62 protein-coding genes and 1 tRNA gene (2 of these 63 running past the window's edge) are annotated in these 57,530 nt (G+C 38.5%); 20 read left to right on the top strand and 43 right to left on the bottom strand.

Annotation, left to right across the window (positions count from 1 at the left end; translation table 11 throughout):
* From PX700_RS08835 to rlmE, 8 genes are all read right to left on the bottom strand, one after another.
* Positions 1–207 carry the start of a methyl-accepting chemotaxis protein gene (locus PX700_RS08835; RefSeq protein ID WP_415638188.1) on the bottom strand. 1,419 nt of this gene lie to the left of the window's left edge, so the window shows 207 of its 1,626 coding nt (coding positions 1–207); the start codon lies at positions 205–207; the stop codon falls past the left edge of the window.
* 199 nt (positions 208–406) lie between these two features.
* Positions 407–491 (bottom strand) — tRNA-Leu (locus PX700_RS08830).
* Positions 492–572: 81 nt separating this feature from the next.
* Positions 573–926 (bottom strand): preprotein translocase subunit SecG, encoded by a 354-nt coding sequence (gene secG, locus PX700_RS08825; RefSeq protein ID WP_002962769.1) that lies wholly within the window; start codon positions 924–926, stop codon positions 573–575.
* A gap of 1 nt (position 927) precedes the next feature.
* Positions 928–1,677, bottom strand: a complete 750-nt coding sequence (gene tpiA / locus PX700_RS08820; protein ID WP_479520509.1) for a triose-phosphate isomerase — start codon at positions 1,675–1,677, stop codon at positions 928–930.
* Positions 1,678–1,748: 71 nt separating this feature from the next.
* Complete coding sequence (gene glmM, locus PX700_RS08815; protein ID WP_479520508.1) at positions 1,749–3,098, bottom strand: phosphoglucosamine mutase; 1,350 nt, start codon at positions 3,096–3,098, stop codon at positions 1,749–1,751.
* Positions 3,098–3,943 (bottom strand): dihydropteroate synthase, encoded by an 846-nt coding sequence (folP, locus tag PX700_RS08810; RefSeq protein ID WP_479520507.1) that lies wholly within the window; start codon positions 3,941–3,943, stop codon positions 3,098–3,100. The genes glmM and folP overlap by 1 nt, the downstream gene beginning before the upstream one ends.
* Positions 3,944–4,023: 80 nt before the next feature.
* Positions 4,024–5,967, bottom strand: coding sequence for an ATP-dependent zinc metalloprotease FtsH (gene ftsH / locus PX700_RS08805; protein ID WP_033012255.1), 1,944 nt, complete (start codon positions 5,965–5,967; stop codon positions 4,024–4,026).
* Between the two features lie 66 nt (positions 5,968–6,033).
* Positions 6,034–6,663, bottom strand: a complete 630-nt coding sequence (rlmE, locus tag PX700_RS08800) for a 23S rRNA (uridine(2552)-2'-O)-methyltransferase RlmE (protein ID WP_024594046.1) — start codon at positions 6,661–6,663, stop codon at positions 6,034–6,036.
* Between the two features lie 88 nt (positions 6,664–6,751).
* Here rlmE and yhbY point away from each other — a divergent pair, with 88 nt between their 5' ends.
* Positions 6,752–7,048, top strand: coding sequence for a ribosome assembly RNA-binding protein YhbY (gene yhbY, locus PX700_RS08795; protein ID WP_002963153.1), 297 nt, complete (start codon positions 6,752–6,754; stop codon positions 7,046–7,048).
* Positions 7,049–7,129: 81 nt separating this feature from the next.
* Here the strand turns inward: yhbY and PX700_RS08790 are convergent, their stop codons facing one another.
* On the bottom strand, positions 7,130–7,633 hold the full coding sequence (locus PX700_RS08790) for a SixA phosphatase family protein (protein ID WP_479520506.1): 504 nt from the start codon (positions 7,631–7,633) through the stop codon (positions 7,130–7,132).
* Positions 7,630–8,784 carry a serine hydrolase domain-containing protein gene (locus PX700_RS08785; protein WP_415638183.1) on the bottom strand — a complete coding sequence of 385 codons (1,155 nt, stop codon included), beginning with the start codon at positions 8,782–8,784 and terminating at the stop codon, positions 7,630–7,632. The genes PX700_RS08790 and PX700_RS08785 overlap by 4 nt, the downstream gene beginning before the upstream one ends.
* 113 nt (positions 8,785–8,897) lie before the next feature.
* Here PX700_RS08785 and PX700_RS08780 point away from each other — a divergent pair, with 113 nt between their 5' ends.
* The 6 genes from PX700_RS08780 to PX700_RS08755 all read left to right on the top strand — a co-directional run bounded on the left by PX700_RS08780 (position 8,898) and on the right by PX700_RS08755 (position 14,638).
* Positions 8,898–9,701: a hypothetical protein gene (locus tag PX700_RS08780; RefSeq protein ID WP_415638182.1), complete on the top strand. Its 804-nt coding sequence runs from the start codon at positions 8,898–8,900 to the stop codon at positions 9,699–9,701.
* Positions 9,702–9,806: 105 nt separating this feature from the next.
* On the top strand, positions 9,807–10,664 hold the full coding sequence (locus PX700_RS08775) for a MipA/OmpV family protein (protein ID WP_024590955.1): 858 nt from the start codon (positions 9,807–9,809) through the stop codon (positions 10,662–10,664).
* Positions 10,654–11,037 carry a DUF3019 domain-containing protein gene (locus PX700_RS08770; RefSeq protein ID WP_415638181.1) on the top strand — a complete coding sequence of 128 codons (384 nt, stop codon included), beginning with the start codon at positions 10,654–10,656 and terminating at the stop codon, positions 11,035–11,037. Before PX700_RS08775 ends, PX700_RS08770 begins: the two co-directional genes overlap by 11 nt.
* A 24-nt stretch (positions 11,038–11,061) precedes the next feature.
* Positions 11,062–11,766 carry a response regulator gene (locus PX700_RS08765; RefSeq protein WP_479520505.1) on the top strand — a complete coding sequence of 235 codons (705 nt, stop codon included), beginning with the start codon at positions 11,062–11,064 and terminating at the stop codon, positions 11,764–11,766.
* Positions 11,767–11,785: 19 nt separating this feature from the next.
* Entirely contained in the window at positions 11,786–13,078 is a 1,293-nt protein-coding gene (locus PX700_RS08760; protein ID WP_415638179.1) for a sensor histidine kinase, read from the top strand.
* 204 nt (positions 13,079–13,282) lie between these two features.
* Positions 13,283–14,638, top strand: a complete 1,356-nt coding sequence (locus PX700_RS08755; RefSeq protein ID WP_479520504.1) for a sodium-dependent transporter — start codon at positions 13,283–13,285, stop codon at positions 14,636–14,638.
* A gap of 50 nt (positions 14,639–14,688) precedes the next feature.
* Here PX700_RS08755 and PX700_RS08750 read toward each other — a convergent pair whose 3' ends face one another.
* Together PX700_RS08750 and PX700_RS08745 are read right to left on the bottom strand one after the other, a co-directional pair.
* Positions 14,689–15,135 carry a GNAT family N-acetyltransferase gene (locus tag PX700_RS08750; RefSeq protein ID WP_479520503.1) on the bottom strand — a complete coding sequence of 149 codons (447 nt, stop codon included), beginning with the start codon at positions 15,133–15,135 and terminating at the stop codon, positions 14,689–14,691.
* A gap of 72 nt (positions 15,136–15,207) precedes the next feature.
* Entirely contained in the window at positions 15,208–15,951 is a 744-nt protein-coding gene (locus PX700_RS08745) for a sporulation protein (RefSeq protein ID WP_479520502.1), read from the bottom strand.
* A gap of 266 nt (positions 15,952–16,217) precedes the next feature.
* On the opposite strand from PX700_RS08745, the gene PX700_RS08740 reads away from it, so the two are divergent.
* Together PX700_RS08740 and PX700_RS08735 are read left to right on the top strand one after the other, a co-directional pair.
* Positions 16,218–17,792 carry a cation:proton antiporter domain-containing protein gene (locus PX700_RS08740; RefSeq protein WP_479520501.1) on the top strand — a complete coding sequence of 525 codons (1,575 nt, stop codon included), beginning with the start codon at positions 16,218–16,220 and terminating at the stop codon, positions 17,790–17,792.
* A gap of 350 nt (positions 17,793–18,142) precedes the next feature.
* Complete coding sequence (locus tag PX700_RS08735; RefSeq protein WP_479520500.1) at positions 18,143–18,367, top strand: DUF3820 family protein; 225 nt, start codon at positions 18,143–18,145, stop codon at positions 18,365–18,367.
* Positions 18,368–18,455: 88 nt separating this feature from the next.
* On the opposite strand, the gene PX700_RS08730 is transcribed toward PX700_RS08735, so the two are convergent.
* From PX700_RS08730 to ilvY, 6 genes are all read right to left on the bottom strand, one after another.
* Positions 18,456–19,703 (bottom strand): ATP-binding protein, encoded by a 1,248-nt coding sequence (locus tag PX700_RS08730; protein ID WP_479520499.1) that lies wholly within the window; start codon positions 19,701–19,703, stop codon positions 18,456–18,458.
* Between the two features lie 25 nt (positions 19,704–19,728).
* Positions 19,729–20,421, bottom strand: coding sequence for a response regulator (locus PX700_RS08725; RefSeq protein ID WP_415638172.1), 693 nt, complete (start codon positions 20,419–20,421; stop codon positions 19,729–19,731).
* Between the two features lie 14 nt (positions 20,422–20,435).
* Positions 20,436–20,816 carry a DUF3019 domain-containing protein gene (locus PX700_RS08720; RefSeq protein WP_479520498.1) on the bottom strand — a complete coding sequence of 127 codons (381 nt, stop codon included), beginning with the start codon at positions 20,814–20,816 and terminating at the stop codon, positions 20,436–20,438.
* Between the two features lies 1 nt (position 20,817).
* The gene (locus PX700_RS08715; RefSeq protein ID WP_479520497.1) at positions 20,818–21,693 is read right to left on the bottom strand and encodes a MipA/OmpV family protein; all 876 of its coding nucleotides are present in this window, start codon (positions 21,691–21,693) and stop codon (positions 20,818–20,820) included.
* 328 nt (positions 21,694–22,021) lie between these two features.
* On the bottom strand, positions 22,022–23,068 hold the full coding sequence (locus PX700_RS08710; protein ID WP_479520496.1) for a GGDEF domain-containing protein: 1,047 nt from the start codon (positions 23,066–23,068) through the stop codon (positions 22,022–22,024).
* A gap of 116 nt (positions 23,069–23,184) precedes the next feature.
* Positions 23,185–24,090, bottom strand: a complete 906-nt coding sequence (gene ilvY, locus PX700_RS08705; protein ID WP_415638169.1) for an HTH-type transcriptional activator IlvY — start codon at positions 24,088–24,090, stop codon at positions 23,185–23,187.
* Between the two features lie 138 nt (positions 24,091–24,228).
* On the opposite strand from ilvY, the gene ilvC reads away from it, so the two are divergent.
* Together ilvC and PX700_RS08695 are read left to right on the top strand one after the other, a co-directional pair.
* A complete protein-coding gene (gene ilvC / locus PX700_RS08700; RefSeq protein WP_166421249.1) occupies positions 24,229–25,701 on the top strand; it encodes a ketol-acid reductoisomerase in 1,473 nt (490 codons plus the stop codon).
* A gap of 192 nt (positions 25,702–25,893) precedes the next feature.
* Positions 25,894–27,813 carry a methyl-accepting chemotaxis protein gene (locus PX700_RS08695; RefSeq protein ID WP_479520495.1) on the top strand — a complete coding sequence of 640 codons (1,920 nt, stop codon included), beginning with the start codon at positions 25,894–25,896 and terminating at the stop codon, positions 27,811–27,813.
* An 88-nt stretch (positions 27,814–27,901) separates the two neighbouring features.
* On the opposite strand, the gene PX700_RS08690 is transcribed toward PX700_RS08695, so the two are convergent.
* Positions 27,902–28,231: a GIY-YIG nuclease family protein gene (locus tag PX700_RS08690; RefSeq protein WP_479520494.1), complete on the bottom strand. Its 330-nt coding sequence runs from the start codon at positions 28,229–28,231 to the stop codon at positions 27,902–27,904.
* A gap of 107 nt (positions 28,232–28,338) precedes the next feature.
* Here PX700_RS08690 and PX700_RS08685 point away from each other — a divergent pair, with 107 nt between their 5' ends.
* The gene (locus tag PX700_RS08685) at positions 28,339–28,698 is read left to right on the top strand and encodes an outer membrane protein assembly factor BamE (protein WP_479520493.1); all 360 of its coding nucleotides are present in this window, start codon (positions 28,339–28,341) and stop codon (positions 28,696–28,698) included.
* Between the two features lie 227 nt (positions 28,699–28,925).
* Here PX700_RS08685 and PX700_RS08680 read toward each other — a convergent pair whose 3' ends face one another.
* Together PX700_RS08680 and PX700_RS08675 are read right to left on the bottom strand one after the other, a co-directional pair.
* Positions 28,926–29,249, bottom strand: a complete 324-nt coding sequence (locus PX700_RS08680) for an RnfH family protein (protein WP_010553881.1) — start codon at positions 29,247–29,249, stop codon at positions 28,926–28,928.
* On the bottom strand, positions 29,246–29,686 hold the full coding sequence (locus PX700_RS08675) for a type II toxin-antitoxin system RatA family toxin (RefSeq protein ID WP_479520492.1): 441 nt from the start codon (positions 29,684–29,686) through the stop codon (positions 29,246–29,248). The genes PX700_RS08680 and PX700_RS08675 overlap by 4 nt, the downstream gene beginning before the upstream one ends.
* Before the next feature lie 147 nt (positions 29,687–29,833).
* Here PX700_RS08675 and smpB point away from each other — a divergent pair, with 147 nt between their 5' ends.
* Both smpB and PX700_RS08665 read left to right on the top strand, forming a co-directional pair.
* Positions 29,834–30,313 (top strand): SsrA-binding protein SmpB, encoded by a 480-nt coding sequence (gene smpB, locus PX700_RS08670; RefSeq protein ID WP_007584119.1) that lies wholly within the window; start codon positions 29,834–29,836, stop codon positions 30,311–30,313.
* 794 nt (positions 30,314–31,107) lie between these two features.
* Complete coding sequence (locus tag PX700_RS08665) at positions 31,108–33,699, top strand: TonB-dependent receptor (protein ID WP_479520491.1); 2,592 nt, start codon at positions 31,108–31,110, stop codon at positions 33,697–33,699.
* An 88-nt stretch (positions 33,700–33,787) separates the two neighbouring features.
* Here the strand turns inward: PX700_RS08665 and PX700_RS08660 are convergent, their stop codons facing one another.
* A complete protein-coding gene (locus tag PX700_RS08660; RefSeq protein ID WP_007378637.1) occupies positions 33,788–34,393 on the bottom strand; it encodes a peroxiredoxin in 606 nt (201 codons plus the stop codon).
* Positions 34,394–34,755: 362 nt separating this feature from the next.
* Positions 34,756–35,469: a fatty acid metabolism transcriptional regulator FadR gene (gene fadR / locus PX700_RS08655; RefSeq protein ID WP_058548462.1), complete on the bottom strand. Its 714-nt coding sequence runs from the start codon at positions 35,467–35,469 to the stop codon at positions 34,756–34,758.
* A 541-nt stretch (positions 35,470–36,010) separates the two neighbouring features.
* Between fadR and dsbB the strand changes: the two genes are divergently transcribed.
* Entirely contained in the window at positions 36,011–36,529 is a 519-nt protein-coding gene (gene dsbB, locus PX700_RS08650) for a disulfide bond formation protein DsbB (protein ID WP_479520490.1), read from the top strand.
* A 1-nt stretch (position 36,530) separates the two neighbouring features.
* Positions 36,531–36,833: a DUF6170 family protein gene (locus PX700_RS08645; RefSeq protein WP_479520489.1), complete on the top strand. Its 303-nt coding sequence runs from the start codon at positions 36,531–36,533 to the stop codon at positions 36,831–36,833.
* A 24-nt stretch (positions 36,834–36,857) separates the two neighbouring features.
* Here the strand turns inward: PX700_RS08645 and PX700_RS08640 are convergent, their stop codons facing one another.
* Entirely contained in the window at positions 36,858–37,154 is a 297-nt protein-coding gene (locus tag PX700_RS08640; RefSeq protein WP_415638161.1) for a ComEA family DNA-binding protein, read from the bottom strand.
* A gap of 315 nt (positions 37,155–37,469) precedes the next feature.
* Between PX700_RS08640 and PX700_RS08635 the strand changes: the two genes are divergently transcribed.
* Positions 37,470–37,787: a YebG family protein gene (locus PX700_RS08635; protein ID WP_415638160.1), complete on the top strand. Its 318-nt coding sequence runs from the start codon at positions 37,470–37,472 to the stop codon at positions 37,785–37,787.
* 274 nt (positions 37,788–38,061) lie between these two features.
* Here PX700_RS08635 and putP read toward each other — a convergent pair whose 3' ends face one another.
* Complete coding sequence (gene putP / locus PX700_RS08630; RefSeq protein ID WP_415638159.1) at positions 38,062–39,540, bottom strand: sodium/proline symporter PutP; 1,479 nt, start codon at positions 39,538–39,540, stop codon at positions 38,062–38,064.
* A 329-nt stretch (positions 39,541–39,869) separates the two neighbouring features.
* On the opposite strand from putP, the gene PX700_RS08625 reads away from it, so the two are divergent.
* A complete protein-coding gene (locus tag PX700_RS08625; protein ID WP_479520488.1) occupies positions 39,870–41,096 on the top strand; it encodes an EAL and HDOD domain-containing protein in 1,227 nt (408 codons plus the stop codon).
* Positions 41,097–41,157: 61 nt separating this feature from the next.
* Here the strand turns inward: PX700_RS08625 and PX700_RS08620 are convergent, their stop codons facing one another.
* Genes PX700_RS08620 through ccmA form a run of 10 tightly spaced genes read right to left on the bottom strand, consistent with a single transcriptional unit; the run spans position 41,158 to position 48,881 of the window.
* On the bottom strand, positions 41,158–41,889 hold the full coding sequence (locus PX700_RS08620) for an MlaA family lipoprotein (RefSeq protein ID WP_002959276.1): 732 nt from the start codon (positions 41,887–41,889) through the stop codon (positions 41,158–41,160).
* A 9-nt stretch (positions 41,890–41,898) separates the two neighbouring features.
* Positions 41,899–43,155: a c-type cytochrome biogenesis protein CcmI gene (gene ccmI / locus PX700_RS08615; RefSeq protein WP_479520487.1), complete on the bottom strand. Its 1,257-nt coding sequence runs from the start codon at positions 43,153–43,155 to the stop codon at positions 41,899–41,901.
* Positions 43,156–43,617 (bottom strand): cytochrome c-type biogenesis protein, encoded by a 462-nt coding sequence (locus tag PX700_RS08610; RefSeq protein ID WP_479520486.1) that lies wholly within the window; start codon positions 43,615–43,617, stop codon positions 43,156–43,158. It abuts the gene before it with no gap.
* On the bottom strand, positions 43,617–44,186 hold the full coding sequence (locus PX700_RS08605; protein ID WP_479520485.1) for a redoxin family protein: 570 nt from the start codon (positions 44,184–44,186) through the stop codon (positions 43,617–43,619). The genes PX700_RS08610 and PX700_RS08605 overlap by 1 nt, the downstream gene beginning before the upstream one ends.
* Complete coding sequence (locus PX700_RS08600; RefSeq protein ID WP_479520484.1) at positions 44,183–46,153, bottom strand: heme lyase CcmF/NrfE family subunit; 1,971 nt, start codon at positions 46,151–46,153, stop codon at positions 44,183–44,185. The genes PX700_RS08605 and PX700_RS08600 overlap by 4 nt, the downstream gene beginning before the upstream one ends.
* Before the next feature lie 2 nt (positions 46,154–46,155).
* On the bottom strand, positions 46,156–46,635 hold the full coding sequence (gene ccmE / locus PX700_RS08595) for a cytochrome c maturation protein CcmE (RefSeq protein ID WP_166421009.1): 480 nt from the start codon (positions 46,633–46,635) through the stop codon (positions 46,156–46,158).
* On the bottom strand, positions 46,632–46,835 hold the full coding sequence (ccmD, locus tag PX700_RS08590; protein WP_149614289.1) for a heme exporter protein CcmD: 204 nt from the start codon (positions 46,833–46,835) through the stop codon (positions 46,632–46,634). The genes ccmE and ccmD overlap by 4 nt, the downstream gene beginning before the upstream one ends.
* A gap of 2 nt (positions 46,836–46,837) precedes the next feature.
* Positions 46,838–47,575, bottom strand: a complete 738-nt coding sequence (locus tag PX700_RS08585; RefSeq protein WP_024610533.1) for a heme ABC transporter permease — start codon at positions 47,573–47,575, stop codon at positions 46,838–46,840.
* Entirely contained in the window at positions 47,575–48,261 is a 687-nt protein-coding gene (ccmB, locus tag PX700_RS08580) for a heme exporter protein CcmB (RefSeq protein WP_479520483.1), read from the bottom strand. The genes PX700_RS08585 and ccmB overlap by 1 nt, the downstream gene beginning before the upstream one ends.
* Positions 48,261–48,881 carry a cytochrome c biogenesis heme-transporting ATPase CcmA gene (gene ccmA, locus PX700_RS08575; protein WP_415638151.1) on the bottom strand — a complete coding sequence of 207 codons (621 nt, stop codon included), beginning with the start codon at positions 48,879–48,881 and terminating at the stop codon, positions 48,261–48,263. Before ccmA ends, ccmB begins: the two co-directional genes overlap by 1 nt.
* Before the next feature lie 113 nt (positions 48,882–48,994).
* Between ccmA and fliK the strand changes: the two genes are divergently transcribed.
* Both fliK and PX700_RS08565 read left to right on the top strand, forming a co-directional pair.
* Positions 48,995–51,283, top strand: a complete 2,289-nt coding sequence (fliK, locus tag PX700_RS08570) for a flagellar hook-length control protein FliK (RefSeq protein ID WP_479520482.1) — start codon at positions 48,995–48,997, stop codon at positions 51,281–51,283.
* Positions 51,284–51,285: 2 nt separating this feature from the next.
* On the top strand, positions 51,286–51,594 hold the full coding sequence (locus tag PX700_RS08565; protein ID WP_415638149.1) for an EscU/YscU/HrcU family type III secretion system export apparatus switch protein: 309 nt from the start codon (positions 51,286–51,288) through the stop codon (positions 51,592–51,594).
* Between the two features lie 31 nt (positions 51,595–51,625).
* Here PX700_RS08565 and PX700_RS08560 read toward each other — a convergent pair whose 3' ends face one another.
* The 8 genes in view from PX700_RS08560 to PX700_RS08525 are tightly spaced (at most 58 nt apart) and all read right to left on the bottom strand, a layout consistent with a single transcriptional unit that may run on beyond the window.
* Positions 51,626–52,027: a DUF2802 domain-containing protein gene (locus PX700_RS08560; RefSeq protein ID WP_415638148.1), complete on the bottom strand. Its 402-nt coding sequence runs from the start codon at positions 52,025–52,027 to the stop codon at positions 51,626–51,628.
* A gap of 17 nt (positions 52,028–52,044) precedes the next feature.
* Complete coding sequence (locus tag PX700_RS08555) at positions 52,045–52,542, bottom strand: chemotaxis protein CheW (protein ID WP_415638147.1); 498 nt, start codon at positions 52,540–52,542, stop codon at positions 52,045–52,047.
* A gap of 21 nt (positions 52,543–52,563) precedes the next feature.
* On the bottom strand, positions 52,564–53,361 hold the full coding sequence (locus tag PX700_RS08550) for a chemotaxis protein CheW (protein ID WP_415638146.1): 798 nt from the start codon (positions 53,359–53,361) through the stop codon (positions 52,564–52,566).
* A 3-nt stretch (positions 53,362–53,364) separates the two neighbouring features.
* Positions 53,365–54,135, bottom strand: a complete 771-nt coding sequence (locus PX700_RS08545; protein WP_415638145.1) for a ParA family protein — start codon at positions 54,133–54,135, stop codon at positions 53,365–53,367.
* A gap of 12 nt (positions 54,136–54,147) precedes the next feature.
* The gene (locus PX700_RS08540; RefSeq protein WP_415638144.1) at positions 54,148–55,107 is read right to left on the bottom strand and encodes a flagellar motor protein MotB; all 960 of its coding nucleotides are present in this window, start codon (positions 55,105–55,107) and stop codon (positions 54,148–54,150) included.
* A 1-nt stretch (position 55,108) separates the two neighbouring features.
* A complete protein-coding gene (locus PX700_RS08535) occupies positions 55,109–55,873 on the bottom strand; it encodes a flagellar motor protein (protein ID WP_415638143.1) in 765 nt (254 codons plus the stop codon).
* Positions 55,866–57,032 (bottom strand): protein-glutamate methylesterase/protein-glutamine glutaminase, encoded by a 1,167-nt coding sequence (locus PX700_RS08530; RefSeq protein WP_415638142.1) that lies wholly within the window; start codon positions 57,030–57,032, stop codon positions 55,866–55,868. Before PX700_RS08530 ends, PX700_RS08535 begins: the two co-directional genes overlap by 8 nt.
* Before the next feature lie 58 nt (positions 57,033–57,090).
* Positions 57,091–57,530, bottom strand: partial view of a chemotaxis protein CheA gene (locus tag PX700_RS08525; RefSeq protein WP_479520481.1) — the 3' end only. The gene runs 1,741 nt beyond the window's last position; 440 of the gene's 2,181 nt are visible here — the last part of the coding sequence; its start codon lies beyond the right edge, outside the window — the gene reads right to left on this strand; it ends in the stop codon at positions 57,091–57,093.

Raw genomic sequence — 57,530 nt, 5'->3', positions numbered from 1 at the left:
TAACTTCTCTAGAAGCCCTACGTTCTCAGACGTTATTTTTACTATTTTATATGATGAACTGCCCATTTCATCAAGTGAAACCTTGTTATCATTCATTGATAAATAATTTATCAATACGATCACTACAAAAGCCACTACCGCAATACATGTAATAGCATGTATTTTCTTAGTGATGCTTAAGTTTTGAAAAGAGAAGCCTGAAGCCATGCTTTATTACCTTATTTTATTGTCTATATCTATTATCGGCCTGATACCTATAAGTGTGAGCTAAATTTTTAATATTTCTAGTTTTTTCTAATAAATAGAAGAATTATTTCACAACAAGCAAATGATGTTCAAAAAACACTCACAACATATTTCGAGCACAAAAAAACCAGTAACATCTCTGTCACTGGTTTTCACAATTTGGTGCGGATGGGGGGACTTGAACCCCCATGCCCTAAAGCACCACCCCCTCAAGGTGGCGTGTCTACCAATTCCACCACATCCGCATTTTTAAGCTTTCGCTTAGATGTTAAACATATTGATTTATTTGAGGAATATAAATCGTTTAACGATAGCTTTACGCTAAATTAGTTCGGCACGTCAGAGCTTTGCTCTTTAGTAGATGTTACTGGAACATCTTCTTCAACAGGAACTACAGTTTCTACTGCTGGAGCTGCTTCTAGGTTTTCCCATTCGTCAGTCTTTTTAATTTGACCAGCAGTTAGGTTTCCTAACACAATGCTTAATACAAAAAATACCGTAGCTAAGCTTGTGGTTGTTTTTGTCATAAAGTTACCAGCACCTGACGAACCAAAAACTGTGCCTGATGCACCAGCGCCAAATGAAGACCCCATATCTGCGCCTTTACCTTGTTGAATTAAAACCATTCCAACTAGAGCCAAAGCCACAACTAAATAAACTACTAATAAAATTTCGTACATCTTATACAGTCCCTTTTGCACTGTTACAGATTGCAGTAAAAGATTCTGCTTTTAGACTTGCGCCGCCAATTAAGCCGCCATCTATATCTGTTTGTGCAAATAATAATTCGCTATTTTTTTCATTAACGCTACCACCATATAAGATGGTAAGCCCTTGTGCTAAATTGCTATCAAGTGATGCAATTTTGTCACGGATAAATTTATGAACAGTTTGTGCCTGTTCTGGCGATGCAGTCTTACCTGTGCCTATGGCCCAAACGGGCTCGTATGCTACCACAGAATCTTTTAGTGCTGCTACACCTAATTTCTCTATTACTGCATCAATTTGTGCAGCAACTACTTGTTCGGTTTGACCGGTTTCTTGCTCACTTTCACTCTCGCCTACACATAAAATGGGTGTTAAACCAACTTGCTGTGCTCTAGCAAACTTTTTAGCGACTGTTGCATTACTTTCGTTATAAATGCTGCGGCGCTCAGAATGACCAACGAGTACGTAAGTTGCACCTAAATCTTTTATAAGCTGCGCATCGACTTCACCAGTAAATGCGCCAGGTGTATTTTCAGAAACAGTTTGAGCTCCTGTAGAAACACCGCTAGCTACCATTTCTGGTACAAGTGGGAATGGAGGAAATAAAACAATGTCCATCTCTTGTGATTTTACATCGTTAATAGCATCAGACATTTGTTTAACTAACTCTAAAGAGCCATTCATTTTCCAGTTGCCTGCGACCATCGCCTTGCGTATTGCCATTATCCACTCCACATTAGAAAGCGGGCGAGATATTAACTTTTCTCGCCCAAAGTTACAAGAGATTATTGTTATTAATCAGTTTGTTTGCTCATAGATTCTACAACAGCTGCAATTTTTTGAGCGCTGTCTATTACAATCTTTTCTTGCTCAGCTTCAACCATAACACGAACCACAGGTTCAGTGCCTGACTTACGTAGTAAAACACGGCCTTTATCGCCTAAAGTAAGTTCAACTTCTGCAACAGCTGAAAGCACTTCTGGTGCTTTTGTCGGGTCAGTTCCAGCTGTATAACGCACGTTTATCATTTTCATTGGATACTTGGTAAAACCAGCGCCTAAGTCTTGCAATGTACGATTTTGTGCAACCATAGCAGCAAGTACTTGTAAGCTTGAAATAATGCCATCACCCGTGCTAATTAAGTCTAGATTCAGTACATGGCCTGAGCTTTCACCGCCAATTTTCCAGCCTTTTTGCTGTAGTAATTCCATAACATAGCGATCACCCACTTTACTGCGAGCAAACTCGATACCTTTTGCTTTTAAAGCGTTTTCAAGGCCCATATTAGACATAACAGTACCAACTACACCACCACCCAAATTATCATCTTGGGCTGCTTGGCAAGCAATAATATAAACCAGATCATCACCATCAAAAACACGGCCATTATGATCAACCATCATCACGCGGTCACCATCACCATCGTATGCAATACCTACGTCGGCTTTAAGTTCAAGCACTTTACGTTTAAGGGTATCTACGTGAGTAGCGCCACATTCATGGTTGATATTAACGCCGTTAGGCTCACACGCATGTGTTATTACTTCTGCGCCAAGTTCACGCATAACAGAAGGTGCAATATGATAAGTTGCGCCATTTGCGCAATCGACAACAATTTTAAGACCTTCTAAAGATAGGCCTTGTGGGAACTGGCTTTTACAAAACTCTATATAGCGGCCATCCGCACTGACTAAACGCGATGCTTTGCCTAATTTATCTGAGGCAACACATGTCATTTGCTCATCAAGCATCGCTTCAATTTCAAGCTCTACTGCGTCATCAAGCTTTAAGCCTTGACCATTGAAAAACTTAATACCGTTATCGTAATACGGATTATGTGAGGCACTTATTACAATACCGGCCTCAGCACGAAATGTTTGCGCTAAATAAGCAACGGCCGGTGTTGGCATAGGACCCAATAATACAACATCAATACCAGCGGCAATTAAACCAGCCTCAAGTGCGGTTTCAAGCATGTAGCCCGAAATCCGTGTATCTTTACCAATAATTACTTTTTTAGTGCCACTTTGTGATAATACTCGCCCAGCAGCCCAGCCTAACTTCATTGCAAACTCAGGGTTAATAGGCGCTGCGCCTACAAGTCCACGCACGCCATCGGTGCCAAAATATTTTCTTTCTTTCATTATGCAATTCCTTGTTCGCAGGCTTGATATACACCAAGTACATCTGCGGTTTCTTTTACGTCATGTACACGAATAATTTTTGCGCCATTTTGCGCCGCGATTAACGCACCCGCTAAGCTGCCCGCTAACCGTTCATTTGTATCTCTGTTTAATAAATTACCTATCATCGATTTACGAGATAATCCGGCCAATAATGGCAAACCTAATTTATTAAAATCATCAAACTTAGCCAATATTTGATAATTATGGCTAAGCGTTTTTCCAAATCCAAAACCGGGGTCTAGAATAAGTCGATCAAACTTAATCCCCGCTGTTTCACACGCTTTAATGCGTTCACTAAAAAACATATTTATATCTGCAAACAAATTATCGTAATGAGGTGCCGATTGCATGCTCCGGGGCTGCCCTTGCATATGCATTAAACAAATTGCTACATCTTCATATTGCGCAACCGTTTTTAAGGCGTCTATTTCTTGTAAAGCTCTAACATCATTGACTATATCTGCTCCTGCGAGTATTGCTTGTTCCATTACCTGTGCTTTACTGGTATCAATTGATATAACGCAGTCACTGTGCTGACGTATCGCTTTAATTGCAGGGATCACGCGAGCAAGTTCATCCTCTAAACTAACATCTGGCGCGCCTGGACGGGTTGACTCCCCGCCTATATCTAAAATTGTCGCACCGTCATCTAATAATTGCACTGCGCGCTTTAGCGCTATTTTAGGATCTAAAAACTGCCCACCATCAGAAAATGAATCCGGCGTTACATTTAATATTCCCATAATAACGGGCTTTTCAAGATTAAGCGTACGCCCTCTCGGAAGCTTTAATGTGTTAGTCATTGCCAACCTTTATAATTATTTCTAAATAGTTGATACAAAAAAGCCCCGAAGTTCGGGGCTTTCATTAACTATTTTAACGATTATTCAGCTTTGTCATCAAGGTTTGTTTCATCTTTTTTCGATGAATCATCAGTATTTTGACTTTCATCAACTACTGGCTCTTGAGGTTCTTCCGCTTTTACCGGTTTTGCTTCATGACGGTCATGTGCATCACGTGGCTCACGCACTGGTTGGCGTGCCATTAAATCATCAATTTGCTTAGCATCAATAGTTTCGTATTTCATTAGCGCATCTTTCATTGAGTGAAGAATATCAATATTTTCTTTTAATATTTCTTCTGCTCGTTGATAGTTACGGTCTGAAAACAAACGTACTTCTGCATCGATTATTTTAGCTGTGTCGTCTGACATGCTAGATGAACGACTACCGCCGCCACCCATGTACATTTCATTCTGATCTTCAGCGTAAAGTAACGGACCTAATTTTTCACTTAAACCCCAATGCGTAACCATTTTACGCGCTATATCTGTAGCTCGTTCAATATCGTTACTTGCACCTGTTGTTACTTTATCAGCACCGTAAATAAGTGCTTCAGCAATACGACCACCATAAAGGCTAGAAATCATTGACTCTAATAGCTCTTTTGAATGGCTAACACGATCTTGTTCTGGTAGGTACATTGTTACACCTAGCGCACGGCCACGTGGAATAATAGATACTTTATAAACTGGATCATGTTCTGGCACCATACGACCAACAATTGCATGGCCTGCTTCATGGTACGCAGTCATTGCTTTTTCTTGCTCGCTCATCACCATGGTCTTGCGCTCTGCGCCCATCATGATTTTATCTTTAGCAGCGTCAAATTCAGCCATACTAACAACACGTTTATTACCACGTGCAGCATAAAGTGCAGCTTCGTTTACTAAGTTTGCTAAATCAGCACCCGAGAAACCTGGAGTACCACGTGCTATAAGAGCCGCTTCTACGTTATCGCCTAATGGCACTTTACGCATGTGTACTTTAAGTATTTGTTCACGACCACGAATATCAGGCAAACCTACTTCTACTTGACGGTCAAAACGACCCGGACGAAGTAACGCAGGGTCTAATACATCTGGTCGGTTAGTTGCTGCAATAACGATTATACCTTCGTTACCACCAAAGCCATCCATTTCTACTAGCATTTGGTTAAGTGTTTGCTCACGCTCATCGTTACCGCCGCCCATACCAGCACCACGTTTACGACCAACAGCGTCAATCTCATCTATAAAGATAATACAAGGCGCCGCTTTTTTAGCTTGCTCAAACATGTCACGTACACGTGACGCACCAACACCCACAAACATTTCAACAAAATCTGAACCTGAAATTGTAAAAAATGGTACTTTTGCTTCACCAGCAACCGCCTTTGCAAGTAACGTTTTACCGGTACCTGGAGGGCCAACCATTAATACGCCTTTAGGAATACTTCCGCCAAGCTTTTGAAATTTCGATGGGTCACGTAAAAAGTCGACCAATTCGGTAACGTCTTCTTTCGCTTCATCACAACCTGCCACATCGGCAAACGTTGTTTTAATTTGGTCTTCACTCATTAAGCGAGCTTTACTCTTACCAAATGACATAGCGCCTTTACCGCCGCCGCCTTGCATTTGACGCATGAAGAATATCCACACACCTATAAGCAGTATCATCGGGAACCAAGAAATAAATATACTTGCCAAGAATGATTGTTCTTCAGGTTGTACACCCTTCACATTTACATCATTTTTAAGTAAATCATTAATTAAGTCTTCATCGTACATTGGCATCGTTGTTTGAAAACGCTCACCACTGCTCTTAGTACCAGTAATATTTCCTGTACCACGGTCGATAATAACTTCTTGCAAAGAGCCACTGCGGACATCTTTCACAAATTGAGTGTAACTTGTTTGACGATCAACTTGCTCGCCGCCATTAAAGCTCTGAAAGACTGACATCAGCACAACTGCAATCACCAGCCATAGTATTAAATTTTTCGCCATATCGCTCAAGGGGTTAACCTCTTGTATCCAATTAATTTAAATTCAACTAAACGCCAAGCAACTGTACTACAGTTTGTATCCAGTCGCTACTATATATACTTCCCGAGAACGGGCACGTGAGGCATCAGGTTTGCGTATTTTCACTGCTTTAAAACTATTACGTACATCTTGCAAGTATTGATCAAAGCCTTCTCCTTGGAAAACTTTAACAATAAATGCGCCATTTTTCTTTAGTACTTGAGCACACATATCTAGCGCAAGTTCTACCAAATACATGCTACCTGCTTGATCTACTGAGTTATTGCCACTCATATTTGGTGCCATGTCAGAGAGTACCACATCAACATTTTTACCATCAATACGTTTTAACAACGCATTTAACACAGCTTCTTCACGAAAGTCGCCTTGTAAAAAGTCAACGCCCGCAAGTGAATCCATTGGTAATATATCACACGCAATTACTTGACCTTTATCGCCTACTTTTTCAGCCAAGTATTGAGACCAACTTCCTGGAGCCGCTCCTAAATCAACAACGGTCATGCCAGGGCGAAGTATTTTATCTCTGTTTTGTACTTCATCTAATTTAAAAACCGCTCGGGAACGCCAGCCTTTTTTTTGCGCTTCTTGAACATATTTATCATCAAAATGTTCTTTCAGCCATCGCTGTGAACTGGCTGACTGTTTTTTATTTGTCATAAATTAACACGCAACTAATTAGTAATATTCTCTAGATGGCGTTAGAATACCCTTAATTCAAGCCATATTCAGCAAAATTTGTATAAACATGACATTATCAAACAAACAAAAGCAGTTTTTAAAAGGTCAGGCACATAGCCTTAAGCCTGTAGTTTTACTAGGTTCTAACGGTTTAACCGAGGGCGTAGTAGTCGAAATTCAAAGTGCATTAGAAATTCACGAATTAATCAAAGTTAAAGTTCCAACTGACGATCGTGAAACAAAAGCACTTATTTTTGAAGCAATCGTACGTGAAACTGGTGCGACTAAGCTACAAACGATAGGTCACACTATTGTGCTTTATCGTCAAAGCGTTGAGAAAAAAATACATTTACCGCGTAACTAATTAATCCTTTTCAAAGGGTTTAGTACGTGTAAATTGAAAAACCAGCTTAATGCTGGTTTTTTATTATTTAACGCTTTTAAATTAAAAACTCATTTTATGATGGGTTACATCATAGTCACTGCCATTACTACTCGGCTTTTTATTCAATATAAAGAACTTGGTAAATTGTGTTTCACTCATAGCAGGCATTTTTTCATTCGAGAGTAGTTCGGCCAGTTCTGGTGTTGTATTACTGTGCCCAATAACAACAACTACGCCCTGTAGTTTTAGTAACTCATTTTTTAAATTATTTAGCTCACCTGCATCATAAATATTTATATTTGTATTAAAATGTTCCTGCAAAGGGGCAGCTGTTTGTAGAGTACGGTTATAGTTGCTGCTGAAAAGATGTATATTTTGATGCGATTTAAACAACGTAACTAAATTATTTGCACGTGCCTTCCCTTCCTCTGATAGCTCAGGGTTTTTACCCGTTAACTTTTCGCTATGACGAAATAAATATATCTCATCAGGTGCTGCAAATGCCAAACTACAATTAAATGACATGACTAAATAAGTGATTGCTAATATTATTTTATTTTTCATATTTTTTTACCTCGTTTGTATTCTAATAGCCTGTCGATAAATTCAGTCGTTAGCTCATTGATTACGCCGGTTTCAGCATTAACTATTAAGCTAAAACCAATATTCAAGTGAGGAAATACAACCACATCACTTCTATACCCCTGAACCCAACCACTATGATAATAAAGCGTTTCATCGGCATAGTTATAAACACGCCAACCTAAACCGTAATAGGCTTCATTAAGGTGTTTTTTCCACACCCTGCGATACATTTCTTTTTTTGTGTGAGTGTATGGGCGTGTTTGTTTTGCCAATGTATCTAATGACAAAACATCAGGATATTGCCCTAACTGCGCTTTTAACCAAATAGCCATATCACTTGCGCTCGCATTTACACCGGCTGCTGGGCTCACTTTATAGTAATTTTTTTTAAGCTTAGCGCTATACCAACGTTTTTTACCGCGCACGTGCGGTAGCGCGTAATTTTTGTCATTCGTCATTGATTCAAAGCCTAAACTGGCATCACTCATTTTTAAAGGCTCAAAAATAGCTTCTCGTAACCACTGTCCGTAACTTTTATCGGTGCTTTGCAATATTACATCACCTATAAGGCTAAACATTACGTTTTGATAGCCATAGCACTCACCTGGTTTGCAAATAGGTTTAACGCTAAGTAACTTTTCGACAATTCCGGGGTAATCCATACGAGACTCAATTAAATTATCGTATGCATTAGGCACTAACCCGCTTGAATGGCTTAAAAGATGAAACACCTTTAAATCATCTTGATAAACAGTCCCTTTAAAATCAGTTATATATTCGCTAACTGCTTTATCTAATTCAAGTAAGCCATCACTGGCTAATTTAGCTGATAGCGAACCTGCAAATGTTTTAGAAACAGATGCGAGTCTAAACCGCGTATGCTTATTAACTTTTTGCCCATTGCGTGTTTTAGTAACACCCATAGTGTGGATGTAATCAGAATTGCTTGTATTTACAATCGAAAGCGCTGCACCGGGTATACCTTTACTTTTTAATTTTTTTTGTGCGTAACGGCCGTACTTTTTTACAAATGCATCCCAATCAGGATCTGCTTTTGCTGCAAAACTCACAGAGCTAAGCAACAAACACAAAGCAGATAGGCAATACAATAAAGAGTTGAGATACTTCATTTTTTATAAATTTTATCTTTTTAACTACATCTGCGCAGATAATATCATGAAGTTTTGTTTGTACTAACGTACAATACGACGATTATTTGGTTTTAAGCGAGTGTTTAGTACTTATGCGTTTTTTAGTTGTGTCACTTTTTATTTTATTATCAACTGGTTGTGCTATTACAAAGCAACCGGCCGAACCACTGGCCATGCCATTAAAGCCAACATTAAAAAGTCAGACCTATCAACTTGAGTACACCACAGAGCACTCATCTCCAAAAGTTAAATCGGTTCAACTCCCTGCACACAAAGTAGTTAGAAACCAAACTGTAAAAATTATTACCGATAAGGCAAGCGTAACCGATAAACTTCTATCGCAAATTAGCCAAGCACTTAACGACAAACAGCTAAAAGTAACAACTAAAAATAACAGTGACTATACACTTACTATTCAACAACTTGACTTAAATTTCACAGACGATACCAAGTACGCAATAAAACAACCAGAGAACCCTTTTACCTTATATTCAAATATTGCACAGCAATATCCAACCCAGCAGTGCGCTGCAATATTTGCACAAGTTAGTATGCGTCTTACACACAAAGCGTCGGGTGATGTTGTTTGGTTTGCTAAATCATCTATCGACAGTGCAAGTTTTCATCGCGAACCACTAATCTACAGTTTTACTGAGGAGCAAAAAATAACAAATGAGCTTGAAGTGGTTGCTTTTGTTCATCAGCAAAACACTGATGAAGCTCGTATTGAAAGACTTGGCAAAGATATTCAAATTCCTCAGTACAAAACATTGTCAAAACTATCTAGCCTTACTAAGCTTAGCGGTCCATGTAACAGAACAGAAGTAAGCGCATTAACACCTATGATGCAGTTTTACCTAAGCAGTATATTAATCGATAAAATTAAAGTTCAGTAGGTTTTAGCCAGCTTGCGCTTACACTTACTACATTTTTTTACAGATTAAAGGAACGAATTAACAATATACTACGCTTAATAACAAATAATAATTAGGCCCTTAGGGATGAGAAACGCTTTGCTTAACCATACATTACTGAGCATAACACTGCTTTTTTGCTGTATTTTTAGCACATCGAGTATGGCAAGTAACCGCTATTATGCAGACAATACGTTAGAGCCAACCCAAGGCTTTGCATGGGATTGGAGTGCTGGGGCGGGCTTTTATATTGAAGATTCTTACCTAGTCGGTATCGAATCTTACGATAAAGGCGTTGAGCTCGACTTAAGTCTTGCTGTTTCCTACGATAAATTTTACCTTGATTTTGATCACAATCAACTCAGTGGCGGCCTTGTAATAGGTTACAGCCTTATAGATAAATTTGATTGGGGCTTAGATATATTAGGCACAAATACTCAAGCTGGATTTGACGAGAAAGGCCTAGGATTTTATAACCATGGTGTTATAAAAGAACTCCAAGGTATAAAAAAACGTAATTACGACTTTGACGTTGGCCTTAGGCTCTCTCGCCGATTTGAAAACTCACAGTTCTCTTTTGAATACCTTCATGATGTATCTGGCGCGCACAATGGCTGGGTTATAAACAGCTTTTTTAGTCATATTTTGCCATGGCGAAACTGGGAGTTTAGATCTGGTGTTGGTTTAAGCGCCTACTCTGCTGACTTTACCAATTATTACTTTGGCATTGATAGCGATGAAGCCACCAGCCTTCGCCCGGTTTATAGCAGCAATGCCAGTACTAGTATTATTTTTGAGTTCCATGCTGAGTACCCAATAAGCCAAGATTGGGTGTTTTTATCCGGTTGGCTTACCACATGGTTTTCAAAAGAAATTGACGACAGCCCAATTATTTCCCAGGGATATCAACATAAAGCCAAGGTAGGCCTACGTTATGTATTTTAGATGGATCTGTGTATTACTGATCTTCCCCAGTACCTTTACTGTTAAAGCGCAGGAGCCTCCTGAGGCACTCATCGCACTACCCGACACCTGCGTTGCATTGCGCGAAGGGCGAAATTGCTATGCTGACGTTACGCTAACGTGGGAGCAACCTACTATTGGTAATTACTGCCTACGTGACGCCACCTCAAAGTACATAATGCAATGTTGGCTTAAACAACAAAGTGGTACTTTTAATTATGCTTTTGACTCACAGCAAAGCATTTCGTTTGAACTATTTGACAGCAATACCTCTAAAATAATTAGTATTACCGAAGTAAAGCTTCAATGGGTATATCAAAACAGGCAAAAAAAGCGCCGCTGGCGACTATTTTAATACCAATCGCATTAAGGATATTTTATGGATAACTACGGCACTATTTTACTTGTTGAAGACGATGTATCACTTGCTCAATGGGTTGCTGAATATTTAACAGAGCAAGGCTATACAACGCATGTTTGCCATCGAGGTGACGAAGTTGTTAGCCAGGTAAAAACGTTAAATCCAAATATTGTGCTCCTTGATATTATGCTCCCGGGGCAAGATGGTATCAGCGTGTGTAGAGAGCTTCGTAGCTTTTATAATTCGCCTATTATAATGCTCACCGCACGCGATGAAGAAATGGATGAAGTCATTGGTTTAGAAGTAGGTGCAAGCGACTACATAATGAAACCTGTGCGTCCTCGTGCATTGCTAGCGCGTATAAAAGCAGCCCTTCGCCAAAACAATGAGCCAAATACCCCACACGTTAACGAAAGTGTTATTCAAGTAGGTACGCTTAGTATTGATACCGAGTCTCGTAATGTAAAACTTAACGAGCAAGACATAAATATATCAAGCGCTGAGTATTTACTGCTTCATTATCTTGCAAGCAATGCGGGCCAAGTGGTCTCTCGTGATGCTGTATTTAAAGCAACCAAAGGTAGAGAATACGACGGACTTGATAGAAGTGTTGATGTACTTATTTCTGCACTACGCAAAAAATTTAATGATGACCCACAAAATCCAGAAAAGATTAAAACTATTTGGGGTCGTGGATATTTACTTGTTTCTACTGCGTGGTAATAAAGTGATGAATCAATAAATGAAAAAGTTTTATATATCGCTTCTTGGCAGTGCGCTTTTATCTATTGTGGTATTAGGCTGGCTTATTGATGCCTTTAGTCAGCAGGCGCATACCCCACAGGATGAATTTAGTCAGCAAAGTAAAATGATCACGGGTTTTAGCAAGCAGTTAGCTAATATACCCACATCTGAGCGCAGCGATTACGTAAAACAACTGGCGCTAGAGTTTGATATTTTAATTGATTACAAGCCAAATGAGTCACTTGCTTTACCACCATCTTTATTATTACAAATGCATACACCGGGTGGACTGATTTTAGAAGATCAGCAGGGCTTTTATATGCTTTATAGCAGCGCCGTTTTAAACCCTTTTCATTTATCAATGCGTTTAGACAAAATAGTTGATATCGAGCAGCATAATGACATTGTACTTACCCTGCTATTTTACGCAGGCTTATGTGTCTTTATGGGGTTTATTATTGCGCCCTTAGCAAAACGATTAACTGTGTTAAACGAAGCCGCTAAAAAGTTTGCCTCAGGTAATGTTCAAGCCCGAATAAAAGTATCGCATTTTACTTACATTAAAGACGTAGAGCTCACCTTTAACCGCATGGCCAGCCAAATAGAGAAACTTGTCGCTGAAAACAAACTAATGGCTTCAAGTTTATCTCATGACATACGCACCCCTATTGCGTGTCTACGTTTTGGTTTAGATGCCGCATTAGATAGCCACGATGAGCAAAAAATAAAACAGTATTTAATGCGTATGGAAAATGATTTAGATCATATGGAATCGATGCTTAGTAGTTATTTAGCATTTGCCACACTTGAGCAAAACGCCAACAAGCTCACTTATTCTTCAACAAATATTAAACTCTATTTAGAAGATATTTTGATACAGCTTGCCCCTAAGCTTGAAATGCAAATGCTTAGCGTACAACTCAATAGCCCTGATGAAATAATAAATGCAGACCTTCACTGGCTTGCGCGTGCAATTACTAATTTATTAACTAATGCCTGTGACTTTGCTAATCAATATATATACTTAAGCGCAAAGTTACATGAGCAGCAGCTTATAATAACGGTAGAAGATGACGGCCCAGGTATCGCGCGGGAAAACTTTAGTAACGTATTTAGCCCATTTTTTAGAGAAGAAGATCACCGAAACAGAGCCGATAAAAGTTATGGGCTTGGTTTAGCTATTGTAGCTAAAGTAGCCGACTGGCATCACGGTAGTGTTAAAGTGACTAAAAGTAATCAATTAGGCGGGGCGTGCTTTACTCTTATTATTGCTCAGCACCACAACCCGTAAAGCAATTCTTACAGACTGTAATTAACAATTATTAAACAAAATCAACTCGTTATTTTAAACGTCTCGATAACAATAATCAAAACAGATAGATATTACATACACTCTACTTATTAAATTGTGCAGTATCAGCAAATAAGCACTTTTTATTTATTTACATTTCCAGTAGATTGTCAGCGCCGTCACACAATAGAGAAGTACAATAATATGAGCGCAGTTAGAGGCGAGTTCAGCTCTCGCTTTGGTTTTATTATGGCCGCCGCGGGTTCTGCCGTTGGTTTGGGCAACATTTGGGGATTCCCTACACAAACAGCCAGTAATGGCGGTGCTGCATTTTTAGTCGCATATTTAGTGCTTGCGTTCTTTTTAGCCTACCCCGCTTTAATGGCTGAGCTGATGATTGGCCGTCATGGCCAAGCAAATGCGGTTTCATCACTTCAAAAAATATCTAATAAGCCATGGCAAAAACATTTTGCCTTTATTGTTGGTTTTGGCGGTATTTTATGTGCTGGCTTTATACTCAGCTTTTACGCCATTGTTGCAGGTTGGATGCTTAGTGCTACAGCTGAGCCCATAGCCACTTTAGTCGGCGCCAACACAGCATCGACATGGCTAAGTGAGCAATCACTTACTCGAAATGTTATATTCACTCTCGTCTTTATCGTACTAACTGTCGCAATTATCAGTAGAGGCGTAGAAAACGGGATTGAAAAATGGTCTAAACGATTAATGCCCGCTCTTTTAGGAATTTTATTTGCACTTATTGCTTATGTAATGACGCAAGATGGTGCTATGGAAGGTTTAAAAGCCTATTTGGTTCCTGATTTTTCATCTATTTTTGACGCAAAACTATTAGTTAGCGCACTAGGACAAGCTTTCTTCTCTTTATCGCTAGGTACTAGCGTAATGATTATTTACGGCTCGTACATTAGCAAAAAAGAAAACCTTGTTTCTTTAGGTGCTTATGTAACCCTTATTGATGTATTTATAGCTTTTGTAGCGGGTTTACTGATTATTCCGGCCATGTATGTAGCACAAGCTCAAGGCGTTGAAATTTTCTCTGCCACAACGGGTAAACTACTCTCTGAAGACACATTAGTGTTTCAAGTACTCCCTGCTTTATTTGATGGTATGGGCGACGTAGGTTTATTTGTAGGCTTTTCATTTTTTGCGTTAATGAGTATTGCCGCTTTGACATCATCTATCTCAATGTTAGAGGCGCCAGTATCATACACCGTAGAGCGATTTGGGATGAAACGTGTTCAAGCAACGTGGTTAATTGGGGCGCTAATCGCTGTCGTTAGCATTACAATTGTGTGTAACCTTAGCAGCTTATTTGGCTTAGTAATCACTCTCACTACAAAAGTAGCTCAACCTTTACTTGGCCTGATGTGTTGTATATTTGTAGGCTGGATTTGGTACAGAGGCTCATTACTTAAAGCAATTAAAGAAGGTAATCCTGAGGTCCATAACACATTGTTTTGGAAAATATGGCCTTGGTACACTAAGTTTGTGTGTCCACTTGCTATTGGTATGGTGTTTTTACACTCTTTGCTAAGCTAAGCTTAAAATATAAAAGCTCACATTTGTGAGCTTTTTATATTTGTACTGATTTATAACACTTTTAAAATCATATCTTGATGGGCAATACCGTCTTCTAAGTATTCATTTCCATAATCTTCAAAACCAAAAGAGCGATAAAACTCAAGTAAGTAAGTTTGAGCGCCAATATAAATATCACGCTCAGGCCAGTGCCTCTTACAACAATTTATAGCTTCGGTTACAAGTAAGCCTGCATACCCCTTACCACGCGCATCTTCACTTACAAGCACGCGCCCTATCGCGCTGTATTGTGCACTTTTTTCATAGCATCGCGCGTAAGTTTGTAGTTGTCCATTATCCAATGTATATAAATGCCTTGTATTTAAAGCAATATCTACATCATCAAGCTCAGGGTAAGGACACGCCTGCTCTACAACAAACACATCAACACGTCCGCGCATAATAGTAAAAAGAGTCAGGGAGTCGAGAGAGTCAAATTGCTCACATTCAAATTGCATATTATTAAATCCTATAAACAATAAACCCAGCCTAGGCCGGGTTTAATAAAATTATTCACTTGTTAGTTTATATTAAGTAAATAAGCGCTCTAGCTGATCACACAACTGCGATAAATTTACATGGTCATGCTCTATGGTTAAATCTACATAACCATCGCCTCTAAAGGCTCTATCAAGTTCTATTAGTACATGGGTTTTATGTGCCTCTGGTACAAATGATAATTCAATCTCTTGAATACCAAATAAGCTACGACTATTTGGCTTATATTCAAGTTCTTGATAACAACCAGATAACGACTGAAAAGTAGATGCGCGTAAGTGACCTTTTTCTACATCCGCTTTCATCAAACTAAAACCCAATCTTTCCATTGCCTGCATACATGTTTTAACGGCTTCATTAGGGTAAATGTGTAAATGGTCTTTATCTGTTGGGTCGAGTGCTAAGTCTATGTCTAAGCCTGTTTCTAGCCATACATGTGATTGATTATAACCTGCATTGATTTCTGTAATAGGTGTTTCAGAATGAAGGCGTGCTTCAAAAGGAATATTTTTAACTTCACCAGGCTCAATTGTACCAATATCAGTAATTCGCCATTGGTCAATCACATGATTAGTAAAATAATCGCCATCATCACCCGCCACTTTTACACGGGTCATTAATAATAAGTCTAGCCCTGCAATCTCTTGGCTAACATCACCTGCGGTAATGACTATTTGTGCGTTAAAAAGCTGACCAGGCTGTAGGTGTTCAGTTTCTAAAATAGTGTCTACTTTTGCAGCACCAATACCTACCGACGCTAAAATCTTTTTAAACATATATTTCTCCTTAAGCTGAGCGACTCTATTATTTGCTCCGGCTTAAACTTCTTCGTTATTGCATCTTAACCATATTTAAAAGCGGTTGTCAGTGAAAAAATGTTATTTACATACTATTTACGATTAAATACGTGTTTAATGTGCATTTTTTATACGTGGTTGGGCAAGTAATTGATTAGGCGCGTTCATTTTTAGGTCTATTTTTATTTTCAATGGTATAAATTTTTCGTTACACTGCAATCCCAAATGAAGTGATATTAAGAATTATGGAACTAATCTATTTTGCCGCCGCGTTTGTTTGTGGTTTTGCTGTTTATCAATTAAAACTACCTCCTCTTATTGGCTTTTTACTAGCAGGTTTTGCTTTAAATTTATCGGGTTATAAAAGCACCGAATTGCTCGAAACAATTGCAGCTCTTGGTGTTACCCTTCTTCTTTTTAGTATTGGTTTAAAGCTAAAGGTAAACAGCTTAATTAAACCTCAAGTGTGGGCGCCTGCAACTCTACATATTATTTTTAGTAGTGCATTATTTAGTGGCTTTATGTTGCTGCTTGGTGTTTTCGCCATTCCACTGTTTGTTGATTTAAGTTGGCAAAGTGCTTTATTGGTTGGATTTGCACTTAGTTTTTCAAGCACTGTATTTGCAGTAAAAGTACTTGAAGAGCGCGGAGAAATGGCAAGCCTACACGGCAAAATAGCCATTGGTATATTAGTAATGCAAGATATCTTTGCCGTTATCTTTTTAGCTATTAGTACCGGCAAAGTCCCAAATGTATGGGCAATTGCATTAATAATTGCCCTACCTTTGTTGCGCCCAGTAATGTATGGCGTATTAAATCGCTCAAAACATGGCGAACTATTACCATTATTTGGTTTTTTCTTTGCTCTGGTCGCTGGGTATCATGCATTTGAATTTGCAGGCCTAAAAGGCGATTTAGGTGCACTAATAATAGGAATGATGTTTGCCCCTCACAAAAAAGCAGGCGAGCTATCAAAATCTCTGCTTAATTTAAAAGACATATTGTTAGTCGGTTTCTTCTTAAGTATTGGTTTAAGCGCAGAGCTAACTACTAACTCACTAATTGTTGCCATTATACTTGTTTTAGTTTTACCTATTAAAATAGCGCTTTATTATGTGTTCACTAACGTATTTAAACTACGCGCGCGTACATCGTTACTTACCGCTTTTAGTTTATCTAACTACAGTGAGTTTGGATTAATTGTATGTGCAGTGGCAGCAACTACTGGCATGATCACCTCTGAGTGGCTCGCTGTAATGGCAATTGCCGTTTCTATTACTTTTGTAATTGCTTCGCCACTTAATAAGCGTTCAAACGAGTTATACGTAAAAATAGAGCACTGGCTATTAAAATTCGAAAGTAAAACACGTTTAGCTGAGGAGCTACCCGTTAACCTTAACGATACTAAAATAGTCATTTTTGGTATGGGCCGTATTGGTACCGGTGCTTATGAGACTATCAACGCGACTCACCCAAATGTTGTTGCAGGTATAGATATAAAACCTGAGGTGGTGGACAAACACGTTAACAGAGGGCGCAACGTATTAATTGCTGATGCAACCGACCCTGACTTTTGGCAACGAGTAAATCACTCACAAGTAGAAATGGTTATGCTTGCAATGCCAAAGCATATGCAAAATATCTTTGCTCTAGAGCAGCTACAAGCCTCTGGTTATAAAGGCCAAGTAACAGCTATTGCAAACTACCCTGATCAGCAAAAAGAACTAGAAGAAATGGGTGTTCACTCTACTTATAACTTCTACCTAGAGGCCGGTAGTGGTTTTGCAGAGCATGTTAAACAAGAACTGTTCAACGAATAACCTCTTTTTATGACGTTCATAAATAACAAAGCCTTAAAAAATTAAGGCTTTGTTATTAGCTTTTAAATAAAAAGCAATTCTATTTACATTCCTTTACAAGCCAATTCTCCATAGCAATAAAAAACAGGTAGACTAGCGATGTTGGTTAAATAAGAACCCATGTTCTAATAATAACTTAATTAGATCCCAGCTAATTGATGTTCAACTAGGTTTATATTAATTAACATAAAATCATTAAATTAGAGGGCCTACTCCCTCGCAAAATAGGCTGTTTCTTGCCTGTCACAGCCTATTTTATATCTCTAAAATCCCTTACACTTACACATACTTTAAATACATAAGTAGTTTTTATGGATCCAAAACAACTAAAAATAGCTATTAATACCATAATGCCGTTTGGGAAATATGCAGGACGCCCGTTATTGCTTCTGCCAGAACCTTATTTGGTGTGGTTTAACAAGCAAGGGTTTCCAGATTCAAAGCTAGGTAGCCAACTTGCGATGATGTACGAAGTAAAACTAAATGGCCTTGAACAAATGCTAATGCCATTACTTGAAAAAAAACAAAATAGTTGAGAACTTTTTTGAAGGTACGCGGTCTATTATATTGCTACTTGTTGATTTTGGTTTTTAACCGCAAAAAAAGCGCCTTTAGGCGCTTTTTTTATATCTTTAATGTGAGAGGTAAACATACAACAAATTTTGCTCCGCCTAAACTTGAGCTTTCAACTATGCACTTACCCTGATGCCACAACACAATTTTAGCAACTATAGCGAGACCCAAACCAAAACCACCGCTACCTTTGCCCCTGCTTTTATCTAGGCGAGTAAAAGGTTTAAATACATTTTCTCGCTCAGCCGGGTCAACACCTTCACCATCATCTTCAACAATCAATACGATGTGATTTGTCTCTTGTTTCAGGGAAATTTTAACCTGTTGATGTGTATACTTGAGCGCATTCCCAATTAAATTTTGAAATACTCGCGCCATAAAATGGCTATCGCAATAATAGTTTAAATGATCAGGAAGATGTGTAGAGAGCGTTGTTCGCGCCTCAAAATTTAGCTTTTCAACGGTTGTTTTTACCAACCCAACTAGATCACAATTTATTGGCTGTAGGCTGGGTTGTTGAGAGTCTAATCGCGCGTATTCAAGCATTTCAGAAACTAGTGACTCAAGCTCACTAATGTCTGTTTGCATGTTTGTTAGGTATTTTTCGCCTTTTTCATCAAGTATTTGTTCTTGTAGCATGACAATTGCAAACTTTAAACGTGCTAGTGGCGTTCTAAATTCATGCGATACCGATGAAGTAAGCTCTTGCTGCGCACTAAGTAAAAACTCAATACGTTGCTGCATTACCTTTAATGTATCGGTGATAGGTAAAAAGAAAGACTTAGAAGAATCATTTAACTGAAAATCTTGTAAACCCTCTACCGCTTCACATGCTTTACGAAGCTTTGCAAAATCGCGCCACAGTAAAAAGCTCCATAGCCCAACTGGTATACCTACAACAATAAGGAGTAATAAATAGGGCCAAACAGAAGATGATTGCTGCGTTAACACACCAACCGGCCCTACTTGAAGTAACGAGTCATTACTAATATCTACATACCAAACAATGCGTTGTTGCTTATCATATAAGTATAAGTAGTGGTTTTTATCGAGCTGCGATTGTTGTTTTTGAGGGAGTATTAAATCGCGTCTATCAATCACTTTACTTTCAAAGTTATGTTTTAGCTTTTTAAGACCATTGGGGGTTTGTGAGAGCAACCAGAGTGATTGCCCAAACTCATCGTCTAAGAGAACTTGCTGTTGCGACTCTTCATAAGGCCACAACTGCTCTATAACACCACTTACTACAAACAAAGAAACGATGATGTATAAGTATAAGCTGGTAAACAGTTTTCCCATTAAAGCCGACTAACCTTAAATAGTTCTAAAGATCCCACGCATCAGAAACAAATAAATAGCCTTGTCCCCATACAGTTTTTATACGATACGGCTTATCGCTGTTATCGCCTAATTTTTTACGAATTCGTGATACGCGTACGTCAACAGTTCTATCAAGTCCATCGTATTGACGGCCAATCATATGTTGGTGCACATGCTCTCTACTTAGTACTTCGCCCGCATTTGATGCTAATAACCATAGTAGCTCAAACTCGTGTGATGTTAATACAATCTCTGAATCACTTAGCTTTACAATGCGACTTGTTTTATCAATAACTAAATCACCAAACTGAAGTTCTTCACTAGATTTTACGATTGGTTGCCCACGACGAAGTAATGCATTAATTCGCGCTAATAATACACGTGGCTCTGCTGGTTTTATTACGTAGTCATCAGCGCCAAGCTCTAAACCAAGTACTTGGTCAAAGTCTTCACCTTTAGCTGTTAACATTAAAATTGGCAGAGTAAATTTATCTCTCACTTGGCGGCAAACGCTAAAGCCATCTTTACCAGGCAGCATAACGTCTAAAATCATTAAATCGGGTGTATTGTTTTCTAGGTAATTAAACACTTCATCACCGCGGTCTAACACTGCGACTTCAAGGCCATTATGTTCAAGGTAATCTTTTGTTAGTTGTTGTAAACCGAGATCATCTTCAACAAGTAAAATTTTTGGCATTAGTTGCTCCTAAATTAAAAAAAGCTCCACGGAGAGCGAAGCCTACGCCTATTTTTTTTAGCATGGGCGCTTTGTACTTCAACCTGTGTTTTTGCTATTAACACACCCGTATGAGGATTGATTAAGGAGTATATGGTCTCCACCTGAACACGCGCTTTATAATTAAATTGCCCTGAAAGTTGCTGCTGCCAGCATTGAAGCAGTTGTTCTTGCTGATACAAACAGACATCACTATAGGCGTTTAATTGCCATTTAAACTGTAAATCAAGATCGCAAAAATCCTGCTGTTCTGAAACGACGCAGACTTTTGGAGAAACATTAAAAACAGGGGGTTGTGCCTTACTAAAGCCACTAAAAAAAGTGGCCATAAACACAACTAATATTGAATACTTCATATTAAAAAGTACGGTCGAATCCTATAAATGCAGTCATTGAATAAGTACGTTCAAAAAGCGGACTGCCATCCATAGCCGAATAGTCGTAATATGCTACATGAAAACGAATAGAGTCAGCCTTACTCAGTGGCCAACGGGCGTCGATTTTAGCATAAGGTTGCCAACTACTACCAACGTCTATTTTACCAAACTGGGTCTCATCCTCTTTAAGTCCATAAAAATAGCTATTTAGTTCCGCTGATTTATAGTTTATCCCAAGTGTTGGCTTTATTTTGAGCTTTCCAAGCACAGTGTGATACTGCCACTGCAATGCTGCGCGTGCACCTCGATAAACATCGGTTATATCATGTAGGGCCTGAACCGAAAAAACATGGCCTTCATTTACATAGTGATATGCAATACCCGCATCCAGTGCAATGTGCCGTTTGTGCAAATCATCAATATCAACATAGCGAGAGGACGAGGCTTCATCTTGCATAACAAACTGATTGTTGAGTGCACTACTTTGTAGTGTAAATACATTTTTAGGATGCCAATCTATAAAAAAGCGAGACTCAGAGTTAAGTTCACTAACTAGGTTAAAGTGATGTTTTGGGGATTGTATAAATGAATAGCCAAGGCGACCATTATCAAAAAACCATTGTTCTGCATAAAACGCAACTTGAGGAATAAGCACGAGCGGAATATTATCTCCACCATGCAAAGGGTTAGTTATAACTCCAGCCCCTATACTTAAACTCAAATGTAGGCGATCGGTTGCTATATCTTGCTCTGTATAATCGTCAGTATGTTCACTAGTTTGCGTTGCATGCAGCGAAAAGCAAGCAAACAAAGTGCTAAAACATAGAGCAGTTAATAATGAGAGAGAATAGCGCATCAGCGTACATCAAAGTAATAAAATAAGTGAGTTCCCCATACTAGCAAGGTCTTTTTAAACTAGCTCTAGCTGGTTACAATTATTCACAATTTGTATACGAAAATGTTAATCTTTATGTTTCCGCAGGTTATTTATCTTTCCGAAACTGTACTTTAAGGTACTTTTAAAATCAGACACAACGACGAAAGGCCATTATCTAAATAGAGGCTACAAGGTGCTAACACGTTACAAACCTACTTTATTACCTTTGTAGCCGACTAGGTTAACGATGTTGATATTATTACTCTAAATTAGGCGGCTTTAATCGAGATCAAGCATCTAATACTTGTTAAATATCAGGTGCTATTTCTATACGGTTTCGTCCATGTGTTTTGGCAATGTATAAGGCTCTATCTGCACGTTCAACTAAAACAGAGCTATTAGTAAACGGGCGTAAAATTGCTAAACCAAAACTTGCTGAAATAGCACGCTTTGCAGTCACATCATGCTTTTTACGAATCGCCAATTTTGCAATAGCTAAACGAATACAATCTGCAAACGCTATTATATCGTTAATAGTGTCAAAATAGGCTGTTATGCAAAACTCTTCGCCGCCATATCTATATACATTTTCAGCTTCAGTTGTATTCTCTCTTACTTTTTTGGCAACTAATCTAAGTACTTCATCACCCTTTTGATGACCAAAGTCATCGTTAAAGCGCTTAAAGTGATCAATATCAAACATAATAAGAACAGCAAGAGAATCTTCTTGTGCTTGCTCTGAGTATTCAAAGCAAAAATTTACAATATCTAGATCAAACTTACCTCGGTTATAAAAACCAGTAAGTGTATCGGTATCGGCAACTTCTTTTGAAATATTTAGTGCTTCTTTTAAATCTTTTATTTCATTGTAAGCAATGGCTAACTTAGTTTGAAATTCTCGAGCATAATCTTGCATTGCAATAGAATCGTCAGTTAAACGCTCAACACAACCTAGTATCTCATTGTAAGAGCTTACATCAACAAGCATATTCAACTCGTTTTGTGAGTCAACTAAGCTTGTTGTAAAACTTTTAGAGTGATCAAGCGTTGTACTTATATCCTGCTGAACTTGTTCCATAGTTGTATGAAATTTTTCAGTTATTTCTTGAAAAAAAGCGAGATCGTCTTGCGTTAAAAATTTGTCAAAAATCTCTTTTGCTTTGTCTTGTGAGCATGTTTTTTGCTCAGCAATAACATGGTCTAATTCAGCATTTAGTGAAGGGTTGCTTCCTTGAATGTAACAGTACCAAATTGCATAGTTGATAGGGGTTACCGGCATACGGTACTTTACCATCAAAGGAATCGCCTTTTTTAGGCATTGGGCAGAATGAGCAAGTGATACTGCGTGGTTCATAAATAAACTCTCAAGCGTCATTGTTTTTATTATTAGCGCTCAATGTTAAGTAATAGTAAACTTATACGCAACCTATATTCATACCATTTAACTAACTTGCTTGTTTTCTGTGCATATTAAATCGCTTTTGCCTCTAAAGTTTGCGCAATATTCCACAACGCACTGATTGCAGGGTCATTTAACTCTTTCCTTAATACTGCCAAACCAATATCAAACCCATCAGGCGCTTGCATTTTTGGTGTTAGTATTTGTACTTTATCTTGCAGAGGGCTGTTATCTAACACTATTTTAGGGACCATTGCGACACCTAATCCTAAGCTCACCATAGAGACCATTGCTTCGTGCCCAGCAACTTGGGCGTAAATTTTTCCGTGAATATTATTTTTACGCCACCAGTGTTCTAATCTTTGGCGAGAAAAGCCTTGCTCTGGCACAATAAATTCCAAATCAGACCAATTAATATCATCACCATTTTGTGTTAGCTTTTGTGTGATCGGACATTGAATTTTTGGGCCAATTAATAATAGCGGAGAGTGACCAATATCAACAAAAGCAATTTGCGTCGGTAATTTACTTGGCTTAGCTGCAATAGCCATTAATTCGTGTCCATCTAACACGCGGTTTATAGCAAGTGCAGGATCTCCTGTATTTAATGTTATTTCTATATACTGATGCTGCGCACGAAGTTGCTCTAATATTTGATGTAAAAAACTATAGGATGCAGTAACCGAGCAATAAATACTTACTTTTCCGTAAATATGTTGCTGTGGATCTTTTACATTCGCTTTAAAGCGCTGCCAATTAGCAAGCGTTGCTGTCGCGTAATCAATAAACGACTCACCTTCTCGCGTTAATTTAACACTGCGGTTATCACGTATAAATAATGCGACACCTACTTCCTCCTCTAAATACTTTATATTGCGGCTTAAAGTCGGTGCACTTATATGGCAAAGCTCACTTGCACGCCCAAAGTGGAGTGTTTTAGCCAACGCTAAAAAGTAGTTTAAATGTTTATGATCCATACCTAATCCTGTATTTCATATTATGAAACACTTTAATTCAAATATATCATTTTACGCAAGCAACGATTTTACATATGGTGTTTGTAAGCGCAATAAACATTGCGCATCTAACAAACATGACTTTATAGGACACTAACAATGGCGAATTATTTCAATACCTTACCTTTACGCGAACAATTAGCGCAATTAGCGCAATGTGAATTTATGGACGCAGGCGAATTTGCTGATGGCGTTGATGCACTTAAAGGTAAAAAGCTGGTTATTGTAGGTTGTGGCGCACAAGGTTTAAACCAAGGCTTAAATTTACGTGATTCTGGTTTAGATGTTTCTTATACATTACGCGCATCAGCTATTTCTGAGCGTCGCCAATCATTTTTAAATGCATCTGAAAACGGTTTTACAGTAGGCACATACGAAGAATTAATTCCTACAGCCGACGTAGTATTAAACCTAACACCAGATAAGCAACATACTGCAGTAGTAAGTGCAATCATGCCACTTATGAAAAAAGACTCTACACTTGCCTACTCTCACGGTTTTAATATTGTTGAAGAAGGCATGCAAGTACGTGAAGATATTACCGTAATCATGGTTGCGCCTAAATGTCCTGGTTCTGAAGTACGTGAAGAATACAAACGTGGCTTTGGTGTACCAACATTAATTGCAGTACATCCAGAAAATGATCCTCAAGGTCTTGGTTTAGCACAAGCAAAAGCCTATGCAGCTGGAACAGGCGGACATCGCGCAGGTGTACTTAAATCATCATTTATTGCTGAAGTTAAGTCTGATTTAATGGGCGAGCAAACCATTTTATGTGGCATGTTACAAACAGGCTCTATTTTATGTTTTGATAAAATGGTAGAAAAAGGCATTGATGCTGGTTATGCATCAAAACTAATTCAATACGGCTGGGAAGTAATTACCGAAGCACTTAAGTACGGTGGCGTTACTAACATGCTTGACCGCCTTTCAAACCCTGCAAAAGTAAAAGCGTTTGAACTAAGTGAAGAACTTAAATTAATTATGCGCCCACTTTATAACAAGCATCAAGATGACATCATCGACGGGACCTTCTCGCGCACTATGATGGAAGACTGGAATAACGATGACGTAAACTTACTTAAATGGCGCGCAGAAACAGCAGAAACTAACTTTGAAAAAACCCCTGCTGGCGATGTAGAAATCTCAGAACAAGAATTTTTTGATAACGGTATTTTAATGGTAGCCATGGTTAAAGCAGGTGTTGAACTTGCATTTGAAACCATGACTGCGGCAGGTATTATTGAAGAATCAGCTTACTATGAGTCATTACATGAAACGCCATTAATCGCCAATACTATTGCGCGTAAAAAGCTTTTCGAAATGAACCGTACTATCTCTGATACTGCAGAATATGGCTGTTACTTATATAACCATGCATGTTTACCACTATTAGCTGATTTTATGAAAAACGTTGATACCGACATTATTGGTAAAGGCCTTGGCGAGCACAGTAACCAAGTTGATAACCAAACATTAATTCAAATCAATGCCGCACTGCGCGAACACCCAGTTGAAAAAGTAGGTGCTAAATTACGTGGCTACATGTCAGCAATGAAAAAAATTGTTTAACCCTAAGCAATAAATGTTTCGCTTGTTAGAAACCAAGCCCATATGTTTTACATGTGGGCTTTTTTATACTCATTCATAAAACTTTAATCATCCAACGCTACCTTCTATCCATCTCTTTATAGGCAATATTTAGATCAAAATAAATAATGTGCTAATATAGTCCTCTACTCAGTTGTAAAATTAATTAATATCATGACGATACAAAACCTTTCTATTACTCAAAAAATCACAGCTTTAGGCAGTGCTATTGCTATATGTGTAGCCGCGCTTATTGGCTTGACCTCTTTATACAGCTCAGAAGATATAATTGAGCAACGTATGATTGAGTCAGAGCTCCCTAGTAAACTGCAAACAATCAGCAATCACATAGGCGGTGAAATCAACGAGTTACTCGGTGCTGCTCAGCAACTATCATCGAATGAATTTATTTTACAATGGGCTCAATCAAACAACCAAGACGATACCTTACTATTAAAAGAGTTAAATCGCGTTGCCCAGCAATACGATTTAGCCACCGCATCTTGGGCAAATAGAGACACTGCACAGTATTGGAATCAGCATGGTTTTTTGCGTGTGTTAAAAAACGATGCAGCCGATGGCTGGTTTTTTGCTTTTAAGCAATCAAAGCAACCTTACTCTATAAGTATTTATCAAGAATCAGCCAATGATGTAAAAATGTTTATAAATCATCAGCAGGCTAATGGTACTGGTTTAGCAGGCCTTGCAAAAAGCATCACTGATATGCAAAAGCTATTACAGCAATTTAAAATTGAGCAAACAGGCTTTGTATTCATTGCAGATAAAAGTGGATTGATTCAGCTTCATAAAGATGCAAGTAAAGTAGCTAAAGCAAATATTGATGATTTATATACTACAAATATCCACAGCCAACTATTTAATAGTAATGGCTTTGCGCTAGAAGAAATCAGCTTAAATGGCGAACCCACTCTTATCGCTGCTACGCCAATCAAAAATACCGATTTATATGTTGTAGCTCAAGTGCCAAAAAGTGAAGTTTTCGCAAGTGTAAATACCCTGCAATGGCAAATATTTACTTTTACGGTAATTACAGCATTGGTTGCGAGTTTAATCAGTTATTTACTTGCTCGCTCACTTTCATCTCCACTTTCTAAAATGGCTGAGTTATTTTCACGCCTAGGCTCTGGCGATGCAAACTTAGCGTATCGCTTACCAGAATCAAACCAACCAGAGCTTAACAACCTAAGTAATGGCTTTAATCAGTTTATTAATAAAATAGAAACAGCCATTACTCAGGTTGCCAGCGAAAGCCACGATATACGTCAAAGCTCTGATCATGTATTTGAACAAGCCAAACGAAACTCTCAAGCAATAGATCACCAAAAAGAGCAAACAATCTCTGTCGCAGCCGCCATAAATGAAATGGGCGCGACAGTGCAAGAAATAGCGCAAAGTGCTGCAAATACAGCTAAGTTAACCGATAGCAGCCGCGAAAATACAATTCAGAGCCACAACCAAGTATTACAAAGCCAAGCAACTATCTCAGCCCTTGCCAGCGATATTGATGGCATTACAGAGCAAGTTACTTTACTTTCTAAAAAAACTGTAGATATAGCAAGTATTGTTGACTCAATTAGAGGTATATCGGATCAAACTAATCTACTTGCTTTAAATGCGGCTATTGAATCTGCTCGCGCAGGTGAACACGGACGCGGTTTTGCTGTTGTTGCTGATGAAGTACGTGCACTGGCAAACCGTACATCGCAATCAACTACCGAAATCCAATCTATGATTGAAGAACTTACAAGAATATCTGACGATGTAGTTAACGATATTGGTCAATCGAAAGATAAAGCACAGCAAAGCGTTGGTGCTATGCAGAACTCAGTAGAATTACTCGATACGATAACCGAAACAGCCAATGAGATAAATGATATGGCTACGCTCATAGCGACTGCAACTGAGCAGCAAAGTAATGTGGTTGCCGATGTAAGTCGTAATATTGAGCAGATTAGCGAAATTAGCGATAAAGCAATGAGCGAACAAATCAATACAGAGCAAGCTATTCGAGACTTAGCAAACAGCGCACAAACACTTGATGCACTTGTAGCTACCTTTGAAAAACACCGCTAAGTAGCTATAGTACTGCACGTCTGCTATGAGCAAAAACTATATTCAAAGATAGTTTTTGCTCACAACCAATATACTTAATTTCAACAAGCTAAGCGTTTTCACTATCGCCGCTATTAAACGCTAAAACGTACGCTTCCTTTTTAGCTCTAGGGAGCTTTTTTAATTGATACTCAAGCTTACTTGCTTCACTTTTATTACCTACTTGTTGTTGATGGATAAGTAAAAGAGGCCCTTTTCCTCTAAGGTTTTTAGCCCCTTTACCAGCTTGATGAGTTGCAAAGCGTTTTTCAACATTAGTCGTGATCCCTGTGTACCAATGGCCTAATCGCGTTTCAACTATATATAAAAACCAAATGGACTCAGTTTTTAAAATATTCGTTTCGATGTGTTGTAAACTTTTTTCATTATTAGTGGTCAAATCATTACCTTAACGCCCTTAACACAAAACAATTGCTTAAAAGGGTTTTACCTTCAGTGACTAATCGGTATCATGCAGATTATAAAAAATAAGGATCACAACTAACAATGCAGTCGTTAAAAACTTTTTCTCTTTGGCTTATCGTCGCTTTAACACTTAGCTCAGCAGCAGGTTGCTCTAGCTGGGTATATCGAATTAACATCCCACAAGGCAACTTTTTAGAGCAATCTGATGTTGAAAAACTTCGTGTAAACATGACCCGAGAGCAAGTTGTTTATGTATTAGGTAGACCTATTGCCGAGGACGCCTTTGATAATAATACTTGGCGTTATATTTACAGCTTCAATAAAGGCCGTAAAAACGAACAAAATAAAGAGTTAGTAATTAACTTTGAAAATGAAAAGTTAGTTTCAATCTCAGGTGATTATGACCAACCTGAAAACTTTAACACTCCTCTAGAGCAATAATACGCTATTTGGTATTCATAAAAAGGTGAGCAATGCTCACCTTTTTAGTATCTATAAGTAATACCAACCTGCATAAATCTTTGATCAATTTAACGAATTAAATTGCACTATAACGTCGTTAAAAATTTTTTATTTAGAACAACTAGATACAAAAATTTTTGCCTAGTTCTAGCGTAATTTTCTTAACGTTAAATAGACCCCATATATAAACAGATTGGTATAAATAATTACCGCTCTATTGGACGTCCACCGGTTATTTTATTTGCCCTACCTTCATCTTTTGCTTTTTCAGCACGCTTTCTGCGCGCATCTTTAGGGTCTGCAATTAATGGGCGGTATATTTCTATACGGTCACCATCTTTTAGCTCATAGTTAGCTTTTACAGTTCGATTCCAGACACCTAACGTTAGCGATGTAGCATCTATTTCAGGGCATTTTTCAATAATGCCAGACTGAATAACAGCTTGCTCTACTGTAGTCCCTTGTGGCACTTCAATTGATAAACACGTGGCCGTGGTCGGTAATGCAAATACTACCTCAACATTAATCATACCCGCGCTCCATAAACCTGCTTTGCACGCTGAGTAAATGCACTCACCATATTTTTGGCTACATCATTAAAAATCTTACCAAAAGCGAGCTCTACTAATTTACTCGAAAATTCAAACTCTAACTCTAACTGTACTTTACACGCTTTAGTATCAAGCGCTTGAAAATGCCAGCGCCCTTTTAACGTCTTAAACGGACCATCAACAAGGCGCAGTAACACGGTTTGTTCATCAACAAAGGTGTTTTCGGTGGTAAACCACTTTTTTATACCCGCCTTAGATATTTCTAAACTCGCGGTCATGTTATTATCGTGCTGTGAAACAATTTTTGAGTCTGAGCAATTTGGTAAAAACTGTGAATAAGCTTCTACATCATTAACTAGATCAAACATCTCTTTAGTGCTGTACATAACCAGCGCACTTTTTTCTATTTGTGGCATACTCACTCCCAACTGTGTGAGCGAATTTTAGCAAGCTTTGCGCGTTTCCCCAAATTTTCATGCTGCTTAAATTAAAGCTAAATTTTTAAAAGCATTATTAAAAAAATCGATGTAAAACATCTCACATTACGTATATTATAGGGCACTATGGCTAAGAAAAATTCATCAAAATCGACAAGTAATACCATCGCGCTAAACAAAAAAGCGCGACATGAGTATTTTTTACACGATAAGTTTGAAGCGGGTGTTGAACTACAAGGCTGGGAAGTTAAAAGTATCCGAGCTGGTAAAGTAAATATCACAGAAACTTATATTCATCTTAAAAATGGCGAAGCATTTTTACTTGGCAGTCAAATTCAGCCACTTATTAGTGCGTCGACCCATGTAATTTGCGACCCGCTACGTTATCGTAAATTGCTATTAAGCAGACGCGAACTTGACCGTTTATTCGGTGCTACAGAGCGCGATGGCTATTCTTTAATAGCTACAGCGATGTACTGGAAAAACTGCTGGGTAAAACTTGAGTTTCATCTAGCAAAGGGTAAAAAGCTACACGACAAACGCGAAGACGGTAAAGATAAAGACTGGTCGCGTGAAAAAGAACGCTTAATGAAGCATAAAGCATAATTAAAAACGCCTAATTTATTAGGCGTTTTTAATTTCACCTATATAAAACTCAAAAAATACCAATTCGCTTAATTAAGTAATCTATTATGAGATAGAAAATGGTGTCGATAACAAGACAAAAACTTGTTATACCAATCTGCTTATATATGGGGTCTATTTAACGTTAAGAAAATTACGCTAGAACTAGGCAAAAATTTTTGTATCTAGTTGTTCTCGGCAATTGCTCCCTGCATTGCTCTACCTCCTGCATCCATGCAGTCGTAAATAAAAAATTTTTAACGACGTTATAGTGCAATTTAATTCGTTAAATTGATCAAAGATTTATGCAGGTTGGTATTACTTAGCCATTATCAGCAATTACTCCTGCATTACCCCACCTCCTGTATCTATGCAGTCGTAAATCAGAAAAATTCAATACCTTTAGCATCAACTTTAACTCCTCAAATTGATTAAGTATTATTGCGAATTGGTATTACATAATTGAATAAATTAAAAGCAGAAAAACAAACATAAGTTTTAATTTATAGAAATAAATTATTACAAATTATTTTAATCATTAGCTATTCCACACATGGCTTCATCTAGCTATATAACAATTATTAACCCTATGCCCTATTCACGCTTAGTTTTACCTAAAAAATAAAGTGTAAATAAGGTCATAAAACCCACAAAAAAGCATTAAAACTAATACTTAAATCACAAGTTAAGCCAATTGCTAACACTTAAGTTACATGATATTAATATCCGCGCTTATTAAGCAAATAATTTAATAACATATCAACAAGGACTTAAGGATGAAGCAATTAACTGCATTTACACCGAGTATTATTGTGGGCGCAACACTCGCATTATCAGCAGGTTTTACAACAACAACATACGCCGCTGAAGAAGCTAATAAAGTAGAGCGAATTCAGGTTACTGGTTCTCGTATTAAGCGAACTGATATTGAAGGGCCTTCTCCGGTACAATCAATCGGTAGGGCTGAAATCGAAAACATGGGTTACGATAATTTACAGCAACTTCTAGAAAGAATGCCAGTAGCAGGCAGCGGTACTTTTTCTACTCGTGGTAACAACCAAGATTCAACCGCTAACGGTTCAGCAGCAGTAAGCTTACGTGGCTTAGGAGCTGATGCAACACTGGTACTGATCAATGGTCGCCGTGTATCAATTAGTGCCTTTGCTGAAGGTATCACCAACTCGTTTGTCGATATTAACAGTATTCCTGTTTCTGCTATTGAGCGTATCGATATACTAAAAGATGGCGCTTCAGCTATCTATGGCTCAGATGCAGTAGCGGGTGTAGTTAACGTTATCTTAAAGAAAGATATTGATGGTGTTGAAATTAATTTAGGCTATGGCGGTACTGATGGTCCAAATTATGAAGAAACAACAGCAAGCCTAGTTTGGGGTACTACAAGCGAAAAAAGTAGTGCATCTGTTATTATCGATTACTTTAAAAACACATCTCTTTCTTCTGATGAAATGGGCAGCCTTGGCACTGCTAACCAAGCGCCATATGGCGGTGAAGATTTCCGCTCATCACGTGGTTTTCCAGGATCATTCGATGTTAATGGCGTTCAAATGGCCGATCCAAACTGTCCAGCAGATCGCGTAAGTAGCAGTAATAGCTGTGTTTTTGATTATGGTCCTTATGGCTATATTTCACCAGCATCTGAACGCATTGGGGCTATTTCGCAGTTTGAGTATAATTTTGATAATGACATTACCGCATTTTTAGAAATGGCAGTGCAACATAATAGCTCGGTTGCCATGGGCGCGCCAACGCCATTAGATAAAGCCGCAGGTTTAACTGTCCCGGCAAACCATCCTAATAATCCTTTTGGTCAAGACGTAGGGATTAATTATTTTAGGACTGTGGATGCTGGGGCCCGTCAATGGGATATTGAATCCGATACGCTGCGTTTTGTAGCGGGCTTAAAAGGCGAAATAAACGATTGGAGCTGGGAAACTGCGGTACAAAAAGGGCGTAGTAAATCGCTACAAACTGGAGATCGCACACAAGGCTGGGTACGCACCGACTTTCTACAACAAGAAATTGATGCTGGCAACTATAATCCATTTGGCGGCACTTATAACGATCCTGCTGTAATTGACCGAATCACAACCAGCTTAGTACGTCGCGGTGAGTCTCATATGACCTCTTTTGATGCTAATATTACTGGTGAAGCGTTTAGTTTTGGTGGCGAAGCTGTAATGATGGCCGCCGGTATTGAGTACCGTGAAGAAGATGTAAATGATATCCCTGATGATCAATTTCAACGTGGCTTAATATTTGGTACTGAAGCTGTATCAGCGTCTGCAGATCGCGAACAATACGCCGCCTATATCGAGTTTTCAATTCCACTCGCTGACAACCTTGAACTGCAATTAGCAGGTCGTTATGATGATTACAGCGATTTTGGTACAACAACAAATCCAAAAGTAGCTCTGCGTTGGGCGCCAAACGATGAGATCACAGTTCGTGGTTCTTGGGCGCAAGGTTTTAGAGCGCCTTCTTTAGCACAAGTTGGCCTTGGTCCATCAGAAAAGAGTCAGTTTTTTAAAGACAACTACCGATGTGATGCTACAGGATTAGATTGCGAGGCACTTGATTATAATATTGAATTTGCAGGTAACCCTGACTTAGAGCCTGAAGAGTCAGAATCATGGAATGTCGGTTTTATTTGGGCTCCTAGTGCAGAATTTGGCTTGAGTATCGATGTCTGGAGCATTACTCAAGATAACAAAATCGATGAAGAAGAATTTGGCCCAATCTATGATTCTGAATGTAACAACCAAAATAGTACTATATGTGAGCGCTTAGCCCCTACAGGTGGCGCGAGTCTTGGTACTATCGATAAAATCCATAGCACATTTAAAAACTTATCATCGCAGGAAGTATCTGGTGTTGATGTTTCAGCAAACTATAACCACTCTCTTGATGACTTAGGTTTACTTAAATTCAATCTAGAGTGGGCATATCAAGATAAGTTTGAAAAAGATGACCGTGATTACACGGGTGAATATGGCTACCCAGAGCATCGCTTTATTTTCTCAACCAACTGGGAAATTGGTGAGTTTAACACCAATGTAAATATCAGTTATGTAGGAGAGTTTGAAGATACGCCTGATATCGACTTTGATGGCAATTTAGACTTTGATAGCAATACTTCACGTATGATTGACTCGCAAACGCTTGTTGACTTACAAACGTCGTACCGTATTACTGAGTCAGCTAAAATATCTTTAGGTGTTAATAACTTATTTGATGAAGAGCCACCATTTGCAATTGGTGATGGCGATGGCGATTTATACGGTTATGCATCAGGTGTACACAACCCTAGAGGCCGCTACTTGTACACTAAAGTAAGCTTCTCGTTTTAACTTTGCGAGCTTATTTTAAAGTGAGCTAACGCTACAAATAAAAAAACCGCCAATTGGCGGTTTTTTTTATTTAAAACTAAGGGCTAAATTATAGCTCGCCTTCGTTTTCAGATAAAAACTTAGCAACGCCTTCAGGGCTTGCGTCCATACCTTTTTTACCTTCAGTCCAACCAGCAGGACATACTTCACCGTGCTCAGTGTGGAACGCTAGCGCGTCAACCATGCGAAGCATTTCGTCGATGTTACGACCTAATGGTAAGTCATTCACTACTTGGTGACGTACGTTACCTTCTTCGTCGATTAAGAATGAACCACGAAATGCAACACCCGCTTCTGGATGTTCAACGTCGTATGCTTTACAAATCTCGTGTTTAACATCTGCAACTAGTGCGTATTGAACTTTACCAATACCGCCGTCTGCAACAGCAGTGTTACGCCATGCGTTATGTGAGAATTGTGAATCGATAGAAACACCAATTACTTCTACGCCACGCTTTTGAAACTCTTCAAAACGCTTATCAAATGCAATTAGTTCCGAAGGACATACAAACGTGAAATCTAGTGGGTAAAAGAAGATAACTGCTTTTTTACCTTTAATTGTTTCATGAAGATTATAGCTATCTACAATTTCACCGTTACCAAGAACAGCTGCAGCGGTAAAGTCTGGTGCCTGGCGGCCTACTAATACACCCATTTTATTCTCCAAATATTTTGAGTTTTTTTCAATTGCTTTCGCAATGCTGGTACTTATATGGGCGCTAAAAATTAAAAACCAATAGCGCGTACATATAATTAATTGGCAGTTTAGAGTTATTCACTACAAAAGAACAATCGTATTTAACGATGTGAGTAATCGAAAATAACGAACACTCATAACTTTTACTAATACACGTGAATAATAAATCTATTCTCATGTATAAGTTGCGCTGTGATTAGAGGAAGTTTTTAATTAGATGGAAGAGAGTTTAATACATAGATTGTTTAAAATTTATATGCTGTGGTGCTTAATTTTTATAAACACAAAAAAACCTGCAGATGCAGGTTTCTTGTGTAAATTTAATCCATTATATCTGAAGGCATATCATCACGAATTTTTTGCCAAATTTCGCCGGTTTGATGACCAAACTTACGCATCATCGAAATAGCTCCATCATGCTCTCTATTTTGAGCAAGAACGGTTAAATCTTTGTAAAACTGACGAGCTAACTCACGAGTACCAGCATCAGAGAAATAATGACAGCCAATTTTGAAGTAAAACCCTCTAAAACCGTTAAGGATCAATACATAAATACGGTTGTTACCAGCAACAGCTAATTCGTGATGAACTTTATAATCGTAATCAGCAAATGCCTGCGCTGTATCTTCTAATTCATCGCTTTCTGATAAAATTTCAATTACGCGCTCTGGGTTTAACTTAATTGCGGCACGTGTATAAATAGCACTAATATTAGTACGTGCAGATAAAAGCTGATCTGTCAGCTCTGGCATCTTGTCTTCATCTAAGCGCGCTAATGTTTCAAGAATGTTTAAGCCAGACGTTTCCCAAAAGTTATTTACTTTTGTAGGTTTACCATGCTGAATTGTTAGCCAACCATCACGTGCTAAACGCTGTAATACTTCTCTCAAGGTTGTTCTTGTAACACCAATTAACTCTGAAAGTTCTCGCTCGGCAGGTAAAATTGAACCTGGAGGGAAATCGCCGTTCCAAATGGACTCAACTATATATTCTTCAGCAAATCCTGCTGGGCTTTTCGCTTTAAAAATTCTCATCCAGTTCCCACTCGAATTAATCAACACTCATCGTTTTACACGAATAACTGACTGATTGTACCAGACGAAGCATAACTAACAAGTAAAGTCAGGTATATTAATAAGCAAATGGGTAGAAATTAAAGATTAATAAATAATAAAATTTAGGTTTCTCTAATATAGCTACAATGTATAAATTTACAGAGCAATATTCATTGTAGGTACATTGTAATTATTGGTTTTTTATTTACACCATACTTAGCTGAATCAACTTAAAACACATAAGTACATTAACAAGGAACACCTATGCAACATAGCGTTCTAACTGCAACTTTAAAGAATTATTTAGCCAATACACCAATGTAGTATAAGTAAGCGATATAACTGAGCCTATGTAACGATGGTAACTAATAGAACATCATTTTGCCTCTGTTGAGACTGCATTGAGTGGTCATTAATTTCATCTTATAAAAAACGACTTCGGTAGCTTTTTTTTCCTTTTTGTTGCTGCATACTTTATCCTACGTCATAATCTAACGTCTTATTAAAACGCGGAATTTTTATGAACTGGCTTGCGCAATTACCTACCCAACGTACTCCGTGGCTTTTATTTACAGCCATCGTTTTTTTACTTGAAGTGACTGCCCTTTTCTTTCAGTACAAAATGGGGTTGGCACCTTGCATAATGTGTATATACCAGCGCACCGCTGTACTAGGCTTATTAAGTGCGGGCATTGTAGGTTCGACTAAACCACAGAGCAAAGCTGTTCGTATATTTGCTTATGTAATTTGGGGTGTATCGAGTGTTTGGGGATATTTAATTGCCCGAGAACATATTGATATGCAAACCACCACAGATCCTTTTGCATTTAGCTGCGAGTTTGAACCAAACTTTCCATCGTTTATGCCACTACACGAATGGATACCTAGCTTTTTTCAGGCAACTGGGGATTGTGGAAATATAGATTGGCAGTTTGTTGGCATGAGCATGCCTGCTTGGATGGAAATTATATTTGCGCTATTCTCAATCACTTTATTTACTTTAGTGGTTAGCCGTTTATTAATTAAAAAGTCGATTTAATATGTTTACCTTTTTTTCAAGCCAATTAGATGATCTTAAACACTTAAAAGTGCGCAAGCGTCAGGACGTAATAGCACTTTCGTTAAGTATGCTATCACCAACTGATAAAGTTTTATTACGTATTATAAAGCTACTGTTACTTAGCCCACTATTTTTAATATTCACTGTATTTAAAGGTTGGATATTAATACCATTTTTGATACTTGGCGGATTGTGCTATCCACTATTAACTACTCCTATTGAAATTAACTTTGCTAAAAAGCACTTAAACGAAGCGCTAAAACAATTTAATCAGGGCGTATAACGCCCTGATTATTACTTACTCGCTTTAAAGTGATATTTTCCCTTCTAATTTGGCTAATAGTTTTTTACCAATTCCTTTAACTTGCGATAAATCACTGACGCTTTTAAATTCGCCGTTTTCTTCACGGTAATCCACAATAGCCTGCGCTTTTTTCTTACCTATACCCGGTAGCTTAGCAAGCATATCTGCATCAGCATTATTTATACTAATTGTCTCAACTTGAGGCATTTGCTTAGTTACTTCCGATAGTTGTGCATACACGGTAGTCGCGGGAAGTAAGCATAATAAGCTTATGATTAATAAATTTTTTAGCGCTTTCATTAAACTTGTCCTTATTCTTCTTTTCTTAATTTTGAATGATGCTCAGGAAAACCAAAAAGTAAGGAACTGAAAAGCTCATCACTTAAAGTGTACCTAAACGCATTATCACCATGATCCGAAATCCTGAAAATGCAGCTGGTACAACAAAGTGATTGCTTAACTAAAGTAAAGTTACCGTTTTTTGTCAAATTTAAGACACCCAAAAATTAAAACTTCGCGCTTGCAAATTTACGCCCAAACCATTACTGTACATAAAAACAGTAATCTAATGGTTTTTTAAAAACCACGGTGCCAAGCAATTTTGCAGGAGAAATCATGGCTGTTGTTGTTAAATATGTTGTAGAACGAAACGGAGTCGAGCGTATGACGTTTACTACCAAAAAAGAAGCTGATGCTTATGACAAGATGCTCGATATAGCAGAATCACTTGAGCTAATGCTAGAAAAGGTAGACGTACCGCTTAGTGAGCAACAAATTGAATCACTTGCTTTAGAAATAGCGAAAAGCAAAGATGACTTTATGACTATATTAAAAGGTGGTAAAGAACCCGTTGTTACGAAAGCGCCAGCAAAAAGTAAAAAGTCAGATAACGTTGCATCAATTGAAGATAGCAACGATAAAAAAGCAAGTTAATTCATAGAATGTCTCCACCTCGGACGGGACAAACTAAATAAAAAAGGGAGCAACTAAGTTGCTCCCTTTTTTATTATACCCATTCGCTTAATTAAGTGTTCTATTTTGAGGGTGGAAAAACGTGTTGATATCTAGGAAAAAAATCGAAATTTAGTTGTTCTAAATGATAATTTTTTAACGTCGGTAGCAACACGTTTAGCCCCGCAAAATGATTAAGTATTATTGCGGATTGGTATTAATTACTACTCATTCAAAAATGAGTAGTAATTGCTATTTAAAGCTCTTTTTCTACTTCATCAAATAAAGCGGTAATGTTTTGCTCAGGCTCTTTTGTAGCTAAGCTAACAACAACAATTGCGATACTAGATAAAATAAAGCCAGGTACTATTTCGTACATAAAGCTACTTAAGCTTTCGCCATTAATAGTAAATGGTCCATATATCCAAATTAGTACGGTAAATGCACCCACTAACATGCCCGATAATGCACCAGCAAAGTTCATACGCTTCCAATATAGGCTAAATAATACCAATGGTCCAAACGCAGCACCAAAACCAGCCCATGCATTACTCACTAAATCTAAGATAGAGCTATCTCTGTCGTAGGCTAAATAAATTGCAAACAGGGCAACAAATGCAACGCTAATTCGACCAACAGTAACTAATTCAAAGTCGCTAGCATCTTTACGTAAAAATGTTTTATATAAATCTTCAGTCAATGAACTTGAACTAACAAGTAACTGTGAAGAAATTGTACTCATAATCGCAGCCAAAATTGCAGCTAGTAAAAAGCCAGCAATAAGTGGGTGGAACAATAACTCAGAAAGAATTAGGAAAATCGTTTCAGGATCTTCAACTACAATATTATTTTCATAAGTATAAGCAGCACCAAATATACCAGTACCAACAGCACCAAGGGCAGCAACAATCATCCATGTCATACCAATACGGCGAGCTTTAGGCATATCCTTAACACTACGTACCGACATAAAACGAACGATAATATGTGGTTGACCAAAATAACCTAAACCCCATGCCATTGCAGAAATAATACCTAATGCAGAGCCTGCTCCAATCCAGTTAAGCATATCTGGATTTACACTATGTAAAGTAGATTCCAGAGGTTGTTCAAGTAAAGAGTATGCAACGGTAGGTACTAGAATAAGTGCAATGAACATAATACAGCCTTGCACAAAGTCAGTTAAGCTAACCGCTAAAAAACCACCAAACAAAGTATATAAAACTACAACACCCGTTGTAATATATAAACCCATTTCATAACTTAGACCAAATGAGCTTTCAAATAGTTTTCCGCCAGCTACAACACCTGATGATGTATAAAGAGTAAAGAAGACGATAATCACAACAGCTGATACAACACGTAATAAGTTAGACTTATCATTGAAGCGATTTGAAAAGTAATCTGGGATTGTTATAGAGTCATTTGCTTTTTCAGTGTACACACGCAATCTTGGTGCAACTAACAGATAGTTTAACCAAGCACCAATCACCAAACCGATTGCTATCCATGTACTACTAAAACCAGTCACAAACATCGCACCAGGTAGGCCCATTAAAATCCAGCCACTCATGTCAGATGCACCTGCAGACAGTGCAGCAACACTTGGAGATAGATTTCGTCCACCTAGCATGTAACCTGATACATCGCCAGTAGATTGCTTATATGCATATAGTCCGATACCTAACATTACAATAAAATATAATGCTAGTGAAATAATCATTCCTGTTTCCAAATTAGCCTCCGCATAATTATTAATAATAGGCTTTATCCAAATAATGACTCTTAAAGTTTTATAGTTAAGACACTATTGGGGTAAAAACCATTCTCGCCGACTATATCATGCTTAATAATAAAATCTCCAACTTGTTACTTCTAGCTGATGCAAAAATATTCATGTTGAATAATTTTAAAGCGAATTGATGAAATATAATAAATTAAATGCAGAAACGCCTTCATTTTTAATGATAATTTATTAATCTAGCAAATATACGTAATGCTATTTCAAGTCTTTTGCCATATATTATTACAATAACTAATTACATTAATCTTACGGAACTATTTATGTATTTTTACGCTGCACGCCAATCTATTTTAGACAGGGATAAAAAACTCATCGGATATGAGCTTTTATTTCGCGATGGCGTTGATAACGTATTTCCCGACATAGATGGTGACGAAGCAACGACACGACTTATTGAGGGTAGCCAGTTTAACTTTGGCTTAGAAGATTTAACCGACAATAAACCGGCTTATATAAATTTTACCTTAGAAACGCTATTAAAGGGTTACCCTACATTACTGGGTAAAGACACTATAGTTGTAGAAATACTTGAAACTGTGCAGCCCGGTAAACGTTTATTATCCATTGTTAAAGATTTAAAAGGCAAAGGTTACACTATTGCTCTTGATGACTATATTCATCAACCTGTTTGGCGTCACTTTTATCCGTTTATTGATATTATTAAAATCGACGTTTTAACTAATGATATAGACACAATAAAAACTATTTTTAACGATATAAAACAATACTCACATATTAAGTTGCTTGCCGAAAAAGTAGAAACCTACGAAATTTACCAACAAGCTTTGGAGATTGGTTTTGATTATTTTCAGGGCTTTTTCTTCTCAAAACCTGAAATGGTGCAAAGTAAAGCGCTACCGCCTTCAGGAATAGCATTAGCAGAATTACTCTATGAAACTTCAAGTATTGAAATGAACCTAAAAAAAATCACCAATGTTTTTGAGCGTGATGTAAACCTATCTTATAAGTTGCTTAGGTATTCAAATTCGGCAGCGTTTACTAAGCGTGCTGAAATAAGCACTATTAAGCAAGCACTTATAGTGCTTGGTGCAAATGAAATTAAAAAGCTATTGTCACTATTGTTTGCAGCCCAAGTATCTGCAGATAAACCTGTAGAGCTAATTAGGCTATCGCTTACGCGCGCTCGATTTGCTGAATTACTCGCTATATCTCATGGCCAATTTAAAGACACCGGTATGGCATTTTTAACCGGTATGATGTCACTTATGGATGCCATTTTAGATGAGAGCATGGAAAGCGTAATGAAAAAGCTGCCACTTTCTAATGATATAAAAACAGCATTATTAAACGATGAAGGCTTGCTAGCAAAGTATTTGAACTTAGTTAAATACTACGAACAAGCAAACTGGTCAGCTGCAAACGAAATCACTAAAGAATTAAACCTAGGCGAAATAGTACCTGATGCCTATCATGATGCATTGGGCTGGGTTAATGAACAAATGAAATTAATAGTTAACGAAAAATAAAAACATAAACAGCAAGCAAAAACGCCAGCATTTAGCTGGCGTTTTTGTGAGTGCAATGAGGTTATAAACTTTCTAAAAAGTCTTCATCAAAATCAGCTGGCTCTTCTTTAATTGGAGGATTGCCATCGTACAGCTCATAAATTTGACGCTGAAAGTAAATATCTTTTACAAATAAGTACGGGTCAAGTGAATCGTTTAATAATCCTTCTTGCGGGATTAATGACGCACGCGCTTCAACAGCCTTTAAAACAAACACTAAAATAGTTTGTGGAGTCGTTAGTGCAACTTCAGGTAATACAAAATTGTCGACTACGTCACCTGTTAGATTACGTGCTGTTGTTGGACCCATGCCTGGAAGCATTAAATAAGCACCATCACCCACTCCCCATACACCTAACGTTTGTCCAAAGTCTTCATCTACAATTTCAAGACCAAGTGAACTGGCAACATCAAAAATGCCAAACAGGCCAACTGTAGAGTTAACTAAAAAACGCGCGAGGCTCACACTTGCATTACCCGGCTTACCTTGCAAACCGGCATTGATCATATCGACAGGTGCTGTAATATTACCTGTAAAATTAACAATACCGTTTCTTACCGGTACAGGCGTTACTTCAACATAACCTACAGCAACTGGGCGCAATAAATAAGCATCCAGTACATCCATATTAAAGTCGTATAACGGACGATTAATACTTTGCAGCGGATCCCTGTCATCTACTTTGCTTTGTGGTACTTGAGCACACCCGGCTAGTATCAATAAACATAAAAAAGTAAAACTGTGTTTTAACATCTAACGTCCTTAAGGTATTAATGTATCAATTTGAAGTTGGTAGTCACTTACACTTTCACGCTTTAACGACTCTGAATGACCTTCTAGCTCACCAGAACTTGGCATAACCGAGTCATCTATAGAAATACGCGCCGAAATAATAATATTTTCTGCACTAGATAAGTTAAGCCCTGCAACCATCGCACTACTATCACTTAGCTCAATAGTAATTGGAAATGAATATTTAGCGAGTTTAACAGCAGCTAGCGGCATTGGCGAACCCGTTGCTGCTTTGGCAAATATGAACAAAATACCGTCTTTTGGTTGTTTATCAATAAGCTCTTTTGCAATATCTACGGTAACCGCAATCGTGCTGCTGTTACTGATAGTAGCAGGTATAACAGAGCCTTCACTTTGCATTTTCTGTTCTATATCACTAATACGCTCAGAGATCATGCTATAGCGAGAATCATTTTTTTCCATACTCGCTAATAAAACCTCAAAAGCGGCTTTGGCTTGTGGCCAATCCTTACGTTCATAAGCTATCAATGCGAGTAGCGAAATTGCATCTAAATTTGTAGGCTCAACTTTTAGTACTTTTGAAAGCATACCTGCCGCACGGGTCATATTAGCTTCACTGCCTTCAAGTAATAAAACTTGGCTGTAACTAATAAGTACCTGCATATTATCAGGGTTCATACGCAGTGCTTTATCAAATGACTGCTGCGCCATATCAAACTCGTTTAGTGACATAGCTACTCGACCAAGTAGCTTCCAAGCAACTTCGTCATCGCCAGAGCGGCTAAGCTTAGTACGAAGCGCCAATGCAAAAGCCTGCAGTTCATTTTGGCTAAGCGGCTCACCTTTTTGCATTACAGCGCGCTCGCCGTAATCAGCTAAATTATCCATTGCATCATGCCAAGCCGATATTTGTTGCTGGCTACCCGTTAGACCATAAAAAACACCGGTGAGTGCCAGAACAAACGCGCCACCCGTTAAAGCAAAAATACGATTATTACCTTTGCTGTTCAGTGATTTTTCTGGTGATAGCTCGTTCAATAAACGGCGTTTTAATTCAACGATTGATTCTGCATGATTTACGCTATCAATACGTTGATTATCTAAATCAGTTTGCAAATCAACTAAACGCTGCTCATATATGCTAATTAGCTCAGCATTGGCATTATGAGTAATTGTTTGTACACGCTCTTTTTTTAAAAAAGGTAACATCACAAACCCAAGAGCAATCAGTGTGAGTAAAACAAAACACGCCCACATTAAAATCATTTAACTTTGCTCCTGACGTTTATTTTTCTCAATTAGCTTAGCTAACAGCATTTCGTCGTCGCTACTCCAGGTTTGTTTTACTGATGCTTTTCGCTGACGAATAACAATAAAACCAAAGCCGACTATGACAATTAATACAGGTAATACCCACAGTACTAAAGTTGCTGGTGTAACTGGTGGGTCGTAATGAACAAAATAGCCAAAGCGGTCAATCATGTAATCAATCACTTCGTCTTTGCTCTTACCTTCTTTAACTAACACGAGTACTTTATCGCGCAGGTCTTTGGCAACAACAGCATCTGAATCTGCAATGTTTTGATTTTGACATTTAGGGCAACGCAACTCTTTAGTCAGCTCTTCAAACAATATTGCTTGTTTGTTGCTATCAAATTGATAGCGATCTTGCTCTGCAAACGCACCCATGCTTACAAAAAGGCTAAGTGTAAGTAATAACCACTTCATTATTTAAGCTCCTGCATTATTGGCGCAAATTTAGCGCGCCATACTCGCGGGTTTATATCACCCGTGTGATGCAACAAAATAGTGCCGGTTTTATCGACTAAAAATGTTTCAGGGGCACCTGACACACCTAAGTCCAATGACAAAGTACGGTGTAAATCTAGAATGTTAAATTGGTATGGGTCGCCAGCACGTTGCAGCATATCGCTCACTTCTGTGCGAAGTGATTGCATATTAAAAGGGCCATCAAAGTCAGCATCGTAGCCTTGTATGTAATAAAGCCCAATAATTTTAACGCCTTGCTCACGTAACTTAGTTAAGTAGCCAAGCTCAACTAAACATGTTGGGCACCAAGTACCCCACACATTTAGTAAGTAAACTTCGCCTTTTAATGACTCATTAGTCCACTGCTTATTATCCTGCATTAGGTCGGTTAAATTAAATGCTGGCATTTCTTGACCTAACCGACCCGTTTGAATTTCACGAGGATTAGCAAAAAGGCCTTGGTATAAAAATACACATACAAAAGCAAACACTAAAAGCGGCGCAATAGCTAAAATTTTACGGTTCATAAAACACTCTCCGATGCAGCCTTACGCGCTGTTTTAGCTGATGTACGATAGCGTTTATCAAATAAAATCATAAATCCAGCAAGCGAAATAAGCACACCACCAATCCACATCCAACGAACAAACGGTTTATGATAAATTCTAAGTGACCACGCACCTTGGCTTAACTGCTCACCTAATGCTAAGTATAAATCACGTGTAAAGCCTGCGTCTATTGCCGCTTCAGTCATAAACTGCATACCAATGTCGTACTTACGTTTTTCGGCGTGTAAGCGTGTTACGATCTCATTATTTTTAAGCACAGATACAACACCCGCATGGCCGCTGTAGTTTGGTCCGCGAATCGTTTTAACACCATCAAAACGGTATTCATATTCGTTAAGTTGAACGGTATCGCCTTGCTTCATCGATACGTCACGCTCTACTGAATATGCAGATGTAAGTGTTACACCTGCAATAACAAACGAAATACCAATATGTCCAAGTACCATTGCCCAGTAGCTTACACCTAAACGTTTTAAACCTTCTTTTAAGGTACCGTGCACAGCCACTTTAGTGTAAATATCAATCACTGTTGATATCGCAACCCAAACTGCAAGCGTGGTCGCTAGTAGCGTAAGTGGTTTTACTAAATCGTAACTTGAAAACAACCAAGCACAGGTAATCACTACACTGGCTAATACGCCCATTAATATTTTGTTTTGTAAGAAAGCCCATTTATTTTGCTTCCAGCGTAAAAATGGTCCTATACCCATCAAAATAGCAAATGGTACTAAAATTATTGCAAACATCTTATTAAAAAACGGTTCACCAATAGAAATACTGCCCAAGCCCATTTCTTTATGAACCATAGGTAATAGCGTACCGAGTAATACAATTAATGTAGCAACCACTAAAAATATATTATTGAGCCATAATGCCACTTCGCGTGATACAAACTTGTATCGGCCTTCACTATGTACTTGCGATACACGCAGTGCATATAACGCTAAGCCACCACCTACAACGATGCCTAAAAAGGCGAGTATAAATAAGCCACGATCAGGGTCTGTAGCAAAAGCATGCACCGATACAATAATACCCGAGCGCACAATAAAGGTGCCTAACAAGCTTAATGAAAATGCGGCTATAGCAAGTAGTACGGTCCATGATTTAAATACACCACGTTTTTCAGTTACGCTTAATGAATGCAGTAATGCGGTTGCAACAAGCCATGGCATTAATGATGCGTTTTCTACTGGATCCCAAAACCACCAGCCGCCCCAGCCAAGCTCTGAATATGCCCACCAACTACCAATTGTAATACCTAGCGTTAAAAAGCCCCATGCAGTCATTGTCCACGGACGTGACCACTTAGCCCATGTGTTATCAAGCTTACCGGTTAACAACGCAGCAATAGCAAAAGAGAAAGCAACTGATAGCCCTACATAACCCATGTACAGTAATGGCGGGTGAATAATCATGCCCGGATCTTGAAGTAACGGATTTAAATCACGCCCTTCTACCGGGAAATAAGGAAGTAGGCGTTCAAACGGGCTTGAAAGTAGCAAGGTGTACATCATAAAACCCACACCTAAAAAACCAAGTACCCCTAAAACACGAGCACGTAACACCCAAGGCAATGATTTAGAACGCGCAGCGACAACGGCAGTCCAACCTGCTTGCATTACTAGCCACAGTAAAATCGCACCTTCATGGCCGCCCCATGTAGAGGTGATTTTGTAATACCAAGGCAGTGTACTACTTGAATGATATGCCACATACGATACGGTAAAATCATCCGTTACACTGGCGTAAATAAGTGCTGCAAAAGAGATTAAAACAAAAGCGAATTGCCCAATTGCTAAAGAGGGAGCTGCACGCATTAATCGAAGATTACCGGTATGCGCGCCCCAAAGAGGAAAAATACACAGTAAAACGCTTAGCACCATGGCAAGCGTTAAAGAAAAATAACCAATTTCTGGGATCATAGCTAATTACCACTATCTAAGTTGTATTTTGGTTTTTCGTGCTTAATACCTTTAACTGCCTCAGCAACTTCTGCTGGCATGTATTCTTCGTCATGCTTAGCTAGAACTTCAAACGCTTCTATCACATTAGGTTCGATTAATACGCCCTGCGCTACAATGCCTTGCCCCTCACGAAATAAATCAGGCAATATACCTTGATAGCGCACGGTCACTAATGGACCTGTATCAATTAGCTTAAAGCTTACTTGCAAACTCTCTTCATTACGTTCAACCGTGCCTGGTACAACCATGCCACCAATACGTAGCTTTTGCCCTATGAATGGTTTTTCTTTATTAGGGCCTTTACCATCGATAAGCTCGCTTGGCGTATAAAAAAGATTTATGTTTTCTTGGAGTGCATAAAGCACTAAACCAATTGATCCACCAATACCAAACAGTACGGCAATAATTACCAATAGGCGCTTTTTACGTCTAGGATTCATGATACTTGTTCCTGTTTAGCTTTTTTAATTCGCGCTTCACGTATTATTTGTTGCTCTACTGAAGCCATAATACGTTTAGTATCTCTTAAAGAGTTCACTAAAATACCGAGTAAAATAAGTGCGCATGTACCAAAAGAAAGCCATACATAAAACCCGTAGCCTCCCATTGCAATAAAATCAGAAAAAGAGTCAAACTGCATAATTACCCCTTATTTAACAACAAACGCACCCACGGTCGGTGCTTTTCGCGTTGCAAAATTTCATTTTTAAGACGAATTAAAGTTACTGTTCCTACAAAAGCAGCAAAGGCTAAAATATTAACCATAAGAGGCCAAAACATACTTGGGTCAATTGCTTTGGTGTCTAGCTTTGTAATGCTTGCGCCTTGGTGTAGCGTATTCCACCACTCAACTGAGTAATGAATAATAGGTAAGTTAATTACACCCACAATCGCTAAAATAGAAGCCGCACGCCCTGCTGACTTTTTATCTTCAAACGCATGGTAAAGTGAAAGTACGCCAAGATATAAAAATAATAAAATAAGCTCAGATGTTAAACGTGCATCCCACACCCACCAAGCGCCCCACATAGGTTTACCCCATGCAGCGCCAGTAATAAGTGCAATAGCTGTAATACATGCACCAACAGGCGCAATTGCAATAACGGCAAGTTCAGCATTTCGTAGTTGCCATACAAGTGCAACAATGGCGGCAATTGCCATTGAGGAGTAAGCACCCATAGATAAAATAGCAGAAGGAACATGAATAAAAATGATACGGTAGCTATCTTTTTGTTGGTAATCGGCAGGTGCAAAACCAAGCCCCCATACCCATCCAACAATCATACTAACTACGGTAACTACGGCAAAATAAGGCAGTAACGTATTGCATAACTGGTATGCACGCTCTGCTTTAGCATAGGGATGTAACCATTTCCACATTAACTTACACTCACTTTTAAAGCTGACGATATGGCAATTGGTGCGCTAACAATAGCAATAAGTAACATTGCACCAAGGATGGCAAGCTGCCCGCTATAATCCAGCGACATGGTGCTGGTATCGATAGCTGACGTTGCAAAAATCAAAACTGGAATATACAAAGGCAGTACGAGTAAACTCATCAAAATACCCCCTTTTTGTAATCCCACAGTAAGCCCTGCGCCTATTGCGCCAATAAAGCTCAATAGTGGAGTGCCTAATAATAATGTTAAAACAGTCGCTGTTAACGCCGTACTTTCTAGGTTTAACAACAATGCAAATAGCGGCGTCATTAATACAAGCGGTAAACCTGTTACTACCCAATGAGCAGCCACTTTAGCAAATACCGTTAACGATAACGGATAAGACGATGCAATTAACTGCTCCAACGAGCCATCATTAAAGTCATCTCTAAACAGTTTATCCAAACCCAGCATGGTAGAAAGTAATGCTGCAACCCAAATAATCCCCGGCGCCATTCTCGCCAATAGACCGGGCTCAGGCCCTATCGCTAACGGAAATAATGAAATTACAATTAAGAAGAATAAAATAGGATTTACAATTTCGGCGCGCTGGCGAAACGCAAGCTTTACATCTTTGGTAAATACCGCACTAAATAACAACCAATAAGAGTGTTGACGAGTCATTAGTGGCGATACTCCAATGTAACTGTTTGTAAGTTACTAAAATGGGTCGTTAAATCTTGGTGGGTCGTTAATAAAATAGCGCCACCACTTTGTAAGTGTTCGGTAAATCGTTGCTGTAAAAAAGCAACACCGCTTTTATCAAGCGCGGTAAATGGCTCATCAAGTACCCATAGCTTTGCATCACTTAACCAAAGTCTTACTAAAGCAACACGCCGTTGTTGCCCCGCAGATAACATTCTAACCGGCACATCTTCAAGTCCAACAAGGCCAAGTTGCGCTAAAATAGGGTATAAGTCTGGCTCGTTTATGTAGCCATTAATTTGTAGCCAGTGGCGAACATTTTCAACTGCACTGAGTTGGGTGTTTACACCTGTTTTGTGGCCTATAAAAAGCAGTTCTCTAGCATACTCTTCATAGTACTTAGATATAGGCTGTCCTTGAAACAAAACAGTCCCTTCATCAGGCACAGAAAAACCAGCGATAATACGCAATAGCGATGTTTTACCAGCCCCATTGGGACCCGCTAATTGCATGATTTGACCGCTATTAAGGCTAAAATTAAGGTCCGCAAACAAACAACGATCTTGCTTGATGCAGGTGACGGACTTAATGTGTAACAAGATAACGATTCTCTCTGCCAAAAATTAGGCGTTAGTCTACCATAATGATAGGGTAATACGAATATTGCTTTAAAATCGATTCACTTAAAATAGAGAAAACTTGATTTAAAATAATGAATACGCCAACGCAAATAACATTATCTAATTCATTGGTTATCAATCAATCGACCAATAGCCAAACCAATGAGTTACCACAGTTACCTAATGAGGTACTTGCGGCTAAAAACATTCAATTTTCGAAGGACTCGATTACGCTTGATGTATTTATTGATAAACATTGGCAGACATTAAGACTTGGCACTACAAGCGCACCGCAAAATTTACAAAAAATAGCCAGTGCTAACATACAACTTAGTCCCGATGGCAAACAACTCAACATCACGCCAAACACTACAACCCTGACTTTAAATCAACCGGTACAATTACAGCGTTTATTAAATTATGTAAGCACGGGCACTGAGGTACAAAGCAAACCAATGGATGTACAAGTGGTTATGTCCCCTACCCCAAAATTAATAGTTGATAAACTTAACGCCAGTATTGCCATAAATAAAGACGTAGCGCAGTTACTTTTAACCGAGCAGCCTTTAAAGGTAGTTGTTAGCACTACTAACAAAGGCGCACAGCTTAATGTTATTAACCGCTTTGCTGATACAGTTCACTCACAACCACTTAGTCAAACTAAACTTACTAACTTACTCATTGCCTTATTGCCTAGTGCGCAACTACAAGCAACACCTAAGTTAGCAATTTTAACTCATCCCCAAAAGCCAGGTTCGTTTACAACGCCTATTACTAATCAACAACTTGCCGAACTACCTAACACACCTATTAAAGTAAATTTAGTGAACCATGCAGATAAATTATTTATTAAAACCGATACTAATAATATAAAAGTAACGCTTAATAACTCATTTTCTAAACCGTTTAACGAGTTACTTTTAGCGCAAAAAAGCATGGACCCTGAAATACCTTTTTCTGCGTCCACTATTAAAGCAAGCCCACTGCTTACACCTGATAGCCCAATAAAGTCGTGGCTACAAAATAGCTTTAGTGATTTAAAAACTCGAATTAACGATGCTGTTAAATACTTTGAAAATAAGCCTTTTACGGCAGCGAATAAATCTGAATTAACAGCGTCATCAACACCCTCTGCTCTACAAAAAGTACCTTTTGATATACAGCAGAGCGAATCACCGAAAAATAGAGTTAATATTACCCAAGGTGCAAGTACCCAGCTAACTAGCAATACAAGCAATATTTTGCCAGAGCACTTTTCAAGACTCCCGCCGCTTATACAGTTAACTCAACTTATGAAAGGAGTTGTTGGTGTTTGGCAGTCACCACAAAATACAATAATAACATCAGCTAAAACGCCGATATCAAGTAATATTAATCAAAGTCAAGTAAACCCAACGATGAAAAACATGCTGACATTAGCAGAACCGTTATCTAATATGGCCTCTCGTAGTCAAATGCTACAACCAATAGAAGCAAAACTGCTGAGTACATTACTAAAGCTTCCTGACACCCCAATCCCTATGAATATAAGGACTGATAGCAAACCACTTTTAAGTAGTCAAATTACTGACATTACAAATAAAGCGACAAAAGAAACGCCCGATTTAACTCGCCTAATTAACCAAGCATTTAGCCGTATGGTCTCAAGTAATAACGTTAATCCGGCAACCATACAGCGTGAAATATTAGCCACCTTACAACCATCTAAATTAACGGGTGATATACTACAAAGTAGCTTCACTAAAGGACTTGAACAAGTTGCGGTGAGTATTTTAGCAGCCCCTATTATCAGCCAATCAGTAACACCTATCAGTTTTAATAACCAAACTGGCTTAGATGCACTTTTACAAGTACTCATACCTACTTTTAAAACGGGTAATTCGGGAACAAAAATACTTGATCAACTTCAGCAAACTCAAGTACAAGCTTTGGCTAGCGAAATTGTACAAGTTAAAAATACACTTACCCAAGTAAGTGTTTCAACGCCGAATCAACAACCAGACACAAACCCACTTGCACAATTTTTATTACCGATGAAACTGCCGCCAGATGCCGCCCAAACAGAAATTACGCTGGGGCAATATAAAAAGCCAAGCGCGGATAAGTTAGAAGATAAAAATGTATGGTTTGTAAGACTAAACTTTGATTATGCACAAATTGGGCAACTACAAATTACCGCTGAGCTAATGGATAAAGCACTTGATTGCCAGCTATTAGCCTCAAGCCAAGAAGTAAGCGCTATTGCTCACCCTCACTTAGATAACTTAAGATCTAAACTAGCAAAGCATGGTTTACAGGTTGGAGAGCTTAACTTAAAGCGAAGCGATGCAAGTAATCAGGCATTTTATAAATCTCATGCAATCATTAATATTAAGGTTTAGTTATGAGTGATACACCCATTAATAAATCAGCCATTGGACTTTTATACGAAGCTGGCAACACCCCCACTGTAAGTGTAAAAGGGTTTGGTGAATTAGCTGATGAAATAATTGCAGCGGCAAAATTAAAAGGAATTATGATCCACGAAGATGCAGCGCTTTCTAAAACGTTGTCGCATTTAAGCTTAGGGGAAGAAATCCCTAAAGAGCTTTATTATGTAATTGCAGAGCTTATTGCGTTTTCGTATGTATTAAGAGGTCAATTTCCGCCAGGCTGGCAAGACTTTCAAGGGAAGTTGAATATTAAGGCTTGAGCTTATTTATGTGCTTATAACTAAAAAGGCGCTAAGCGCCTTTTTGTTTATGTAATGAAAATAGTAATTCGGCTTCTGCTCTAGGTAATTCACATTCGCGTATTACTTCATCTAGGTCCGCACCTAATTCAACCATTTTTACAGCACGAGAGTAAATTTTAGCGTCAGGGTCATCGTATTTTTGCGCCGCTTGTTGTTGCATTAAATCTTGATTTTGTTGCTCAACCTCAAGCACTCGTTTACCAATACTTAAAAGTCCTGTTCTAAGTTCTGATATTTCACTTCGCAAAATATGTGTTTGCTCTGAGCTATCTTTCAGTTGCTGTAATGCAGCATTAATTTCATTCGCTTGTTTGTTTTTTAATGCAATTATTAGCGCAAGCGATATAAGTCCTACCGCTAACGCTGATATAGCTATACTAAGTAACAGCATAATTTATTTGGTAAAGCTTATATATCGCTTAACTCATCCCATTCGTCATCACTGAGTAATTTATTTAAATCAACCAAAATCAGTAATTCGTTATCGCGGTTACAAACGCCTTGAATAAACTTAGCACTTTCTTCAGTGCCAACATTTGGTGCACTATCGATTTCAGAGCTACGTAAATAAACAACTTCAGATACGCTGTCAGCTAAAATACCTATAACTTGCTCTTCAGCTTCAATAATTAAGATACGAGAATTGTCAGTTGCATCAGCAGGTAACAAACCAAAACGAGCACGAGTATCAATAACTGTTACTACGTTACCGCGTAAGTTAATAATACCAACAACATAAGAAGGAGCGCCTGGCACCGGGGCTATTTCAGTGTAGCGTAGTATTTCTTGAACTTGCATTACATTTACGCCGTAAGTTTCTTCTTCTAACTTAAACGTAACCCATTGTAAAATTTCATCATTATTATCTGCATTTTTATTTGCTGACAGTAATTTATCTTGACTCATGCTATTACCCCGTAATGGTCATTACTTCTGACGGCTATCTAAGCCTTTCTTTAATAATATATTTAAATTATCAACGTCTATTAAAGCACACATTTTTTCTTTTATAACACCAGCAAGCCATGGCCGCTTACTTTTATTTGTACGCCATTTTACATCTTCTTTACTCAATGTAATGTTATTTATCAACTTTTCAGCCAATAAACCCCACTGACTATCACCTAAGGTAATTAAATATTGGTAATCTAAAGACGCTTCTAATTTGTCATCATACTTTTCTGGCATTACCCAGCGTGCCGTGTCAACAACATTAAACTTTTCATCTCTATTGAGCATAACGCCTTTAAACCACTTTGGCTTACCAAATAAATGATTTACTTCACCTAATTGATGGATACCGCCGAGTGCCTTTAATGGTACTGCAAGGGTTAAACCTGCTACTTCAAAAAATAATGCCTGAAATTCGCCTTCAAAATAGTCAGGCTGACAATTGGTTACAATCTGTGGTTCAGGTGTTTCTATAGCATTATATATCGGTTTTATTACTTCATCATCTCCGGCTTTATTAACTTCTTCAGCCTCATGAATTGGTTCAACTATTGGCTCAATTTCAGCATTAAGCAAGTCTTTATCAAATATTTTTTCTGCCGCTTTAATCTGTTCTTTAGGTTTTAAATGAATGCACTCTTGCTGTGAATCGTCTGGAATTTTCTCAAGTAATTTTGCAACAGGCTCAAGGTCATCTACAGGCTCGTCTTCACACAACAAAGCCCCTAGGTATTGTTTCATTACTTTTTCATTAGCAAACAATTGCTTACTCATTCATTAACCTTGTTCAATTAAATATTCTAGCAGTGCTTTATATGCGTACACACCACGCGAGCGAGGACAATACTCTACAGGCACTTTTTGTGCAAAGCTTGCATCTCTAAATTTGGTATCTACCGGTATTACACCAGGCCAAACTTTATCACCATATGTATTTTGCAGCGTTTTATATGCTTCTAGCGATGCTTTAGTTCGTTTGTCGTACATAGTAGGAATTATAGTATATTGATAATTTTTCGCTTGAGAGGTTTGCATTAACTCCATAGTACGCATCATTCTATCAAGGCCTTTAAGTGCTAAAAATTCAGTTTGCACTGGCACTAAAATCCGCTCGCTTGCTGCAAGCGCATTCACCATCAACACTCCTAGAACCGGGGGGCAATCTAAAATTGCATAATCATAATGTTCGCTTATTTTTGCAAGCGCTTTTTTTAGTATTAACCCCATGCCTGTTTTATTACCCATACTTCTATCAAGCGTGGCTATCGCCATCGTTGCGGGTAAAATATCTAGATTTTCAAGTGTTGATGGGCATAAAGCTTGAAGTATTTCTTCACTTTGCATGCTTGTACCGCGTGCAAAAATATCGTACACACTGACTTCTAAATCTTCTGAGTCAATGCCAAAGTAATAAGTGAGTGATGCATGAGGATCTGTATCTATAAGCAGCACACGCTTACCTTGCAAGGCCAAAATACCAGCAAGGCTCACTGCGGTCGTTGTTTTACCAACTCCCCCCTTTTGATTAGCGACAGTCCAAATCTTCACATTACATCCTAATTACTGTTCATTGCGCGTTGTTATGCGAATACCACCATGGGGCAAACGAATTATTTTTATTGTATCGTCATCTGAAGGTAGTTCAATTTCAGGCTTAGCCACTAATGACTCATCAGATTGCTCATCACTTCCAACATCTTTTTTTGGCGGTAGCCCATACTTAGAAAGTGCAATAACAACTTTACGATTCTCTGCTCGCCCTTGCTCTGATTCGTTACTTGCAAAAGGTGAGTATTGGCCATAACCTTCTATCGCCATTCTGGCAGAATTAATACCTAATGCTTCAAGTTCTACTAAAATAGACGTAGCTCTAGCTACAGAGAGTTCCCAATTTGAGCGAAATATTTCATTACGAATACTTTCATCATCAGTATAGCCACGAACTCTTACATAGTTATCTACTGGATCAATAATATCTTTAACAATTTTGACGACTTGTTTTGCCCTAGAGTGTGCCACTGAGCTACCACTTGAAAATAGCATGCCTGAGCTTAGTTCTATAATCAGCCAATCTTGGTTTAGCTCTAAACTAGCTTCTCCATCGCGAATTTCATCAATAAGCGCTGACTGTAATTTAGTTAGTAAGCTGTCGAGAGGCTTTCCTAGATATTTTTGCTGTATGTTACTTGTATCACTTTGACCGTCGAGTAGTTCTGGGCCTTGTTCTTCTTTTAAAATACTTTCGCCGTAAAGAACTTCTTGTTCAGGTGTCACTCTATCGGTCAATATCCCATTACCATTGACGCCTTCACCTTGACCAGAGTGCTGGCGGGCTGATTTATCAAAAACATGTTCGAGGGAGTCTGAGAGTATTTGAAATTGCTCTTCTTTGTTAATCGCTATTGCATACAGCACTACAAAAAAGGCAAACATAATGGTCATGTAATCGGCATACGATACAAGCCAACGCTCTGTATGTTGGCTTTTAGGATCAGAATGACGAAGTCGTCGGCGTAACATCTTATTCGTTCACTAAATTAGGACGCTCTACGCGGTAGGCTTCAAGCTTTAATTCTATATTTACTGGGCTTTCGCCAACGCTTATTGCGATAATCCCTTCAGCAAACATTTCATGGTAAAGCATTTTTTGCTCTACACGCTGCTTTAACTTATTTGCCATAGGTAAAAACAATAAATTAGCTAAGCCAACACCATAAATGGTCGCAATAAATGCCGCTGCAACGCCTGCACCAAGCATTTGCGGGTCGGTAATAAACGACATTGCCTGTATTAAACCAAGCACGGCACCTAAAATTCCAATGGTAGGACTGTAGCCTCCCATTGCTTCATAAACACGCGCAGCTTCAAGTAAACGATCACGTTCTAGCAGTAAATCAATCTCAAGTGTGTCACGCAGTTTTTGCTCTGAGCAGCCATCTACAAGTAAGCTTAAACCTTTTGCAGCATACGCATCTGGGTGAGCCAGCGCTTCATTTTCAAGCGCTAAATAACCTTCTTGACGCGCTTTATGAGACCATCGTTTAACTTGCTCTATTGCGTCTTCAATATCGTATTGTGGCGCAACAAAAGCCCACGAACTCATATTTAGCATTTTTTTAAAGGTACTTGCTGATGTTTGCAACATCACAGCACCAAGCGTGCCGCCTAATACAATAATAAGCGCAGGACCATTAAATAAAGCAGAAACAACGCCACCTTCTAAAGAGTAACCTAGTCCTATTGCACCCAATGCCACAAATAGCCCGAATATTGAGAGCTTATCCACAACCCACCTCTCTCTTTATCCGTGCCGCAACATCACTCAATGCTAAACTTTCACTCGAAAGCCCCGCATTAGCAATGGCTTGAGGCATTCCATAAACAACACAGCTTTTCTCATCTTGTGCCCAAATAGTTGCACCCATTTGTTTTAACATTCTTGCACCATCGCGTCCATCAGCGCCCATACCTGTTAAAACAATAGCAAGCACATCGCCTTGATACGTTTTTGCTGCACTGGCAAAAGTTACATCTACACTCGGCTTATAGCTTATTCTCTCGCTATGATCTTCAAATACGCGCAGAGTTCTATTTGCTCCACGCCCTTCTACCATCATCTGCTGTCCACCTGGCGCTAAATAAGCAGTTCCAGGTTGTAAGCGGTCACCTTGTTGTGCTTCTTTAACTTTTATTTGGCACAAACCATTTAAGCGCGCTGCGAATGCAGGTGTAAATGCAGCTGGCATATGCTGAATAAGTAAAATCGGGTGAGGAAAATTAGCTGGTAATTGAGTCAGTATAGTTTGCAGCGCAACAGGCCCACCTGTAGAAGTACCAATAGCAACAAGCTGATATTGTTTACCACTTGCTCGCATTGAGCTGATATTTGAACCTGATGATGTTGTAGGGGCTGCTCTTTGAAAGCTTCTATCAGGCTGTTTTATGGAAGGCGTTAATGTGCTTGTTCTTTGCGAAAGTGAACTTGTTGTTAGTTTAGTTGGAATTACTGACTTAGGCGGTGTTGGAACTCTAAATGTTCGTGGTAAACGTCTTCGCCCTATATCTTTTACTTTATTTTGCAAAAGCTTTATAGCGTCTTCATTATTTCGAGCGATGTCTTCAAATTTTTTCGGTAAAAAATCCATTGCTCCAGCATCTAGTGCATCAAACGTTGCTGTTGCGCCATCACGTGTTAGTGATGAAAACATTAAGATAGGCGTTGGATTACTCGCCATTATCTCTTTAACTGCGCTAATACCATCAAGCACAGGCATTTCGACATCCATAGTAATCACATCTGGACGTAGCTGAGCTGCTTTTTCAACAGCTTCTCTGCCATTCACAGCAAAACCTATAACGTGTATGTCGCTATCTTGCTCAAGAATTTCGCTTACCCTACGGCGAAAAAAGCTAGAATCATCAACAACTAAAACTTTTACGGCCATTTAGTTCTCTTATTAAATTTATTCGTAGGTATATATTTTATATATACCTACTTTATTGTTAGCCAGCGTAATGTTTTAACATATTTGGAACATCTAAAATTAGTGCAATTCCACCGTCCGAAGTAATTGTAGCGCCTGCCATACCTGGCGTACCTTGTAATAACGCATCGAGAGGTTTAATAACTACTTCTTCTTGACCAATTAATGAGTCAACAACAAAACCAACTTGCTGTGTACCAATTTGAACAATAACTACGTGGCCTTTTGACTTTCGCTGCGAACGATCTGAGCCTTTTACTAACCAGTGCTCAAGGTAAAATAACGGTATTGCCTTTTTGCGCACAATAATTGTTAATTGCCCATCAACCACATTTGTCTTAGTTAAATCTAAGTTGAATATTTCACTAACCCCTGCAAGTGGTAACGCAAATGTTTGTGCGCCAACAATCACCATTAAGGTAGGTAATATAGCCAAGGTAAGTGGTACTTTTATTTCTA

Source organism: Pseudoalteromonas sp. TP27, assembly GCF_056470645.1.
This window is presented reverse-complemented; position numbering and strand designations above follow the sequence as displayed.

Excerpts from the sequence above, each read along its gene's own strand:
- ccmD (WP_149614289.1), bottom strand. The coding sequence starts at position 46,835 with ATGCAGTTTGACTCTTTTTCTGATTTTATTGCAATGGGAGGCTACGGG.
- PX700_RS08740 (WP_479520501.1), top strand. The coding sequence starts at position 16,218 with ATGGAACTAATCTATTTTGCCGCCGCGTTTGTTTGTGGTTTTGCTGTT.
- PX700_RS08540 (WP_415638144.1), bottom strand. The coding sequence starts at position 55,107 with ATGTTACGCCGACGACTTCGTCATTCTGATCCTAAAAGCCAACATACA.
- PX700_RS08665 (WP_479520491.1), top strand. The coding sequence starts at position 31,108 with ATGAAGCAATTAACTGCATTTACACCGAGTATTATTGTGGGCGCAACA.
- ccmI (WP_479520487.1), bottom strand. The coding sequence starts at position 43,155 with ATGATTTTAATGTGGGCGTGTTTTGTTTTACTCACACTGATTGCTCTT.
- PX700_RS08730 (WP_479520499.1), bottom strand. The coding sequence starts at position 19,703 with ATGGGAAAACTGTTTACCAGCTTATACTTATACATCATCGTTTCTTTG.
- folP (WP_479520507.1), bottom strand. The coding sequence starts at position 3,943 with ATGACTAACACATTAAAGCTTCCGAGAGGGCGTACGCTTAATCTTGAA.
- ccmE (WP_166421009.1), bottom strand. The coding sequence starts at position 46,635 with ATGAATCCTAGACGTAAAAAGCGCCTATTGGTAATTATTGCCGTACTG.
- PX700_RS08645 (WP_479520489.1), top strand. The coding sequence starts at position 36,531 with ATGTTTACCTTTTTTTCAAGCCAATTAGATGATCTTAAACACTTAAAA.
- PX700_RS08725 (WP_415638172.1), bottom strand. The coding sequence starts at position 20,421 with ATGCCAAAAATTTTACTTGTTGAAGATGATCTCGGTTTACAACAACTA.
- PX700_RS08680 (WP_010553881.1), bottom strand. The coding sequence starts at position 29,249 with ATGATTAATGTTGAGGTAGTATTTGCATTACCGACCACGGCCACGTGT.
- yhbY (WP_002963153.1), top strand. The coding sequence starts at position 6,752 with ATGACATTATCAAACAAACAAAAGCAGTTTTTAAAAGGTCAGGCACAT.
- ilvC (WP_166421249.1), top strand. The coding sequence starts at position 24,229 with ATGGCGAATTATTTCAATACCTTACCTTTACGCGAACAATTAGCGCAA.
- PX700_RS08620 (WP_002959276.1), bottom strand. The coding sequence starts at position 41,889 with ATGTTAAAACACAGTTTTACTTTTTTATGTTTATTGATACTAGCCGGG.
- PX700_RS08565 (WP_415638149.1), top strand. The coding sequence starts at position 51,286 with ATGAGTGATACACCCATTAATAAATCAGCCATTGGACTTTTATACGAA.
- dsbB (WP_479520490.1), top strand. The coding sequence starts at position 36,011 with ATGAACTGGCTTGCGCAATTACCTACCCAACGTACTCCGTGGCTTTTA.
- ilvY (WP_415638169.1), bottom strand. The coding sequence starts at position 24,090 with ATGGATCATAAACATTTAAACTACTTTTTAGCGTTGGCTAAAACACTC.
- glmM (WP_479520508.1), bottom strand. The coding sequence starts at position 3,098 with ATGAAAGAAAGAAAATATTTTGGCACCGATGGCGTGCGTGGACTTGTA.
- PX700_RS08625 (WP_479520488.1), top strand. The coding sequence starts at position 39,870 with ATGTATTTTTACGCTGCACGCCAATCTATTTTAGACAGGGATAAAAAA.
- PX700_RS08635 (WP_415638160.1), top strand. The coding sequence starts at position 37,470 with ATGGCTGTTGTTGTTAAATATGTTGTAGAACGAAACGGAGTCGAGCGT.
- PX700_RS08610 (WP_479520486.1), bottom strand. The coding sequence starts at position 43,617 with ATGAAGTGGTTATTACTTACACTTAGCCTTTTTGTAAGCATGGGTGCG.
- PX700_RS08530 (WP_415638142.1), bottom strand. The coding sequence starts at position 57,032 with ATGGCCGTAAAAGTTTTAGTTGTTGATGATTCTAGCTTTTTTCGCCGT.
- PX700_RS08605 (WP_479520485.1), bottom strand. The coding sequence starts at position 44,186 with ATGAACCGTAAAATTTTAGCTATTGCGCCGCTTTTAGTGTTTGCTTTT.
- PX700_RS08745 (WP_479520502.1), bottom strand. The coding sequence starts at position 15,951 with ATGTTTAAAAAGATTTTAGCGTCGGTAGGTATTGGTGCTGCAAAAGTA.
- PX700_RS08640 (WP_415638161.1), bottom strand. The coding sequence starts at position 37,154 with ATGAAAGCGCTAAAAAATTTATTAATCATAAGCTTATTATGCTTACTT.
- PX700_RS08760 (WP_415638179.1), top strand. The coding sequence starts at position 11,786 with ATGAAAAAGTTTTATATATCGCTTCTTGGCAGTGCGCTTTTATCTATT.
- PX700_RS08765 (WP_479520505.1), top strand. The coding sequence starts at position 11,062 with ATGGATAACTACGGCACTATTTTACTTGTTGAAGACGATGTATCACTT.
- PX700_RS08685 (WP_479520493.1), top strand. The coding sequence starts at position 28,339 with ATGCAGTCGTTAAAAACTTTTTCTCTTTGGCTTATCGTCGCTTTAACA.
- smpB (WP_007584119.1), top strand. The coding sequence starts at position 29,834 with ATGGCTAAGAAAAATTCATCAAAATCGACAAGTAATACCATCGCGCTA.
- PX700_RS08600 (WP_479520484.1), bottom strand. The coding sequence starts at position 46,153 with ATGATCCCAGAAATTGGTTATTTTTCTTTAACGCTTGCCATGGTGCTA.
- fadR (WP_058548462.1), bottom strand. The coding sequence starts at position 35,469 with ATGAGAATTTTTAAAGCGAAAAGCCCAGCAGGATTTGCTGAAGAATAT.
- PX700_RS08780 (WP_415638182.1), top strand. The coding sequence starts at position 8,898 with ATGCGTTTTTTAGTTGTGTCACTTTTTATTTTATTATCAACTGGTTGT.
- PX700_RS08560 (WP_415638148.1), bottom strand. The coding sequence starts at position 52,027 with ATGCTGTTACTTAGTATAGCTATATCAGCGTTAGCGGTAGGACTTATA.
- ccmB (WP_479520483.1), bottom strand. The coding sequence starts at position 48,261 with ATGACTCGTCAACACTCTTATTGGTTGTTATTTAGTGCGGTATTTACC.
- PX700_RS08660 (WP_007378637.1), bottom strand. The coding sequence starts at position 34,393 with ATGGGTGTATTAGTAGGCCGCCAGGCACCAGACTTTACCGCTGCAGCT.
- ftsH (WP_033012255.1), bottom strand. The coding sequence starts at position 5,967 with ATGGCGAAAAATTTAATACTATGGCTGGTGATTGCAGTTGTGCTGATG.
- secG (WP_002962769.1), bottom strand. The coding sequence starts at position 926 with ATGTACGAAATTTTATTAGTAGTTTATTTAGTTGTGGCTTTGGCTCTA.
- rlmE (WP_024594046.1), bottom strand. The coding sequence starts at position 6,663 with ATGACAAATAAAAAACAGTCAGCCAGTTCACAGCGATGGCTGAAAGAA.
- PX700_RS08775 (WP_024590955.1), top strand. The coding sequence starts at position 9,807 with ATGAGAAACGCTTTGCTTAACCATACATTACTGAGCATAACACTGCTT.
- PX700_RS08550 (WP_415638146.1), bottom strand. The coding sequence starts at position 53,361 with ATGAGTAAGCAATTGTTTGCTAATGAAAAAGTAATGAAACAATACCTA.
- PX700_RS08770 (WP_415638181.1), top strand. The coding sequence starts at position 10,654 with ATGTATTTTAGATGGATCTGTGTATTACTGATCTTCCCCAGTACCTTT.
- PX700_RS08755 (WP_479520504.1), top strand. The coding sequence starts at position 13,283 with ATGAGCGCAGTTAGAGGCGAGTTCAGCTCTCGCTTTGGTTTTATTATG.
- PX700_RS08785 (WP_415638183.1), bottom strand. The coding sequence starts at position 8,784 with ATGAAGTATCTCAACTCTTTATTGTATTGCCTATCTGCTTTGTGTTTG.
- PX700_RS08735 (WP_479520500.1), top strand. The coding sequence starts at position 18,143 with ATGGATCCAAAACAACTAAAAATAGCTATTAATACCATAATGCCGTTT.
- PX700_RS08750 (WP_479520503.1), bottom strand. The coding sequence starts at position 15,135 with ATGCAATTTGAATGTGAGCAATTTGACTCTCTCGACTCCCTGACTCTT.
- PX700_RS08790 (WP_479520506.1), bottom strand. The coding sequence starts at position 7,633 with ATGAAAAATAAAATAATATTAGCAATCACTTATTTAGTCATGTCATTT.
- PX700_RS08675 (WP_479520492.1), bottom strand. The coding sequence starts at position 29,686 with ATGCCACAAATAGAAAAAAGTGCGCTGGTTATGTACAGCACTAAAGAG.
- PX700_RS08720 (WP_479520498.1), bottom strand. The coding sequence starts at position 20,816 with ATGAAGTATTCAATATTAGTTGTGTTTATGGCCACTTTTTTTAGTGGC.
- PX700_RS08710 (WP_479520496.1), bottom strand. The coding sequence starts at position 23,068 with ATGAACCACGCAGTATCACTTGCTCATTCTGCCCAATGCCTAAAAAAG.
- fliK (WP_479520482.1), top strand. The coding sequence starts at position 48,995 with ATGAATACGCCAACGCAAATAACATTATCTAATTCATTGGTTATCAAT.
- PX700_RS08555 (WP_415638147.1), bottom strand. The coding sequence starts at position 52,542 with ATGAGTCAAGATAAATTACTGTCAGCAAATAAAAATGCAGATAATAAT.
- PX700_RS08585 (WP_024610533.1), bottom strand. The coding sequence starts at position 47,575 with ATGTGGAAATGGTTACATCCCTATGCTAAAGCAGAGCGTGCATACCAG.
- PX700_RS08715 (WP_479520497.1), bottom strand. The coding sequence starts at position 21,693 with ATGCGCTATTCTCTCTCATTATTAACTGCTCTATGTTTTAGCACTTTG.
- tpiA (WP_479520509.1), bottom strand. The coding sequence starts at position 1,677 with ATGGCAATACGCAAGGCGATGGTCGCAGGCAACTGGAAAATGAATGGC.
- PX700_RS08695 (WP_479520495.1), top strand. The coding sequence starts at position 25,894 with ATGACGATACAAAACCTTTCTATTACTCAAAAAATCACAGCTTTAGGC.